Origin of the sequence: Bradyrhizobium sp. CCBAU 51627 (assembly GCF_028128765.1) — a bacterium.
GTDB lineage: Bacteria > Pseudomonadota > Alphaproteobacteria > Rhizobiales > Xanthobacteraceae > Bradyrhizobium.
In genome coordinates this window covers 1-56,881 of the sequence record NZ_LBJG01000080.1, presented here as the reverse complement: position 1 = coordinate 56,881, position 56,881 = coordinate 1, and the positions used below count along the sequence as shown (strand labels likewise).

51 protein-coding genes (1 of these 51 cut by a window edge) are annotated in these 56,881 nt (G+C 65.1%); 30 read left to right on the top strand and 21 right to left on the bottom strand.

Translation table 11 applies throughout. From position 1 onward, the window contains the following. A protein-coding gene (locus XH88_RS28270; RefSeq protein WP_271671503.1) for an acetolactate synthase large subunit crosses the window boundary here: on the bottom strand, nt 1-1,059 show its 5' portion. The gene continues 489 nt to the left of window position 1, outside the view; only the first 1,059 of its 1,548 coding nucleotides appear in the window; the start codon lies at nt 1,057-1,059; the stop codon falls past the left edge of the window. A gap of 269 nt (nt 1,060-1,328) precedes the next feature. Here XH88_RS28270 and XH88_RS28265 point away from each other — a divergent pair, with 269 nt between their 5' ends. Both XH88_RS28265 and XH88_RS28260 read left to right on the top strand, forming a co-directional pair. Next, a complete protein-coding gene (locus XH88_RS28265; protein WP_271671502.1) occupies nt 1,329-1,907 on the top strand; it encodes a L,D-transpeptidase in 579 nt (192 codons plus the stop codon). A 210-nt stretch (nt 1,908-2,117) separates the two neighbouring features. Beyond that, nucleotides 2,118-2,933 carry a DUF2927 domain-containing protein gene (locus XH88_RS28260; RefSeq protein WP_271671501.1) on the top strand — a complete coding sequence of 272 codons (816 nt, stop codon included), beginning with the start codon at nt 2,118-2,120 and terminating at the stop codon, nt 2,931-2,933. Nucleotides 2,934-2,968: 35 nt separating this feature from the next. Here XH88_RS28260 and XH88_RS28255 read toward each other — a convergent pair whose 3' ends face one another. Then, nucleotides 2,969-4,096, bottom strand: coding sequence for a threonine synthase (locus tag XH88_RS28255; protein ID WP_271671500.1), 1,128 nt, complete (start codon nt 4,094-4,096; stop codon nt 2,969-2,971). A 283-nt stretch (nt 4,097-4,379) separates the two neighbouring features. On the opposite strand from XH88_RS28255, the gene XH88_RS28250 reads away from it, so the two are divergent. The 3 genes from XH88_RS28250 to upp all read left to right on the top strand — a co-directional run bounded on the left by XH88_RS28250 (nt 4,380) and on the right by upp (nt 7,679). After that, nucleotides 4,380-5,636 carry a GTP cyclohydrolase II gene (locus XH88_RS28250; protein WP_271671499.1) on the top strand — a complete coding sequence of 419 codons (1,257 nt, stop codon included), beginning with the start codon at nt 4,380-4,382 and terminating at the stop codon, nt 5,634-5,636. A 7-nt stretch (nt 5,637-5,643) separates the two neighbouring features. Further along, nucleotides 5,644-6,882 (top strand): URC4/urg3 family protein, encoded by a 1,239-nt coding sequence (locus XH88_RS28245; RefSeq protein ID WP_271671498.1) that lies wholly within the window; start codon nt 5,644-5,646, stop codon nt 6,880-6,882. 167 nt (nt 6,883-7,049) lie between these two features. After that, entirely contained in the window at nt 7,050-7,679 is a 630-nt protein-coding gene (gene upp, locus XH88_RS28240) for a uracil phosphoribosyltransferase (RefSeq protein ID WP_271671497.1), read from the top strand. Nucleotides 7,680-7,691: 12 nt separating this feature from the next. Here the strand turns inward: upp and XH88_RS28235 are convergent, their stop codons facing one another. Then, complete coding sequence (locus tag XH88_RS28235) at nt 7,692-8,798, bottom strand: M48 family metallopeptidase (RefSeq protein ID WP_271671496.1); 1,107 nt, start codon at nt 8,796-8,798, stop codon at nt 7,692-7,694. A gap of 3 nt (nt 8,799-8,801) precedes the next feature. Then, nucleotides 8,802-9,944, bottom strand: coding sequence for a YjgN family protein (locus XH88_RS28230; protein ID WP_442868484.1), 1,143 nt, complete (start codon nt 9,942-9,944; stop codon nt 8,802-8,804). A gap of 314 nt (nt 9,945-10,258) precedes the next feature. On the opposite strand from XH88_RS28230, the gene XH88_RS28225 reads away from it, so the two are divergent. Further along, nucleotides 10,259-11,524, top strand: a complete 1,266-nt coding sequence (locus XH88_RS28225) for a cytochrome P450 (protein ID WP_271671495.1) — start codon at nt 10,259-10,261, stop codon at nt 11,522-11,524. 182 nt (nt 11,525-11,706) lie between these two features. Further along, the gene (locus tag XH88_RS28220) at nt 11,707-12,981 is read left to right on the top strand and encodes a cytochrome P450 (RefSeq protein WP_271671494.1); all 1,275 of its coding nucleotides are present in this window, start codon (nt 11,707-11,709) and stop codon (nt 12,979-12,981) included. Nucleotides 12,982-13,263: 282 nt separating this feature from the next. On the opposite strand, the gene XH88_RS28215 is transcribed toward XH88_RS28220, so the two are convergent. Beyond that, the gene (locus XH88_RS28215) at nt 13,264-14,184 is read right to left on the bottom strand and encodes a LysR substrate-binding domain-containing protein (protein ID WP_271671493.1); all 921 of its coding nucleotides are present in this window, start codon (nt 14,182-14,184) and stop codon (nt 13,264-13,266) included. Between the two features lie 125 nt (nt 14,185-14,309). On the opposite strand from XH88_RS28215, the gene XH88_RS28210 reads away from it, so the two are divergent. The 4 genes from XH88_RS28210 to mdlC all read left to right on the top strand — a co-directional run bounded on the left by XH88_RS28210 (nt 14,310) and on the right by mdlC (nt 19,227). After that, a complete protein-coding gene (locus XH88_RS28210) occupies nt 14,310-15,479 on the top strand; it encodes an acyl-CoA dehydrogenase family protein (RefSeq protein ID WP_271671492.1) in 1,170 nt (389 codons plus the stop codon). A 9-nt stretch (nt 15,480-15,488) separates the two neighbouring features. Next, nucleotides 15,489-16,589 (top strand): CaiB/BaiF CoA transferase family protein, encoded by a 1,101-nt coding sequence (locus XH88_RS28205; RefSeq protein ID WP_271671491.1) that lies wholly within the window; start codon nt 15,489-15,491, stop codon nt 16,587-16,589. Between the two features lie 15 nt (nt 16,590-16,604). Further along, nucleotides 16,605-17,456: an FAS1-like dehydratase domain-containing protein gene (locus XH88_RS28200; protein ID WP_271671490.1), complete on the top strand. Its 852-nt coding sequence runs from the start codon at nt 16,605-16,607 to the stop codon at nt 17,454-17,456. A gap of 148 nt (nt 17,457-17,604) precedes the next feature. Then, nucleotides 17,605-19,227 (top strand): benzoylformate decarboxylase, encoded by a 1,623-nt coding sequence (gene mdlC, locus XH88_RS28195; protein ID WP_271671489.1) that lies wholly within the window; start codon nt 17,605-17,607, stop codon nt 19,225-19,227. A 144-nt stretch (nt 19,228-19,371) separates the two neighbouring features. Here the strand turns inward: mdlC and XH88_RS28190 are convergent, their stop codons facing one another. Together XH88_RS28190 and trhA are read right to left on the bottom strand one after the other, a co-directional pair. Next, nucleotides 19,372-20,166, bottom strand: coding sequence for an SDR family oxidoreductase (locus tag XH88_RS28190; protein WP_271671488.1), 795 nt, complete (start codon nt 20,164-20,166; stop codon nt 19,372-19,374). 55 nt (nt 20,167-20,221) lie between these two features. Continuing rightward, nucleotides 20,222-20,917: a PAQR family membrane homeostasis protein TrhA gene (gene trhA, locus XH88_RS28185; protein ID WP_271671487.1), complete on the bottom strand. Its 696-nt coding sequence runs from the start codon at nt 20,915-20,917 to the stop codon at nt 20,222-20,224. Nucleotides 20,918-21,096: 179 nt separating this feature from the next. On the opposite strand from trhA, the gene XH88_RS28180 reads away from it, so the two are divergent. Together XH88_RS28180 and XH88_RS28175 are read left to right on the top strand one after the other, a co-directional pair. Further along, nucleotides 21,097-22,566 carry a YcjX family protein gene (locus tag XH88_RS28180; RefSeq protein WP_271671486.1) on the top strand — a complete coding sequence of 490 codons (1,470 nt, stop codon included), beginning with the start codon at nt 21,097-21,099 and terminating at the stop codon, nt 22,564-22,566. Beyond that, nucleotides 22,563-23,591, top strand: a complete 1,029-nt coding sequence (locus tag XH88_RS28175) for a YcjF family protein (protein ID WP_271671485.1) — start codon at nt 22,563-22,565, stop codon at nt 23,589-23,591. The genes XH88_RS28180 and XH88_RS28175 overlap by 4 nt, the downstream gene beginning before the upstream one ends. Before the next feature lie 89 nt (nt 23,592-23,680). On the opposite strand, the gene XH88_RS28170 is transcribed toward XH88_RS28175, so the two are convergent. Then, entirely contained in the window at nt 23,681-25,231 is a 1,551-nt protein-coding gene (locus XH88_RS28170) for a glycosyltransferase family 39 protein (RefSeq protein ID WP_271671516.1), read from the bottom strand. Nucleotides 25,232-25,533: 302 nt separating this feature from the next. Here XH88_RS28170 and XH88_RS28165 point away from each other — a divergent pair, with 302 nt between their 5' ends. The 4 genes from XH88_RS28165 (at nt 25,534) to XH88_RS28150 (ending at nt 29,397) form a co-directional block, all read left to right on the top strand. Next, entirely contained in the window at nt 25,534-27,270 is a 1,737-nt protein-coding gene (locus tag XH88_RS28165) for an adenylate/guanylate cyclase domain-containing protein (RefSeq protein WP_271671484.1), read from the top strand. Nucleotides 27,271-27,479: 209 nt separating this feature from the next. After that, nucleotides 27,480-28,679: a SorA family sulfite dehydrogenase catalytic subunit gene (gene sorA / locus XH88_RS28160; protein ID WP_271671483.1), complete on the top strand. Its 1,200-nt coding sequence runs from the start codon at nt 27,480-27,482 to the stop codon at nt 28,677-28,679. An 11-nt stretch (nt 28,680-28,690) separates the two neighbouring features. Beyond that, nucleotides 28,691-28,999 carry a SorB family sulfite dehydrogenase c-type cytochrome subunit gene (sorB, locus tag XH88_RS28155; protein WP_271671482.1) on the top strand — a complete coding sequence of 103 codons (309 nt, stop codon included), beginning with the start codon at nt 28,691-28,693 and terminating at the stop codon, nt 28,997-28,999. Nucleotides 29,000-29,196: 197 nt separating this feature from the next. Further along, nucleotides 29,197-29,397 (top strand): cold-shock protein, encoded by a 201-nt coding sequence (locus tag XH88_RS28150; RefSeq protein ID WP_128968186.1) that lies wholly within the window; start codon nt 29,197-29,199, stop codon nt 29,395-29,397. A gap of 171 nt (nt 29,398-29,568) precedes the next feature. Here the strand turns inward: XH88_RS28150 and XH88_RS28145 are convergent, their stop codons facing one another. Next, nucleotides 29,569-30,030, bottom strand: coding sequence for an Lrp/AsnC ligand binding domain-containing protein (locus XH88_RS28145; protein WP_194464197.1), 462 nt, complete (start codon nt 30,028-30,030; stop codon nt 29,569-29,571). A gap of 114 nt (nt 30,031-30,144) precedes the next feature. On the opposite strand from XH88_RS28145, the gene putA reads away from it, so the two are divergent. From putA to XH88_RS28130, 3 genes are all read left to right on the top strand, one after another. Next, nucleotides 30,145-33,144 (top strand): bifunctional proline dehydrogenase/L-glutamate gamma-semialdehyde dehydrogenase PutA, encoded by a 3,000-nt coding sequence (gene putA / locus XH88_RS28140; RefSeq protein ID WP_271671481.1) that lies wholly within the window; start codon nt 30,145-30,147, stop codon nt 33,142-33,144. Nucleotides 33,145-33,261: 117 nt separating this feature from the next. Further along, a complete protein-coding gene (locus tag XH88_RS28135) occupies nt 33,262-34,467 on the top strand; it encodes a CaiB/BaiF CoA transferase family protein (protein ID WP_271671480.1) in 1,206 nt (401 codons plus the stop codon). 76 nt (nt 34,468-34,543) lie between these two features. Next, complete coding sequence (locus tag XH88_RS28130; protein WP_271671479.1) at nt 34,544-35,191, top strand: glutathione S-transferase family protein; 648 nt, start codon at nt 34,544-34,546, stop codon at nt 35,189-35,191. Between the two features lie 9 nt (nt 35,192-35,200). Here the strand turns inward: XH88_RS28130 and XH88_RS28125 are convergent, their stop codons facing one another. From XH88_RS28125 to XH88_RS28115, 3 genes are all read right to left on the bottom strand, one after another. Then, entirely contained in the window at nt 35,201-35,365 is a 165-nt protein-coding gene (locus tag XH88_RS28125; RefSeq protein WP_271671478.1) for a hypothetical protein, read from the bottom strand. A 49-nt stretch (nt 35,366-35,414) separates the two neighbouring features. Then, complete coding sequence (locus XH88_RS28120; RefSeq protein WP_271671477.1) at nt 35,415-36,962, bottom strand: hypothetical protein; 1,548 nt, start codon at nt 36,960-36,962, stop codon at nt 35,415-35,417. A 92-nt stretch (nt 36,963-37,054) separates the two neighbouring features. Beyond that, nucleotides 37,055-38,062, bottom strand: a complete 1,008-nt coding sequence (locus XH88_RS28115) for a hypothetical protein (protein WP_271671476.1) — start codon at nt 38,060-38,062, stop codon at nt 37,055-37,057. 281 nt (nt 38,063-38,343) lie between these two features. Here XH88_RS28115 and XH88_RS28110 point away from each other — a divergent pair, with 281 nt between their 5' ends. Continuing rightward, a complete protein-coding gene (locus XH88_RS28110; RefSeq protein ID WP_271671475.1) occupies nt 38,344-38,715 on the top strand; it encodes a cyclic nucleotide-binding domain-containing protein in 372 nt (123 codons plus the stop codon). Continuing rightward, nucleotides 38,712-39,524: an MBL fold metallo-hydrolase gene (locus XH88_RS28105; RefSeq protein WP_271671474.1), complete on the top strand. Its 813-nt coding sequence runs from the start codon at nt 38,712-38,714 to the stop codon at nt 39,522-39,524. Before XH88_RS28110 ends, XH88_RS28105 begins: the two co-directional genes overlap by 4 nt. A gap of 74 nt (nt 39,525-39,598) precedes the next feature. Here XH88_RS28105 and XH88_RS28100 read toward each other — a convergent pair whose 3' ends face one another. The 3 genes from XH88_RS28100 to XH88_RS28090 all read right to left on the bottom strand — a co-directional run bounded on the left by XH88_RS28100 (nt 39,599) and on the right by XH88_RS28090 (nt 41,709). Continuing rightward, nucleotides 39,599-40,096: a TPM domain-containing protein gene (locus XH88_RS28100; protein WP_271671473.1), complete on the bottom strand. Its 498-nt coding sequence runs from the start codon at nt 40,094-40,096 to the stop codon at nt 39,599-39,601. Nucleotides 40,097-40,098: 2 nt separating this feature from the next. Then, a complete protein-coding gene (locus XH88_RS28095) occupies nt 40,099-40,965 on the bottom strand; it encodes a TPM domain-containing protein (protein WP_271671472.1) in 867 nt (288 codons plus the stop codon). Nucleotides 40,966-41,097: 132 nt separating this feature from the next. After that, nucleotides 41,098-41,709 carry a LemA family protein gene (locus XH88_RS28090; RefSeq protein WP_271671471.1) on the bottom strand — a complete coding sequence of 204 codons (612 nt, stop codon included), beginning with the start codon at nt 41,707-41,709 and terminating at the stop codon, nt 41,098-41,100. A gap of 160 nt (nt 41,710-41,869) precedes the next feature. On the opposite strand from XH88_RS28090, the gene XH88_RS28085 reads away from it, so the two are divergent. Genes XH88_RS28085 through XH88_RS28075 form a run of 3 tightly spaced genes read left to right on the top strand, consistent with a single transcriptional unit; the run spans nt 41,870 to nt 45,087 of the window. After that, entirely contained in the window at nt 41,870-42,721 is an 852-nt protein-coding gene (locus XH88_RS28085) for an enoyl-CoA hydratase (protein ID WP_271671470.1), read from the top strand. Nucleotides 42,722-42,725: 4 nt separating this feature from the next. Further along, entirely contained in the window at nt 42,726-43,874 is a 1,149-nt protein-coding gene (locus XH88_RS28080; RefSeq protein ID WP_271671469.1) for an acyl-CoA dehydrogenase family protein, read from the top strand. Between the two features lie 16 nt (nt 43,875-43,890). Next, a complete protein-coding gene (locus XH88_RS28075; RefSeq protein WP_271671468.1) occupies nt 43,891-45,087 on the top strand; it encodes an acyl-CoA dehydrogenase family protein in 1,197 nt (398 codons plus the stop codon). 167 nt (nt 45,088-45,254) lie between these two features. Here the strand turns inward: XH88_RS28075 and XH88_RS28070 are convergent, their stop codons facing one another. Beyond that, the gene (locus XH88_RS28070) at nt 45,255-47,576 is read right to left on the bottom strand and encodes a xanthine dehydrogenase family protein molybdopterin-binding subunit (protein WP_271671467.1); all 2,322 of its coding nucleotides are present in this window, start codon (nt 47,574-47,576) and stop codon (nt 45,255-45,257) included. A 116-nt stretch (nt 47,577-47,692) separates the two neighbouring features. Further along, entirely contained in the window at nt 47,693-48,571 is an 879-nt protein-coding gene (locus XH88_RS28065; RefSeq protein ID WP_271671466.1) for a dihydrodipicolinate synthase family protein, read from the bottom strand. A gap of 111 nt (nt 48,572-48,682) precedes the next feature. Between XH88_RS28065 and XH88_RS28060 the strand changes: the two genes are divergently transcribed. The 5 genes from XH88_RS28060 (at nt 48,683) to XH88_RS28040 (ending at nt 51,590) form a co-directional block, all read left to right on the top strand. Then, nucleotides 48,683-49,504 carry a transporter gene (locus XH88_RS28060; RefSeq protein ID WP_271671465.1) on the top strand — a complete coding sequence of 274 codons (822 nt, stop codon included), beginning with the start codon at nt 48,683-48,685 and terminating at the stop codon, nt 49,502-49,504. 81 nt (nt 49,505-49,585) lie between these two features. Beyond that, the gene (locus XH88_RS28055) at nt 49,586-49,909 is read left to right on the top strand and encodes a YbjQ family protein (RefSeq protein ID WP_271671464.1); all 324 of its coding nucleotides are present in this window, start codon (nt 49,586-49,588) and stop codon (nt 49,907-49,909) included. A 1-nt stretch (nt 49,910) separates the two neighbouring features. Then, entirely contained in the window at nt 49,911-50,183 is a 273-nt protein-coding gene (locus tag XH88_RS28050; protein WP_271671463.1) for a hypothetical protein, read from the top strand. A gap of 172 nt (nt 50,184-50,355) precedes the next feature. Further along, entirely contained in the window at nt 50,356-51,222 is an 867-nt protein-coding gene (locus tag XH88_RS28045; RefSeq protein ID WP_271671462.1) for a S1C family serine protease, read from the top strand. Continuing rightward, a complete protein-coding gene (locus XH88_RS28040) occupies nt 51,219-51,590 on the top strand; it encodes a response regulator transcription factor (RefSeq protein ID WP_271671461.1) in 372 nt (123 codons plus the stop codon). The genes XH88_RS28045 and XH88_RS28040 overlap by 4 nt, the downstream gene beginning before the upstream one ends. Here XH88_RS28040 and XH88_RS28035 read toward each other — a convergent pair. From XH88_RS28035 to XH88_RS28020, 4 genes are all read right to left on the bottom strand, one after another. Then, nucleotides 51,585-52,655, bottom strand: coding sequence for a sensor histidine kinase (locus XH88_RS28035; protein WP_271671460.1), 1,071 nt, complete (start codon nt 52,653-52,655; stop codon nt 51,585-51,587). The genes XH88_RS28040 and XH88_RS28035 overlap by 6 nt on opposite strands. After that, nucleotides 52,642-53,334 carry a response regulator transcription factor gene (locus XH88_RS28030; RefSeq protein WP_209967714.1) on the bottom strand — a complete coding sequence of 231 codons (693 nt, stop codon included), beginning with the start codon at nt 53,332-53,334 and terminating at the stop codon, nt 52,642-52,644. The genes XH88_RS28035 and XH88_RS28030 overlap by 14 nt, the downstream gene beginning before the upstream one ends. A gap of 97 nt (nt 53,335-53,431) precedes the next feature. After that, nucleotides 53,432-53,995: a hypothetical protein gene (locus XH88_RS28025; RefSeq protein ID WP_271671459.1), complete on the bottom strand. Its 564-nt coding sequence runs from the start codon at nt 53,993-53,995 to the stop codon at nt 53,432-53,434. Between the two features lie 262 nt (nt 53,996-54,257). Next, nucleotides 54,258-56,597 (bottom strand): Tex family protein, encoded by a 2,340-nt coding sequence (locus XH88_RS28020; RefSeq protein ID WP_271671458.1) that lies wholly within the window; start codon nt 56,595-56,597, stop codon nt 54,258-54,260. Between the last annotated feature and the right edge of the window lie 284 nt (nt 56,598-56,881).

Genomic DNA, 56,881 nt, shown 5'->3' with positions numbered 1-56,881 from the left:
CTCGGGGATGGCGCATGCGATCGCCTGCGCGATCGAGGCGAAGGTGAGCGCGCCGGTCGGCCTGGCCAGCTCAGCCAAGGCCTGCGGCTTGACGTCCCTGGCACTGGCCTTCACCGCGCCGGCGAGCGCTTCAAGTGCTGCGACCGAATTCTCGCCCCAGGAGGTCATGCGATGCACCTCGCAGCCCTCGGGCTTGAGCATGCTCGGCTTGTTCGGATAGGCGAAGAAGGCGACGGGATCGTCGGACTCGACCAGCACGATGTGACGGAACTTGGCCAGCATCGGCAGGGCGTTCTCGATGACGTAGTGGATGCGATCGATCGAGAAGCGGCCGCGGCCGCGCGCCATGCGGGGACGGAAGGTCGGGCCCATCACGGTGCAGCCGGTCTTGCCGGCGATGCGCTCGGCCAGGGCCAGGCCCTGCTCGCTCAGCGCGCTGCCGGTCATCAGGAGCAGCGTGCCCTCGCCGTCGCCGTGCAGGATCTTGGCAGCCTGCTCGACCGCCTGCGGCGAATAGCTGGCGCGCTGCTGCTCGGCCGGGACCTCGGCAACGCCGTCAGCCTCGTTCCAGGCGGTGTCGGCGGGCAGGATCAGGGTCGCGATCTGCGGCGGAGCGCTTCGGGCGGCGGCGATCGCCGCGGCACCGTCGGCGGCGACCGCTTTGGAGTTCGGCGAGGTCCGGACCCAGGACGACATCGGCCGCGCCAGGCCCTCGATGTCCGAGGTCAGCGGCGCGTTGTAGTCGATGTGGTAGACGGCATGCTGGCCGACGATGTTGACGATGCCGGAATTGGCTTTCTTGGCGTTGTGCAGATTGGCAAGGCCGTTGGCGAGGCCGGGACCGAGATGCAGCAGGGTCGAGGCCGGCGTGCCCTTCATGCGGAAATAGCCGTCGGCCGCGCCCGTCACCACGCCTTCGAACAGGCCTAGCACGCAGCGCATGCCCGGAACGCGGTCGAGCGCTGCGACAAAATGCATCTCGGAGGTGCCGGGATTGGTGAAGCAGACGTCCACCCCGCCCTTGACCATCGTCCGCACCAGGCTTTCCGCACCGTTCATTCTGTCTGCTCCCGCAACCGGCGATTTCCAGTGATCACCGCGATCAATCATTGTTCGCCCGCCCCGTCAAAGCAATAGCCGGCATAGCGGCCCTGCGCCGCATCACGATCCGCTGGCTTGGCTAACGCTTTTTCGGCAAATTTGCGCGGTTGCCGATTTGGTAACGCCATCCGTCAAGGATGAAGCGCCTCACGGGGCCGTGGCTTGCGAAAAGCCCGCGGATATGGCCTCTGGTCTTTTGTTGAACAGATTTTTTTCCGGGGGATCCAATGATCCGGTTTTTTGCCGCGCCGATCGCCGTCATCGCACTCCTGACCGCCTCCGCCGGCGGCGCCCTGGCCGAGGAGTACGACACCCGCGACATCATGGGCGGCGGCCCGAACTTCTTCCGCGGCGGCGTGAACCCGATCCCCCGCACCACCGTCATGTACAACGGCAACTACGCCCCCGGCACGATCGTGGTGAACACCGCCGAGCGCCGGCTCTATCTGGTGCTGCAGAATGGCCAAGCGCTGCGCTACGGCATCGGCGTCGGCCGCGACGGCTTCCGCTGGGGCGGCGTACACAAGATCACCGCCAAGAAGGAGTGGCCGGACTGGACGCCGCCGTCGCAGATGATCGCGCGCCGGCCCGATCTGCCGCGCCACATGAAGGGCGGCATCGAGAACCCGCTCGGTGCGCGCGCGATGTATCTGGGCTCGACGCTCTACCGCATCCACGGCTCCAACGAGCCGGAGACGATCGGCCAGGCGGTCTCCTCGGGCTGCTTCCGCATGACCAATGACGACGTCACCGACTTGTACGGCCGCGTCTCGGTCGGCACCACGGTGGTGGTGCTGAACAACTAGCCAAGCGCAAGATCTCTACAGGGTGGGCAAAGCCGGAGGATCGCGCGAAGGCGCGGTCCGCTGGCGTGACCACGATTTTGAGATGGTGGGCATTGGCACGTTGCGCCTTTGCCCACCCAACGGCACCGTGCCTGAAGCAGCCGGAACCCGCTCGGCCCGCGTATTTGCGGGCTTGTGCGCAGCCACCGAATGCGGCAGCGTTGCACAACGATGAGCGCACTGGTCCCGCCCTCGGCTGCCCTTCGCTTCGCCCTGCTGGCGTTTGCAGCGCTCACGTCTGTGCTTGACATCGCGACCGATGCCATCGCCGGCGAGCTGCCCGCGATCGCCTCGCGCCGGCGCGCCGAAAAGAAGAGCTTTACCGACGCCGAGATCGTCGACGGCTTTTTCAAGACCGCCTTCGGTGCCGAGTACCACCTCGCCGGCCGCGTCGATCGCATCCGCAAGTTCGACGGACCGGTCCGCGTGTTCGCCGAAACCGACCGCGCCGACCGCAAGGCGCAGCTCGCAAAGGTCGTGGCCGACATCGGCAAGCACGTGCAGCATCTCGACATCGCCATGTCCGACAGCGGCGAAGCGGCGAATGTGCGGGTCAAGCTGGTGCGCGACCGCGACCTCTATCGCACCATCACCAGCTTCTACGGCGCGGAGAAGGCGCGCGAGATCCGCACCTCGCTGGATCCGCAATGCCTGTCCGGCTTCCGCAAGAACGATCAATTCGAGATCGAGCATTCCGACGTCATCCTCACCGTCGACGTCGGCGATTTCACCTTCCTCGACTGCGCCTATGAGGAGGTGCTGCAATCGCTCGGGCCGATCAACGACACCGCAAGCGTGCCGTGGACGATGTTCAACGACAATGTGTCGATGGGCTATTTCGATATCTACGACCAGTACATCCTCAATTTGCTGTACGATCCCCGCATCAAGGCCGGCATGACCGTGCTGGAGGTGAAAGAGGTGCTGCCCGACGTGCTCGCGGATGTGCGCGCATGGGTGAAGCGGGTGAATGATTTGAAGGAGTGAGATGCTTGCGTTCAATGACGGAGCAAGCCGCAAATCTACCCCACCAGATCGGCGACCGTGGTCGCCGCCTTCAGCCCGGTGCCGGTGAGAACTGCGACCGTGGTCTCGCTCGCCTTGATGGCGCCTGCGGCCGAGAGCTTCTCCAGCGCTGCTGCCGCGCTGGCGCTGGTCGGCTCAGTGAACAGGCCCTGCCGCGCCAGACGCCGCAGCGCCGCAACGATCTCCTCCTCGGTGAGCGCGACCGTGCCGCCGCCGCTTTCGCGCAAGGCCGCGATGATCTCGCGTAGCCGCAGTGGAGACTTGATCGCGGTGCCTTCGGCGATGGTCTTGCTCACCTCGCGCGCGACAGGCGTATCGACGCCGGCCTTGAAGCTCGCATCGATCGGCGAGCAGTTGAGCGGCTGGGCCGCGAACAGGCGCGGCAGCTTTGCGATCTGCCCCGCCGCCTTGAGCTCGCGGAAGCCGAAGGCGCAGCCGAGCAGGCTGCTGCCGGCGCCGACGGGAACGATGACGTTATCGGGCGCTTTAAAGCCGAGATCTTCCCAGATCTCATAGGCGAAGGATTTTGTGCCCTCGAGGAAGAACGGCTGCCAATTGTGGCTGGCATAGAAAGTCTGGCTCGACTGCCGGATCGCTTCCGCCTCCGACTCCTCGCGCGGGCCTTCGACGAGCTGCACCTCGGCGCCGTAGGCGCGCACCTGCGCGATCTTGGCCGGCGAGGTCGAAGCCGGCGCCAGGATCTTCACGCGCATGCCGCCGGCCGCGCCAAGCCCTGCCATCGACGAGCCGCCATTGCCGGATGAATCCTCCAGAATGGCGTTGACGCCGATCTGCCGCAGGAACGACAGCATGACCGCAGAGCCCCGGTCCTTGAAGCTGCCGGTCGGATTGAACCATTCGAGCTTGAAGAGCGGCCGCAGATCGCCCCACCCCTGCTGCACCAGCGGCGTGCATCCCGTGCCGAGCGAGATCGGATCCTTGATCTCGACCGGCAGCGCCGCGCGGTAGCGCCACAGCGACCGCGTGCCGCCATCGATATCCGCGCGCGATATCCCCGCGCCCGGTGTCACCAGCAGCGGCGTGCGCTCGTCCGAGCACCAGCGCGGCTCATGCAGGGAATAGAGCTTTCCATTGCGGGGATCGATGTAGCTGGCGGTGGACATGGGGCACTCCGGGGCGATCCGCTCGATATGTCCGAATATGCAGGTCTTATCCAGTCGCCTGATGGCCCCTTCAAAAATTTGAACAATTACATAGATATAGGGCGTATTTTGGCGCCCGCGCCGATCCGGACGGGCGGCGCGGCCTGCCAGCGCCGCACGATTAACTTGTCTGTCGTGGCTGGCCGCTACAATATGTTGGATTGCGTCGCCGGGCTCCGTCCCGGCACGCGGTGGAGCCAGGCCCGTCCGAGCGGCGGGCCGTTGGCTTTTTGGGAGTTTGGCCATGAGCCGCGCGAACCGTACTGAGCATATCCGCCTCACCTCGCACCCCGAGCCGGGCAAGAAAGCCGCCTACCCGATTCACTGGGGCGCACCCGACGCACGCGCCCGCGGGCCGATCATCGGCACGGTGTCACGCGCCGGGGATCGCAACGTGATCGGCAGCCATGGCGGCTCCTACGCGATGTACCGTGCACTCGCTGTCTCCGCCGGCGCGCTCGATCCGATCCGCAGGCCCGACCTCACCAACACCTTCCCGGCCGCGACCATTGGGCCGTTCGAGCAATGGCGCGATCCCGCCAAGATCGTCGCGCTCGATCCGTGGGGGCATCTGGTCGCCGAGAACTTTGGCAAGGACATCGCCGAGGGCGTCGATATCCGGCCGAGCATCGCGGTAACGCGCGCGCGGCTCGACCTGCCGGAGATTCGCGAGGCGCTGACCGCAAAACGGCTGCGCGCCGACGGCGAGGTCGTGCACGCCAATGGCAGCGTGTCCGTGGTGAAGATCGCGATCGATCCGGTCTGGTATCTGCCCGGCCTTGCCGAACGCTTCGGCACCAACGAGACCGAGCTGCGCCGCACGCTGTTCGAGCAGACCGCCGGCATGTTCCCCGAACTCGTGACCCGGCCGGACCTGAAGGTGTTCCTGCCGCCGATCGGCGGCACCACGGTCTACATGTTCGGCGATGTGACGAAGCTGCCCGATCATCGCACCAAGATCACCTGCCGCGTGCATGACGAGTGCAACGGCTCTGACGTGTTCGGCTCCGACATCTGCACCTGCCGCCCCTATCTGATCCACGGCATCGAGGAATCCGCGCGCGGTGCGCAGGAGGGCGGGCTCGGACTCGTCGTCTACAACCGCAAGGAAGGCCGCGCGCTCGGTGAGGTCACCAAATTCCTGGTCTACAATGCGCGCAAGCGCCAGGAGGACGGCGACGCGGCCGCCGCCTATTTCGAGCGCACCGAATGCGTCGCCGGCGTGCAGGACGCGCGCTTCCAGCAATTGATGCCGGATACGATTCACTGGCTCGGCCTGAAGCGCATCGACCGTTTCCTGTCGATGAGCGACATGAAATACGACGCGCTGACCTCGCAAGGCATCGACATCGTCGAGCGCGTGCCGATCCCGCCGGAGCTGATCCCGGCGGACGCCTATGTCGAGATCGCCGCGAAGAAGGCCGCCGGCTATTACTCGACCGACATCGCGCCGGAGAAGGACGTCGATGGCGTGGTCGGACGTTCGCTGGAAAAATACTGATCCGGCGATGGCGGAGGTTTTGGAACACCAGGCGCGCGCGCTGCTCACCGCGAAGGCGGTTCGCGCGCGCGCCGGACAAATGCTCGACATCGGCCTGTCCGGCGGGCTCACGCATTTCACCACCGACCTCGATCGCATGGATGGCGTTGCAGACGCCGTGCTGGCTGTGACGCGAAAGGCCTATCCGACGCTCGACATTCCCTTCCACGCGCGGTGGCGGCATTTTGTGTTCGGCGGCGTCGACCGCTGGGCGCAGCTGGCCGACGCGGCGCCCTGGCCTGATCGCGTGGCACGGGCGCGCGCGGAGTTCGACCTTGCCATCGTCAGCGTGCTGCTCGACGCCGGCGCGGGCGCGACATGGCGATACCGCGACGCCGTAACGGGACAAGCCATCGGCCGATCCGAGGGGCTGGCTCTCGCGAGCCTCGATATGTTTGCCGGCGGGCTGTTTTCGCGCGATGCGCGCGCGCCGTTCAGGATTGATGCGGACGTGCTTGCAAGGCTGCCGCTCTCGGCATTGAATTCAGCCTTTCAGGCGAGCGATGCCAATCCGCTGCTCGGCCTCGAGGGACGCACCGATCTGCTGCATCGGCTTGGCAAGCAGGTGGCAGCGCGCGCCGACATTTTCGGCATGCAGGACACGCCGCGGCCCGGCGGCCTGTTCGATCACATCGCCGCGCAGGCAAGGGACGGCGCCATCCCCGCGCCAGTGATCCTGTCCGCGGTGCTGAAACAGCTCGGGCCGATCTGGCCGTCGCGGCTCGAGCTTGCCGGGGTTCCGCTTGGCGATTGCTGGCGCCATCCGGCAATCAAGACTGACGATGCGACCGCCGGTCTCGTGCCGCTGCACAAGCTGTCGCAATGGCTGAGCTATTCGCTGATCGAGCCGCTGCAACGCGCAGGCTTCGACGTCACCGATATCGACGGCCTCACCGGGCTTGCCGAATATCGCAATGGCGGGCTGTTCGTCGATCACGAGGTGTTGCGCCTGCGCAATCCGGCGGATGCCGAGCGCGCGCATGCGGTGGATTCGTTGCTCGTGGTGGAATGGCGCGCGCTCACGGTCGCACTGCTGGACCGCGTTGCCGAACGCATCCGCGCCAAGCTCGGCCGCACGCCGGAGTCGCTGCCGCTCGCCAGCATCCTGGAAGGCGGCACCTGGGCCGCCGGCCGGGCCATCGCCTTTGCGCGCCGTCCCGACGGCTCACCACCGCTCAAGGTGATCAGCGACGGCACTGTGTTCTAGACCCTCTCCCCTTTTGGGAGAGGGTGGCTTCGCGAAAGCGAAGCCGGGTGAGGGGTTGTCTCCACAGGCACATCTCTCATTGGAGTTCGTGGAGACAAACCCTCATCCGGCGCTTCGCGCCACCTTCTCCCACAGGGGGAGAAGGGAAGAAGCAAGAGCATCCCACCATGGAAGGCGTCACGATCGTCGATCATCCGCTGGTGCAGCACAAGCTGACGCTGGTGCGCGACAAATCGATCTCGACCAAGTCGTTCCGCGAGCTGATCAAGGAGATCGGCATGCTGCTGTGCTACGAGGTAACGCGCGATTTGCCGCTCACCGATACCGTGATCGAGACGCCGCTGGCGACGATGCATTCGGCCAAGATCGCCGGCAAGAAGCTGGTGTTCGTGCCGATGCTGCGCGCCGGCACGACCTTCGTCGACGGCATGATGGATCTGGTGCCGACCGCGCGCGTCGCCCATATCGGCCTCTACCGCGAGCCCGAGAGCTTTGCCGCGGTCGAGTATTTCTTCAAGTCGCCGTCCGATCTCAGCGAGCGTCTCGCCGTGGTGGTGACCCCTGTCGTCGCGACCGCCAACACGGCCGTGGCTGCCGTCGATCGGCTGAAGGAGCGCGGCGCCAGGGACATCCGCCTGGCTTGCCTGATCGCGGCGTCGGAAGGACTCGAACGGCTGCGCGGCCTGCATCCGGACGTCCATATCTGGACCGCGGCGGTGGATGAAGGTCTCGACGAGAACGGTTTTATCCTGCCGGGACTCGGCGATGCCGGCGATCGCGCCTATGGGACGCGGTAGCGGCGCCGACGCTCAAATCTTCCCGCAGATGCTCTTCAGCGCCTCCCACTCCTTGTCCGTTAGCAGCGGCGGACCGCTGGCGGGGCGATCTTCCTTCGTCATGCGGGCGAGGCGATCCTCGGTCAGCGGATGGCTTGCCAGGATCGTCGCGAAGCTCGAGCCGCCCTCCTTTCCAGTGATGCGGAACATCAATTCGGCCGCAGGCTTCGGCGAGCGGCCGAGTGCATGCATGATCTCGATCGCGAAAGTATCGGCGTTGGTCTCCGCCTCGCGCGAATAGGAGGCCTCGACGACGCTTCGCGAGGCGAAGATCACGGCGGAAGAGCCGGTGACGTCACCGAACAACAGACCGATCAGGAACGAGGTGCCGCCGTTGTAGATCAGGCCGCGCATGTTGTCGTGATGCTTGAGGTGGCCGAGCTCGTGGGCGAGGATGCCGGCGAGCTCGTCGGGACTTTCGGCCTTGTCGAGCAGGCCGCTCAACAGGTAGACCTTCCCACCCGGCAGCGCGAATGCATTCGGCACCGGGGTTCGCAGCACACCTGATGTCATGGAATCGTCGTCGAGGCCGGCGGCCTCGCGCAGACGGTTGACGAGCTTGCGGAACGCCGTCTGACCGGCTGCGTCGTTGCAAACCCCGCCGCGGAAGATCGTTTTCACCTGCACCTCGGATGCATCGCCGATGCGCCGCTCGATCGGCTTCGGTACCAGGGGCGCAAGGCGGTCGGCGGCGAGCGGAACGCCAAACAGCACGACGCAGACGATCGAGATGGCGGCTGCTACCGACCAGCCGACGATTTTCGCGACACCGCGGCGCGTGGTCTGATGCTCGTCGAGCCGGACGCAGCGGGCAGTCACTGCGGTGGCGAGCGCCAGGTCCCGGATCTCGAGCCGCGCCAAGGGCGGCGCAGAGGTCGAGGCGAGCCGCAGGACACTGGCCGGACTGTCGGCGCGACGGATATCGTCATAGGCCCAGCGAACCGGCGCCCTGCCCTCCTCAACGAGCTCGAGCGCATCACCCAGCGTCAGCGTGACCTGACGCCTGCGGCTCGATACGCCGTCGTAGAAGATGGTCGGCTTTGCACTCTCTGTCGCCGTCTCGACTGGTGTGTCGGTCACGATCTAAAATCCTGCGACATCGAGCCCATCGGCAAAGCCTTCGCCAAGTGCGCTGGCGAGATCGCCCCGTCCCTCCACGTCCGCTGCCGCGCCGATGTCATGCACCTTGAGCGTCTCGAGCGCCTTTACCCACATATCATGCTGGAGATACACGCGCAGGACGACGTTGAGCGCGAGCACCGCGGCAAGATAGCCGATCACCATCGCGGACAGCAGCGGAATGCTCCGCACGATCGCGTCGGGCCCGGTGGGCGCCCCATCGGTGGCCGCGACCAACCCGACCGCACCGGCAATGTAAAGCCCGAACAGCCCGCTCAGCAGCAGCCACCAGCCGATTACTTTCCAATAGAGGCCGTAGAATGCGTTGTGCGGCAACTCCGAGGACACGCTCACGTCGCCGATGCGGATGCCCTCGAGCCACCAACGCCACTCGCGCGCCTTGAACTCGGCGTAGAAGAACGGCGCGAGCGGGAAGATCACCATCGCGACCGGACTGAGCAGCCAGAGCCACCAGGCGCGCTTGAAGAACTCCCAGCCGTCGCCGGCGAAATCGCCTTGCAGATCGCCGAAATGGGTGTGCTGCATCTTGTAGCGCTCCAGCGAGGCCTGCCGCCACGGCAGCGCCAGGCCGAGGGTGAGGAACACCAGGAGGCCCCAGGCCATCGCGCGGAACGAATAGGCCCAGCCGGAGCCGTCCATCCAGAAGCGCACGCCGCGCCACACCGTGCGCGTCAGCCGATAACGCCGCGCGCGGAAGATCGCGAACTGGCCAAAGGCGTAGAACGCGATGAACAGCGGCGTCGAGGCAAAACCCTTCCAGCGCTCGAACTCGATGCCGACGAGGAAATAGGCGAGATAGATCGGTACCAGGATCGCGAGTGCGAACAGGAAGCCGATCAAAAGCTCCTTGCCGCGTCCGGTATATTCGGCGGCATCACCGTCGATCGCGGTGTTCGACCACAGATGACGGCGAATGTCGGTGACCAGCCAGAACCGGTAGAAACCGAAGGTGACGAGCTCCAGCAGGGCGCCCTTGCTGACCATCCTGCGGAACACCGAGCGCTCGCCGGTGAAATCGACCCGCGTGGGCGGCAGCGGTGGCGGTAACGGTTCGGAGCCGATGGGCGTCCATTGCATGTCGTTCACGGCGGCAACCTCGGGATGCGGACCTGATGCGATCAAACTATAGATCAAAAGGTTAGTCGATCCCCAAGATCGCGGGGTTCGATTTACCTGGATTCCCGTCGATTTCTCGCACGAATGCGGTGGCACGGGCGTGTTCGGGATCACGCTGTGAATGTCAGGTAGCCCGGACGGAGCGAAGCGAATCCGGGCTGCGCATCCTTACTTGCGGCAAAACTGCCGCTTGCTCCGGAGCACGTAACGCGTTGTAATTGTGATTCAAATACCGCGGCGCAGAATTCATAAATAAGCGCGCGGGCATGCAAGGGAGGACGGTCATGCATGGGACCATCGAGAGCGCGGCCAAGCTCGACGAATTGCGTGCGCGCGCATCGTCACTACCGCTGGAGCAATTCGATCCCGGCGACCCTGAGCTGTTCAGGACCGATACGTTCTGGCCCTATTTCGACCGGCTGCGCCGCGACGATCCCGTGCACTATTGCAAAGATTCGATGTTCGGGCCGTACTGGTCAGTGACGCGCTACAACGACATCATGGAGATCGAGACCAACCATTCGGTGTTCTCCTCGGCCTCCTCGCTCGGCGGCATCACCATCCGTGACATCGATCCCGACCTGCGCCGCGAGAGCTTCATCTCGATGGATCCGCCGCGCCATGCCGCGCAGCGCAAGACCGTGGCGCCGATGTTCACGCCGACGCATCTGGATAATCTCGCCGTCAACATCCGCAAGCGCTCGGCCGAGTGCCTGGACCATCTGCCTCGCGGCGAGGTGTTCGACTGGGTCGACCAGGTCTCGATCGAGCTCACCACCCAGATGCTCGCGGTGCTGTTCGATTTCCCCTGGGAAGACCGTCGCAAGCTGACGCGCTGGTCGGACATCGCGACCACGCTTCCCGGGCCGGACGGACTCGTTGCCACCGAGGACGAGCGGCAGGCCGAGCTGGCCGAGTGCGCGCAGTATTTCTCGCGCCTGTGGAAGGAACGCATCGCGCAGCCGCCGAAGAGCGACCTGCTGTCGATGATGGCGCACGGCGCCGCGACCCGCGACATGGATGCGAAGAACTTCCTCGGCAATCTCGTGCTTTTGATCGTCGGCGGCAACGATACCACGCGCAACACCATGTCCGGCTCGCTTCTCGCGCTGAGCCAGCATCCGGATCAATACCGCAAGCTGCGCGAGAACCCCGATCTGCTCGACAGCTTCGTGCCGGAGGTGATCCGCTGGCAGACGCCGCTCGCGCATATGCGCCGCACCGCGCTTTCCGATTTCGAGTTCCGCGGCAAGCAGATCAAGAAAGGTGACAAGGTCGTGATGTGGTACGTCTCGGGCAACCGCGACGAGGAGGTGATCGAGAAGCCCTACGACTTCATCATCGACCGCGTCCGCCCGCGCACGCACCTGTCCTTCGGCTTCGGCATCCACCGCTGCGTGGGCCTCAGGCTTGCCGAACTGCAGCTCAAGATTATCTGGGAGGAGATCCTGAAGCGGTTCGACCATATCGACGTGGTCGGCGAGCCAAAGCGGGTGTATTCCAGCTTTGTAAAGGGTCTTGAAACCTTGCCGGTTAAGATTGCGGCGTGAGTTCGAGCTATACGCCCACGACGATGCTGCACCCCCCTCTCCCGCTTGGGGGAGAGGGTCGGGGAGAGGGTATCTCCGCGACGGGACAGTCCCCAAGAGGAGAAAACCCTCACCCGGCGCTCCGCGCCAACCTCTCCCGCAAGCAAGCGGGAGAGCTTAAACAGCCAACTGGAGCCACAACCATGAACTTCCAAGCGCCGGTGAAAGTGGACAGGGCCGAACGCATGCGCAGGGCCCGCGAGGAGGCCTATGCGACGCCGCTGGCACAATTCCACCCCGGCGCGCCCCGGCTATTCCAGGACGACACGCTGTGGCCCTGGTTCGAGCGGCTGCGCAAGGAAGAGCCGGTGCATTACTGCACCAACGCGCCGATCGCCCCCTACTGGTCGGTGGTGAAGTACAACGACATCATGCATGTCGACACCAATCACGGCGTCTTCTCCTCGGACTCCACGCTCGGCGGCATCTCGATCCGCGACGTGCCGGAGGGCTATGACTGGCCGAGCTTCATCGCGATGGACCAGCCCAAGCATTCGGCGCAGCGCAAGACGGTGTCGCCGATGTTCACGCCGACCCATCTGGACGAGCTGGCAAAGCTGATCCGCCAGCGCTCGCAGACCGTGCTGGACGATCTGCCGCGCAACGAGACCTTCAACTTCGTCGAGCGCGTCTCGATCGAGCTGACGACGCAGATGCTGGCGACCCTGTTCGACTTCCCCTGGGAGGAGCGGCGCAAGCTGACGCGCTGGTCCGACGTCTCGACCGCGCTGCCCAAGAGCGGCATCGTCGCAAGTGCCGAAGAGCGCCGCCGCGAGATGGACGAGTGCTACGCTTACATGTCGAAGCTGTGGAACGAACGCGTCAACTCCGGACCGCGCAACGATTTGCTGTCGCTGATGGCGCACAATCCGGCGACGCGCCACATGGACCCCGACAATCTCATGGGCAACATCATCCTGCTCATCGTCGGCGGCAATGACACCACCCGCAACACCATGACCGGCTCGGTGCTGGCGCTGAACGAGAACCCGGACCAATACGACAAGCTGCGCGCAAACCCCGATCTGATCGACTCGATGGTCCCCGAGGTGATCCGCTGGCAGACACCGTTGGCCCATATGCGGCGCACCGCGCTTGCCGACACCGAGATCGGCGGCAAGCATATCAAGAAGGGCGACCGCGTCGTGATGTGGTACGTCTCGGGCAATCGCGACGAGGAGATGTTCGAGCGGCCGAACGACTTCATCATCGACCGCCCGCGCCCTCGCACGCACCTCTCCTTCGGCTTCGGTATCCATCGCTGCGTCGGCATGCGGCTGGCGGAACTGCAGCTCCGCATCGTCTGGGAGGAGATGCTGAAGCGGTTCGACCGCATCGAGGTGGTCGGCGAGCCCAAACGGATCTATTCCAGCTTCATCAAGGGATATGAATCGCTGCCGGTGCGGATTGCGGCCTGAGCTCTATCTTCGGTCATTGCAAGTGACGGCAGCTTGTTCGCGCGTGTCCCGGACGCGACGCAGCGCATAGCGGTGCGGCGCTGAGCCGGGACCCAGCAAGCAACGGCCTTGCTGCGACATGGGCCCCCGGCTCTGCAGCGCATCACTCCGGACGATGCTTCGCATCGCCGGACGTGCTGCGCTGCGTCCGGGGCACGAGAGCGGCATGTCGGCGACTTCAGCTATAAAATTTCGGCATGACAGGTCGCACCAGATGCGAAGGCAAGACGGCGCGAAGCTGTTCTAACTCAGCCTGATGTCCCACACCCCGTCCTTGCGGCAGGCGGCGACTTCCTCGCGCAGGAGCGCGGTGATGGCGAGCGAGGCCGTCGAGGCCGGGCGATCGATCGGAGAGGCGAAAATGAGCTCGCGTGTCATCGGCTTGGAGACGGGTGCGGTCTCCAGCCGGCCGTCCGCGACCTCGCCGCGGACCGACGAGGGCGGCAGCAGCGCAAAACCGAGCCCCTCCTCGACGAGGCTGGTCAGCACGCGAAACGAATCCGCCTCCAGCTGGACGTTGAGCTTGATCTTGCGCTGGGCGGCCGCGTGCTCGATCAGCGCGCGGAGGCCGTGGGAATGACTGGGCAACACCAGCCTCTGCCGCAACAGCCAGCCGACATCGACGCTCTTCTTGCGCGCGAGGCCGCAGCCGCGCGGGCCGACCGCGACGATATTGTCACGACCGAGGCTCTCGACGTTGAGATGCAGATCCGCGGAGCGGCCGTAGAGGATGGCGAGATCCATCTCGCCCCGATGCAGCCATTCGACGAGATGGCCGCTGTAGCTCTCGACGATGCGCAGAGAGATGCCGGGAAACTTCTCGACACAGCGCCGCGCAAAGCGCGCCGACAGCACGCAGCTCACCGTCGGAACCAGGCCGAGCACGACCTGGCCCGACGGCGGACCCTTGGCCGACTGGATGTCGTCGCGGATCTGGTCGATCTGCCGCACGATGCCGGAGGTGCGCGCCAGCAGCAGGCGTCCCGCCTCCGTGAGCACCATGCCGCGGCCGTTGCGTGTGAACAATTCGGTGCGCAGCTCGTGTTCCAGGAGCTTGATCTGCCTGGACAGCGCCGGCTGCGCCACGCGCAGCGTGTCGGACGCCTTGGAGAGGCTGCCGAGCTCCGCCACGCAACTGAAGGTCCTGAGCTGCCGGAAATCCATGCTTGCCAATCCTGGAAGGCTACTCCATACGCTATAGCAAATGAGCATAGGGGGCTGGCGATGTTTTCACAACGCCAGAGGATCGGCCGGCGTTATCTTAACTGCCGCTACGAACAGGAAACGCCATGAGTGAAGACCACCACAGCGAAGATTACGCCGACATCCGCGAAGCCGTCGCAAAGCTCTGCGCGCAGTTTCCCGGCGAATATTGGCGCAAGCTCGATCGCGAGATGGCCTACCCCAAGGCGTTCGTCGATGCGCTGACGGAGGCCGGCTATCTCTCGGTGCTGATCCCGGAAGAATATGGCGGCGCGGGACTGAAGCTGTCGGCCGCCGCGGCGATCCTTGAAGAAATCCAGCGCGCAGGCTGCAACGGCGGCGGCTGCCACGCCCAGATGTACACGATGGGCACCGTGCTGCGGCACGGCAATGCCGAGCAGAAAGCCAAATATCTGCCGAAGATCGCGAGCGGCGAGTTGCGGCTGCAGGCCTTCGGCGTCACCGAGCCGACCAGCGGCACGGACACGTCTTCGCTGAAGACCTTTGCGCGCAAGGAAGGCAACGACAGCTACATCGTCAACGGCCAGAAGATCTGGACCAGCCGCGCCGAGCATTCCGATCTGATGGTGCTGCTGGCCCGCACCACGCCGAAGGAGCAGGCCAAGAAGCGCACCGATGGCTTGTCCGTATTCATCGTCGACATGCGCGAGGCCAGGAACAACGGCCTCGAGATCCGACCGATCCGCACCATGATGAATCACGCCACGACCGAAGTGTTCTTTACCGACATGAAGGTGCCGGCGGAGAACCTGATCGGCGAGGAAGGCAAGGGCTTTCGCTACATCCTCTCCGGCATGAATGCCGAGCGCATTTTGATCGCGGCGGAATGCATCGGCGACGCCAAATGGTTCATCGCCAAGGCCACCAACTATGCCAAGGAGCGCAGCGTGTTCGGCCGGCCGATCGGCCAGAACCAGGGCATTCAGTTCCCGATCGCCAAAGCCTATGCCTCGATGCGCGCGGCCGAGCTGATGGTGAAGGAAGCGACGCGCAAATACGAGGCCGGACTCGGCTGCGGCGCGGAGGCCAACATGGCCAAGATGCTGGCGGCGGATGCGTCCTGGGAAGCGGCGAACGCGTGCATCCAGACCCATGGCGGCTTCGGCTTCGCCGAGGAATACGACGTCGAGCGCAAATTCCGCGAGACGCGCCTTTACCAGGTGGCGCCGATCTCGACCAACCTCGTGCTCTCCTTCGTCGCCGAGCACGTGCTCGGCATGCCCCGCTCATACTGAGGTCGCATCATGGGAGCACTTGACGGGATCAGGGTGATTGCAGTCGAGCAGGCGGTGGCGGCGCCGTTCTGCACCTCGCGCCTCGCCGATGCCGGCGCCGAGGTGATCAAGATCGAGCGGCCTGAAGGCGATTTCGCCCGCGGTTATGATGCGGCGGCCAAGGGCCAGAGCAGCTATTTCGTCTGGCTGAACCGCGGCAAGCAGTCGGCCGTCGTCGATCTCGCCACCAAGGAGGGCCGCACTGAACTGGAAGAGCTGATCGCGAGCGCCGACGTGCTGGTGCAGAACCTCAAGCCGGGCTCGATGGATAAGCTCGGCTTTTCGCGTGAGCGGCTCTTGAAGGATTATCCGAAGCTGATCTCTTGCACGATCACGGGCTACGGCGACGAGGGCCCCTACGCGCATCGCAAGGCCTATGATCTCCTGATCCAGGCCGAGAGCGGCCTCGCCTCGATCACCGGCAACCCTGATGGTGCTTCGCGCGTCGGCATGTCAATCGTCGATGTCGCGACCGGCGCGACCGCGCATGCGGCGATTTTGGAGGCGGTGATCGCACGCGGCCGCACCGGCAAGGGCTGCGACATCCGCATCTCCATGTTCGACGTGATGGCGGACTGGTGCACTGTGCCGCTGCTCAATGCGGAAGCCGGCAATCCACCGAAGCGCATGGGGCTGCGTCACCCCTCGATCGCGCCTTATGGCGTCTTCACCTCGAAGGACGGCAAGGACATTTTGATCTCGATCCAGAGCGAGCGGGAGTGGAAGACGCTCTGCGCCGAGGTGCTGGACCAGCCCGATCTACCCAAAGACCCTCGCGTCGCCAACATGGTGGAACGCGTACGCAACCGCGATTTCACCGACAAGACGGTCGCGGACATCTTCGGCAGGATGACGCGTGATGAGTTGTTGAAGCGGCTGTCGGACGCCGACATTGCGTTCGCCGAGGTCAACACCATGGCCGATCTCACCACGCATCCACATCTGCGCCGCATCGAGGTCGATACGCCGAACGGCCGCGTCAGCTATCCCGCGCCGGCGCCGATCATCGTCGGCGAGACGCGCAGCTACGGCGCCGTGCCGGCGATCGGCGAGAATCCAAGGAAGAAATAACAAGAGCGAGGCGTGATGACCGAAAAGCTCGACATCGATCACCTCAGGCAATGGATCGGCCGCAGCGAAGAGGCCACCGATATCGTCACCGCGCAGCTCGTCAAGGGCCTGCGTGCGACGCTGTTCCAGGAGGTCGGCGCGCCCAAGGCCGGCGACGGCGCACCGTTCACGGTGCATTGGTGCCTGGCGCCACCGGTGTTTCCGATGGCGATGCTCGGGCCCGACGGCCATCCGACCCGCGGCGGCTTCCTGCCGCCGGTGCCGCTGCCGCGTCGGATGTGGGCCGGCGGCGAGATCGAGTTCCTGCAGCCGCTCCGGGTCGGCGATGAATCGACGCGGACCTCGCGCATTGCCGACGTGCAGGTGAAATCAGGTTCGACCGGCACGCTGTGCTTCGTCTCGGTCGAGCACAGCATCTCTTGCCCACGCGGCATCGCCATCCGTGAGCGGCAGGACATCGTCTATCGCGAGATGACGAGCGGCACGCCGGCGAGCGCGAAGACCCCGCCCCCGCCGCCGAAGGCGCAGCATCGCGAGACGCACGTCTCAGATCCCGTGCTGCTGTTCCGTTATTCCGCGCTGACCTTCAACGGCCATCGCATCCATTACGACCGCGACTACGTCACCAAGGTCGAGGGTTATCCGGGCCTGATCTTCCACGGGCCGCTGCAGGCGGCGCTGATCATCGAGATGGCGGCGAAGCTTCGCGGCGGCAAGGCGCCGAATAAATTTACCTATCGCGGTTTGCAGCCGCTGTTCGAAGGCACGGAGTTCTCGGTCAACGCCAACGAGATCGACGCAGGCATGGAGCTGTGGACCGCGAATGCCGAGGGGCAGCCGACAATGAAGGGCACGGCGGTGTGGTGAGCAACCGCTGCTTCCTCCTCGTCATTGCGAGGAGCGAAGCGACGAAGCAATCCAGACCGTCACCGCGGAAACATTCTGGATTGCTTCGCTACGCTCGCAATGACGGGTGGGGTCGGCAGTCGCCAATCAACAACAGGGACGGAAAACCATGTCCAAGAACGGCAAGACCGGCAGCAAGTCCGTCACCGTCAAGCAGGCGACGCTCGATCTGCTGCGTGCCTTCGGCATCGACAGGGTGTTCGGCAATCCGGGTTCGACCGAGCTGCCATTCCTCTCCGACTGGCCCGACGACATCGACTACGTGCTGGCGCTGCAGGAGGCCTCCGCCGTCGGCATGGCCGACGGCTACGCGCAGGCGACGCGCAATGCCGGCTTCGTCAATCTGCATTCGGCGGCCGGTGTGGGCAATGCGCTCGGCAATATCTACACGGCGCACCGCAACCAGACCCCGCTCGTGATCACCGCCGGCCAGCAGGCCCGCGCGATCCTGCCGTTGCAGGCATTCCTCTATGCCGAGCGCGCCTCGGAATTCCCGCGGCCTTACGTGAAGTACAGCGTCGAGCCGGCGCGGCCCGAGGACGTGCCGGCCGCGATCGCGCGGGCCTATTACACCGCGATGCAGCCGCCCTGCGGGCCGACCTTCGTGTCGATCCCGGTCGATGACTGGGCGCATGCCAGCGCGCCGGTCGAAGCACGCAAGGTCAGCCGCGAGATCGGGCCCGAGCCTGATTTAATGAAGGCGCTGGTTACGGCGCTCGGCTCGGCCAAGCACCCTGCCCTCGTGGTCGGCCCCGGGGTCGACCGCGCCGGCGCCGTCGATCTCATGGTGCGCGTCGCCGAAAAGGCCAAGGCGAGCGTCTGGGTCAGCCCGTTCTCGGCGCGCTGCTCGTTCCCGGAGCGGCATCCGCAATTTGCCGGCTTTCTGCACGCTTCGCCCACGCAGCTCTCCGACGCATTGCGCGAGCACGATCTCGTCATCGTCATCGGCGCCCCGGTGTTCACCTTCCATGTCGAAGGCCATGCCGCGATCTTCGACGGCGGCGCGACGATCTTCCAGATCACCGACGATGCGGGTGCCGCGGCGGTGACGCCGGTTGGCACCAGCATCATCGCGACGATGAAGCCCGCGCTGAGCTTACTGCTCGAACTGCTGCCCGAGAGCAAGCGCGCCGCGCCAAGGGGCCGCACGCTGCCGCCGGCGCCCGAGGCCGCCGATCCGCTGCCGGTCGAATTCCTGCTGCACTCGCTGTCGCAGGCAATGCCTGACGGCGCCTCACTGGTCGAGGAAGTGCCCTCGCACCGCCCGGCCATGCAGAGATTCCTGCCGATGCGCGGCCAGGACAGTTTTTACACCATGTCGAGCGGCGGCCTCGGCTATTCGCTGCCGGCCGCGGTCGGCATGGCGCTGGGCAAACCGAACAGCCGCACCGTCTGTCTGATCGGCGACGGCTCGGCGATGTATTCGATCCAGGCGCTCTGGACCGCCGCGCAGCGCAAGCTGCCGCTCACGGTCGTTGTCATCAACAATTCCGGCTACGGCGCGATGCGCTCGTTCAGCCAGGTGATGCAGGTGAGGAACGTGCCCGGCCTGGAGCTGCCCGGAATAGATTTCGTCCGGCTCGCCGAAGGCATGGGCTGCCATGCGATGCGGGTGAGCAGGGCCGCACAGCTGGGTGAGGCGCTCAAGCGCGGCATGTCGTTTGAGGGCACGAGCCTGGTCGAGGTCGTCGTGGATTCGGCCGTGCCGGTGCTCTACGGGCAGAAGCATTAGGGCGAGAGCCGTCACACGCGCAGCTGTCATCGCCCGGCTTGACCGGGCGATCCAGTATCCCAGAGACGATAATCTGATACGGGAGCCGCGGCGTACTGGATGCCCCGGTCAAGCCGGGGCATGACAGGTCAATCGCGGTCCTCCCTACTTGCCGAACTCCTCCCGCATCTTCGCCTGGATCTTGGCCATGCCGCCGATCCAGCGGTCGTAATTCTCCGTCTTCTTGCGCATGTAGCCGAGCACTTGCGGGTGCGGCAGGATCAGGAACGTTTCCTGCTCGAGGCCGGCGAGCACGTCCTTTGCCACCTGCTCGGGCGTGAGGTCGCCGTCGCCGGATTGCGGACCTTTCGGGATCGAACGCAGCATGTTGGTGTCGACGCCCTGCGGGCAGAGGATCGAGACCCTGATGTTATCGGCCTTGTGCGAGATCGCGAGGTTCTCGGCAAAGCCGACCGCGGCGTGCTTGGTGGTGGAATAAGCGGGGCTACCGACCTGCGACAGCAGGCCAGCGGCCGAGATGGTGTTGAGGAAATAGCCGCCGCCGCGCGCCTTCATCCGGGGGATGAGATGCCGTGCCGCGTAGACGTGCGCCATGACGTGAATGGCCCAGCTGCGCTGCCAGGGCTCGTCGGACGCGCCGCCGGCATTTTGCGACATCGGATCGAAGCCGCCGCCGATACCGGCATTGGAGCAGAACAGGTCGATCGGCCCGAACTGCCGCTCGGTCTCCTCGATGACGTGCGAAATGTCCTTTTCCTGCGCGACGTCGCATTTGAAGGCCGCGCCATCCACCATGGCGGCAACAGCGCGCGCGTTGGCGGCGTCCATGTCGGCGACGACGACCTTGGCCGCGCCGGCAGCGTGAAAGGCCTCGCACATCGCCTTGCCGATACCGTTTGCGCCGCCCGTGACGACCACGACCTTGCCGGTCACATGCATGCGACGTCTCCTCTTGTCTTAGGCCGCACAGCTTATGCCGCTTCGCGGAACTCAGCTAGCTCAACACGAGGTCGAGCACGGCGGTATAATGACATGCCGCGCCGGCCAAGACAAAGCCGTGCCAGATCGCGTTCTGGAAGCGCAGCCGCCGCCAGGCGTGGAAGATCACGCCAAAGCTGTAGAGCAGGCCGCCGGCGAGGATGAAAGCCAGCACCAGCGCCGGCAGAGCCCGGACCACCGCGTCATAGAGCATCAGGCCGCTCCAGCCCATGGCGAGATAGATGCCGACCGAGACGCGATCGAACCGGCCGGGCCGGCAAAGCTTCAGCACGATACCAAGGATAGCGACGCACCAGACGCCGGCGAGCAGCACCAGCGCGAACGCGCTGTCCTTCACCTCCAGGATGAACGGCGTGTAAGTTGCCGCGATCAAGAGGTAGATCGCGGAATGATCGAAGCGACGCAGCAGCCATTTGGCGGGCGAGACCGGCCAGAGATTGTAGGTTGCCGACAGCACCAGCATCGACATCAGCCCGGCGACATAGATCGAGACCCCGATGATATCGGTCGCATCGGCATAGACGACCGCCAGCACCACCAGCACGGTCGCCGCAATGATGCCGGCGAGCACGCCGATGCCATGGATGATGCCGTCGGCGATCAGCTCGGCGCGATCGTAATTCCAGCCGATCGCGTCGGCCGCGGCGTGGACGGAGGTGGATGCAAGTTGTTTCAACTGGAAAACGGTCATGGCAATCCGCGATAGCTGTGCAATGCCCTTGCACATGGGTCTTTCGGGACCGGCGCGTCGTTCAATCGGCTGATTTGCCGACAAAGACGGTGGAAGTATGAAGCTTGATTTTCCTCATGCAATTGCCACTTTTGTGAACGGCTTCACTGTTCCGCCCGCCCGAGATTGATCACGTTCATATGGCATTCAGTTTTCAGGACATGGTCGAAGAGGCGCGGCTTTCGGCGCGAGCATTGATCGACTATGGCGAGCACTTCTTCAACCCGACGGTACGGCTTGGTGTCACGGGCCTGTCGCGGGCCGGTAAGACCGTATTCATCACCGCGCTGATCCACGGGCTGACGCGGGGCGGCCGGTTTCCGGTCTTCGAAGCCTATGCCTCGGGCCGGATCGCGCGGGCGCATCTGGCGCCGCAGCCCGACGATGCCGTACCGCGATTCGCCTACGAGAACCATCTGCGCGCGCTGATCGAGGAGCGGCGCTGGCCAAGCTCGACCGTGGACATCAGCGAGCTGCGCCTCGTCATCGACTATCAGCGCCCGAACGGCGCCGACCGCACGCTCACGCTCGACATCGTCGACTATCCCGGCGAGTGGCTGCTCGACCTGCCGCTGCTGCAAAAGAGCTACGAGCAATGGTCCGCGGAGAGTCTGGCGTTGTCGCGCGAGACGCCGCGCGCGCACCTGGCCGCAGACTGGCACGCGCATCTAGCGACGCTTAAAGCCGAAGCGCGCGAGGACGAGCAGGCGACGCTGACAGCCGCAAAGCTATTCACCAGCTATTTGCGCGCCTGCCGCGACGAGCGGTTTGCCATGAGCCTGTTGCCGCCCGGCCGTTTCCTGATGCCCGGCAGTCTCGCCGATACGCCTGCGCTGACATTTGCACCGCTCGACGTCCCCACAGGCAGACAGGCACCGGAGGGATCGCTGTGGGCGATGATGATACGCCGCTTTGAAGCCTACAAGGACGTCGTGGTGCGGCCGTTCTTCAGGGATCATTTTGCCCGGCTCGACCGCCAGATCGTGCTGGCGGATGCCCTCGCTGCATTCAATTCGGGACCCGAGGCGCTGCACGATCTCGAAGCGGCGCTATCAGGCATCCTCGATTGCTTCCGCATCGGCCGCAGCACGTTTCTATCCAGCCTGTTCCGGCCGCGCATCGACCGCATCCTGTTCGCCGCAACCAAAGCAGATCATCTGCATCATTCCAGTCACGACCGCCTCGAGGCCGTGCTGCGCCGCGCCGTCACTCGCGCTGTCGCGCGCGCGGAAGATACCGGCGCTGCGATCGACGTCGTCGCGCTCGCCGCAGTCCGCGCCACGCGCGAGGCGCAGGTTGCGCACGGCCGCGACAAACTGCCCTCGATCCTGGGCACGCCGGCCGCCGGGGAAAGCGCGAACGGCGAGTTCTTTGACGGCAACACGGAAGTGGCGACCTTTCCGGGCGATCTGCCGGATGATCCCGAGCCGCTCTTCAACGGCAGGGATGCGTTCCACGGATTATCGACGCAAGCGGCAGAGAAGAGCGATTTCCGCTTTCTCCGTTTCCGTCCGCCCAAGCTCGAACGCGAAGGAACGACCGAGCCCACACTGCCGCACATTCGCCTCGACCGTGCCCTGCAGTTCCTGATCGGAGACAAACTCGCATGAACGACCGATCGAAGCCGCGACGGCCGGCGACGTTCCGGCTCGACAATCCCGATGTCGTCGTGACCGAGGCCGACGAGACCAGCCGGCTCAACCGCGCCACCATCCAGATCACGCCGGAGCCCGATCCGGCGAACTTGCCGGTGCCGATCGAGACAGCGCTTCCGGCGCGGCGCGGCTTTCCCTGGGGGGCGCTGTTCTGGTCCGGCGTCGCCGGCCTGACGCTGCTCGGCACCGGCCTTGGCGTCGTCAGGCTGATCGAGGATCTGTTTGCGCGCAGCGAGAGCCTCGGCTTCGTCGGGCTTGCGCTCGCGTTCGTCACCACGCTTGCGCTTGCGGTGGTGATCGGGCGCGAGGCGTTCGGCCTTGCACGGCTTGCGACGATCGAAAAACTGCATCGGCGCGCCGCCGAGGTGCTCATCAGCGACGATCGCAACGAGAGTCGCGCTATCGTCAAGGACCTGGTCGCGATCGCGCACCAGAACCCGCAGCTCGCGCGCGCCCGTGCTGCGCTGGAGAGTCATACCGGCGAGATCATCGACGGCGCCGACATGATCCGGCTCGCGGAGCGCGAATTGATGTCGCCGCTGGACGCGGAGGCGCGGCGGCTGGTGTCCTCGGCCGCGCAGCGGGTCTCGATCGTCACGGCGGTATCGCCGCGCGCATTGTTCGACGTGCTGTTCGTGTTCGTGGCCTCGCTACGCCTGATCCGCCAACTCGCCCGGCTCTATGGCGGCAGGCCCGGCGCATTCGGCATGATCCGCCTGCTCCGCCACGTCATCGCCCATCTCGCCATCACCGGCGGCCTCGCCGCAAGCGACAGCCTGGTGCAGCAGATGCTCGGGCACGGGATTGCTGCAAAGCTGTCGCAGCGACTGGGTGAAGGCATGTTGAACGGGCTCTTGACGGCGCGGCTCGGCTTGGCGGCGATTGATGTCACGCGACCGCTGCCGTTCGCCGCGCTGCCGCCGCCGAAACTGTCGGATCTGGCGACGGATATGCTGCGAAAGAAAGCGGAAGAGGAGTAGTTCTCGCTTACCCTCTCCCCCTGTGGGAGAGGGTGGCTCGCCGCAAAGCGGCGAGACGGGTGAGCGACTATCTCTCGACGAATACACATCTATCCGTATGGATAGACATCCCTCATCCGGCGCTTCGCGCCACCTTCTCCCACAAGGGGAGAAGGAAGAAACCCGGCCAGCACTCGCCACTGGAACAGCGGCGAGTCCTTTGGCGGCGAGAGCTCCGGGGTCCAGCCGTCCAACTTGTCCAAAGTGTAGGTATCGATCAGGACGCCGCGCCAGCGGCGTTCGACCTGCCCTAACGGCGTACGCTTCGCCGGAATGTTCTCCCACAGCGGCGAATGATCGTCGGGCTGGCGACCGACATAGAGTCCCGCGTGGCCTCGGATCCGGTCCATGCCGGGATCGCGGAAATCCTGAAAGCGGCCGCGCTCGTTGATCTCGACAACGGGGACGCGGCCGCGAAACAGCCAGCGCATCATGGCATAGGTGCGGTAATCCGTGGTTGCGATCCAGGTCGCGCCGGTCTCGTCGAGCGCCACCTGGGCGCGCGCGGCGACCTGGTCGTAGCCGGCCTCGGCGCCGATCGGATCCATCTTGCCGAGGAAATTCCAGGACGCGGCGACGTAGTAGAGGAACACGATCACGACGAAGGCGATCCCGGACACCAATGCCGTCTTCACCCAGAAGATGCTCGAGCGGATCATCCGGGTCGACCAGTCTTCTTTCGGCAGCAGCGCGAGGTTTACCGCGGCCGCGGCGAAACCAACCGGCCACATGAACATCGGCCAGGTGTCGCCGACCCTGAGCGTCAATGATTTGAAAAAGAAGTAGACGAACGGCGCCAGCACGGCAGTGGACAGCAGGATCGCCACGGGCTCGCGGGAGCGATAACCGCGCCACGCCGTCAGGACGAGACCCGACAGCACCACCGGCAGCATGACGAAACCCACGAGACCGAGTTGCAGGCCGATATAGTCGCCGATGGTGCGCAGCGAGATGCCGTAATTTGCGGTCGCGCGAACGCCCTGGAAACGGAACGAGGCCCAGTCGTGCTGCGCGTTCCAGATCAGCACCGGCGAGAACAGGGCCACGGCGATCAGCACCGCCAGATAAGGAAAGGGGCTGCGCAGCCAGCGCCAGCGCCATTCCGGCACCAGCAGGAACGCGGCCACAGCCGGCGCGAACATGATCGCGGTGAATTTCGATAGCAGCGAGAGCCCCGCGAACAGGCCAGCGGCGAGCCACCAGCGGTCGTCGCCGCTTTGCGCGAGCCGCACCAGCGACCACATCATTGCCACCGCGAACGGGATCATGGCGACGTCGGGCGCGACCTTCGCCATCAGCAGGCCGTAATAGAGCGCGGCCTCCGGCATCAGAACAGCCACCACGATCGCGCGCACATCATGGGTGATGCGACGGACGATGTCAGCGAGCAACAGCTGTGTCACCAGCATCGCGACGATGCCGCCGAAGCGGACGCCCAGCACGGTGTCGCCGAAAATCGCGGTGCCGAAGCGGATCAGCCAGGCGATGCCGGGCGGATGGTCGAGGAAGCTCAGCGCGGCCTCCTTCGACCAGGTCCAGTAATAGGCCTCGTCGGTACGCAGCTCGATCGCGGACGCGTAAATGATGCGCAGCACCGTCATCGCGGCGATCACCAGCGCGGCCACGACCAGCGGCCGGCGCGAGGCGTCGTTGGGCTTCACGGTGATGTCGGGAGCGATCGTCACGGCGGCGCTTTTCCCCGACTTGGGAGGGGGAGTCAATGTGGCCACCGTCATCCCGGGCAGGCGAAGCGCGACCCGGGATACGGCGCAAGAGCGCTTTTGCCCACCTACAAGACTTACCGTTACGTAACCTTGTCGGGCATGTGATCGGATTGGCCATCTACCCGCGGAATTTAACTCTCCGCTGGCTGTTCTCCTCAGTGAACTGATACAAGCGAATCATGGCCGCGACCGCCCTTTCACGATTGTCCGAACTCGTCCGCTCGACCAGCGCGCGGCAAGTGCGGCTGGTCTGCGGCGTCATCCTGTTCTCTTATGTGGTCAGCCACTTCCTCAACCACGCGCTTGGCAACATCTCGGTCGATGCGATGCAGGTCGGGGTCTATTACCACACCGCGTTCTGGCAGTTCCTCCCGGTTACGATCGTGTTCTACACCGCCGCCCTCACCCACATGGGTCTCGGCGTGTACGCACTGTACCAGCGCCGCCAGTTCCGCTGGCGGACGATCGAGCCGCTGCAGCTCGTGTTGGGGCTGAGCATCCCCGCGCTGGTGATGGCGCATGTGATCGGTATCAGGCTCGGCCAGGCGCTTTACGGGCACGAAAAACTCTATCCGCAGGAGCTCTATCTGTTCTTCGTCGTGGCGCCCGCCCGGCTCTGGACGATGACGATCCTGCTGATCGTCGCCTGGGTGCATGGCTGCATCGGCATCTATTTCTGGCTCCGGCTGAAACCGTTCTTCGCGCGCGCGGCCCCGTATCTGCTGGCGGCCGCCGTGCTGATCCCGACGCTGGCGCTGCTCGGCATCTACCAGGGCGGCCGCAGTATCGCCGCCGACAGCGAGGACAGCGACTGGCGCCGGCAGAATTACACGCAGCGCGAGGTCGGCACGTTCGCACAGGCCGATACGCTCGACCGCATCACCGGCGGACTGACGATCGGTTATTTCGGCCTGCTGGGGCTGGCGCTGCTCGCGCGCGGCGTACGCGGCTGGCGCGAACGTCGCGGCGGCATGATCGCGCTGTCCTACGGCAACGGCAAGACGGTGCGCGTGCCCAAGGGTCTCTCCGTGCTGGAGGCGAGCCTGCGGCACAACGTGCCGCATGCCAGCGTCTGCGGCGGCCGTGCCCGCTGCTCGACCTGCCGCATCCGCATCATCGGCGATCACGGCACCCTGCCCGAGCCATCGCAGCGCGAAGCCTTCGTGCTGGCCCGCGTCGGCACCGCCGATCCCTCGATCCGGCTTGCCTGCCAGCTGCGGCCGACCTGCGATATCTCCTTCTTTCAGCTGTTCATGCCGCAGATGCTGGCGGCCAACGCACAGGCGTCATCGCCGGCCAGGATCGGCCAGGAGCGCTATCTGGTCAGCCTGTTCGTGGACATGCGCGGCTCGACGCAGCTCGCCGAGAAACGCCTGCCGTTCGACACCGTCTTCATCGTCAACCGTTTCCTGGGCGCAGTATCGCAGGCCGTGATCGAGAATGGCGGCCAGCCGAACCAGTTCGTCGGCGACGGCATGCTGGCGCTGTTCGGCCTCACGACCGATCCGCACACCGCCTGCCGGCAGGCGCTGAAGGCGGTGGCGGGCATTTCGACGCACGTGGACGAGCTCAACGAGCTGCTGAGCCACGACCTGCGCCAGCCGATCCGCTTCGGTATCGGCGTCCATGGCGGCGAGGTCATCATCGGCGACATCGGCTATCGCGATCACATCGTCTTCACTGCGCTGGGCGACGCCGTGAACGTCGCGGCGCGGCTCCAGGACCTGACGAAGACGCTGGCCTGCGAGGCGATCGTCTCCGAGGAGGTCCGGCGCACTGCCGGCCTTCACGAGGAGGCGCTGCCGAAGCAGGAGGTCGCGATCCGCGGTCGCGACGAGCCGATGGTCGTGCGCGTCGTTGCGGATACGAGGGATTTGTCGGCGCTCGTCGATCGAAGCGAGCGCGTGGCGGCGTAAAGTGCAAACGATGGGGGGAAATGCGCCCCTTCGCCGCTTGCTTGCGGGGAGGTGAGGAAATCCTCTCCCGCAACACCGGCCTGCTGCAGCGCAATGGCATGGGCTTGCTGCGAAAGCACGAATTGACTTCAACCTGGCGGTTGAGACAGATGAGTGCGCGCTTCGCGGTGATGACCGCGAGCCAACGAAAAGCTCCGGGAGGAGACGACATGTTCGACCGACGCGACCTGCTCAAAGGAGCGGGCCTTGCCGCCATGGCGGCCACACTGAACTCCACGAGGGCGTTGGCCCTCGACACCGTGACGCTGCCGTTCGGCAACGGCGAGCGGCCGCTGGTGAAATATCCGCAGAAACGGCCGATGATCGGGCTCACCAGCCGTCCGCCTCAGCTCGAGACGCCCTTTGCAATCTTCAACGACGGCCCGATCACGCCGAACAACGCGTTCTTCGTGCGCTATCACCTCGCCGACCTGCCCTACAATCTCGATCCCGACAAGTTCACGCTCGAGGTCAAGGGCAAGGTCGACAGGCCGCTCAAACTGTCGCTGAAGGACATCAAGAAGATGAAGGCGACCGAGATCGTCGCCGTCAACCAATGCTCCGGCAACAGCCGCGGCTTCTTCGAGCCGCGTGTTGCCGGTGGCCAGCTCGCCAATGGCGCGATGGGCAATGCGCGCTGGCGCGGTGTGCCGCTCAAGACCGTGCTCGACATGGCGGGCGTGCAGGCCGGTGCCAAGCAGGTCGTCTTCGGCGGCATGGACGGACCGGTCACCGACAAGACACCCGACTTCGCCAAGGCCCTGGACCTCGCTCACGCTGTCGACGGCGAGGTGATGCTGGCCTATGGCATGAACGGCGAGGATCTTCCGTTCCTCAACGGCTTTCCGTTGCGCCTGGTGGTGCCCGGCTATTACGGCACCTACTGGGTCAAGCACCTCAACGAGATCACCGTCGTCGACAACATCTACGACGGCTTCTGGATGAAGTCGGCCTACCGGATTCCGGATACGCCCGACAATTCGATCGAGCCCGGCACGACGCCGAAAGCGACGATTCCGATCAACCGCTTCACCATCCGCTCCTTCATCACCAACGTGCCTGATGGCGCCAAGCTGAAGGCCGGACGGACGACGCTGCGCGGCATCGCTTTCGACGGCGGCAAGGGCATCAAGGACGTCTCGGTCTCCACCGACGGCGGCAAGACCTGGGCCTCCGCCAAGCTCGGCAAGGATCTCGGCAACTACTCGTTCCGCGAATGGAAGTTGCCGGTGAAGCTCGCGACCGGCCAGGTCGAACTCAAGGTGCGCGCCACCAGCAATTCCGGAGAGACGCAGCCGGACACGCCGCGCTGGAACCCGGCCGGTTATTTGCGCAACGTCGTCGAAACCGTCCGCGTCAGCGTGGCCTGAGGAGAATGATCATGCAGCGCCCCGTTCTCAGCGCCATCGCGTTTGCCGCCGCCGCATTGGCAGGATCCGCCCTTGCCGCCCCGGTCAATTACAAGACCCCCGACGAAACTGCAGCCTTCAGGCCCGGCCCCAATCTCGAGGTCGTGCAGGGCAATTGCGCCGCCTGCCACTCGTCCGACTACATCGCGACCCAGCCGCCGATGAAGGACAAGAAAGCCTTCTGGCAGGCCGAAGTGACCAAGATGATCAAGGTTTATGGCGCGCCGATCGCCGAGGCCGACGTCGGCAAGATCGTGGACTACCTGGCTGCCACTTATTGACGGCATCAGGGCCAATTGACCGCGAAACGGGCAAATCAGGCAAAAACGCCGCGAAGTTGAGCGAATTTCGGTAAAATGCGGATGTGGTTTGATCTACCAAGCCCGCCACATTCCGCGTATCCTGTTAGGACCGAACCGGCCGGTTGGCGGGGACTGGCGGTTCGTGATCTCGGAGGAAGACCCGCGGAGAAGACGTGATGCCCAAAGGTACGGTCAAGTGGTTCAACCCGACGAAGGGTTATGGATTTATCCAGCCTGCGTCGGGCGGCAAGGATGTGTTCGTGCATATCTCGGCAGTGCAGAAAGCCGGCCTCTCCTCGCTCAACGAGGGACAGACGGTTGAATATGAAGAGATCGCAAACCGGGGCAAGACCTCCGCAGAGAACCTCAAAGTATAAGCCCGCCAGCCGTTGCTGCCTCCCGGATCTGCTCCGGGAGTGAGGCCAAAAAAATTTAGAAGACGATCAGTGCACTCGACGACAGGCGTTGCGACTGCACGCGAAAGGTTATTTGCCTGGAGAGATCGCCGATCAACGCCGCAGCAATGACAATCGCGACCGCATGTCGTGTCAGCCCACCGGCAACGGTGCGTCGCGCTTGATCTCCTCCATCACCGCATAGGTGCGCGTCTCGCGCACCCCCGGCATCGACAGCAGGGTCTCGCCGAGAAATCGTCGATACGCGGTCATGTCCGCCAGCCGCGCCTTCACCAGATAATCGAAGCCGCCGGCAACCATGTGACACTCCAGCACTTCGGGCGCCAGTTTCACCGCGCGCGCAAAGCGCTCGAAATTGTCGGGCGTGGTCTTGTCGAGCAGCACCTCGACGAACACGAGCAAGCCGAGCCCAAGCCGGTGCGGATTGAGTCGCGCACCGTAGCCTTCGACAAAACCCTCGCGCTGCAACCGCTTCAGCCGCTCGCCGACCGAGGTCGGCGACAGCCCGATGCGCTCGGCGAGCTCGACATTGGCGATTCGCCCGTCCTCCTGCAAAATCGAGAGGATTTTCCGGTCTATTCGATCGAGTTCCATACTTTATGCGGTTTAATGATCGGCAAGCTTCATTTTTTACGGCAAAATGGCTATCTTGTCTATCGAACCACGGTCATGCGGGCTTTATCCTGATTTTCAACCCCAGGAGACGCCATGCCGAACAACCCGCCGCCCTTCTCAGCCCCCTACGCGCCTGACGACGCCGATTTGGCTGTGCGCCTGTTTCCGTTGTCGCATCTCACCCCACCGCAGGACGCCCGGATCGACCGCACCGCGACGCGGCTGATCGAGGCAATCCGCAAGCGCGACGACCGGCTCGGCGGGGTCGAGGACATGCTGCGCGAGTTCGCGCTCTCGACGAAGGAGGGGCTGGCGCTGATGGTTTTGGCCGAGGCGTTGCTGCGCGTGCCCGATGCCCGCACCGCCGACCAGTTCATCGAGGACAAGCTCGGCGAGGGCGACTTCATCCATCATGAGACCAAGTCCACCGCGTTCCTGGTCAACGCCTCGGCCTGGGCGCTTGGCCTGTCAGCGCGGGTGATCCAGCCCGGCGAGACGCCGGACGGCACAATCGGCCGGCTGGTGAAGCGGCTTGGCGCACCGGCGGTGCGCACCGCCACGCGCCAGGCGATGCGGTTGATGGGCAACCATTTCGTGCTGGGCGAGACCATCGAGCAGGCGCTGGAGCGAGGCAAGCCGCGCTCCGGCCAGAAGTCGCGCTACTCCTTCGACATGCTCGGCGAAGGCGCGCGCACGGCTGCCGATGCCAGGCGCTATTTCGACGCCTATGCCAGCGCGATCGAAACGATCGGCAAGGCCGCGGGCGACCATCCCCTGCCCGACCGGCCCGGCATCTCCGTCAAGCTCTCGGCGCTGCATCCGCGCTTCGAGGCGATCAGCCGGGACCGCGTCATGGCCGAGCTCGTTCCGCAACTGCAGGATCTCGCGCGGCGCGCCAAGGCGCATGACCTCAACTTCACCGTCGACGCCGAGGAGGCCGACCGGCTGGAGCTGTCGCTCGACGTGATCGCGGCAACGCTCGCCGATGACTCGCTGAAAGGCTGGGACGGCTTTGGCCTCGCGATCCAGGCCTATCAGAAGCGCGCCGGCGCGGTGATCGACTACGTCCACGAGCTGGCCCGCGCGCATGATCGAAAGCTGATGGTGCGCCTCGTGAAGGGTGCCTATTGGGACACCGAGATCAAGCGCGCGCAGGAGCGCGGGCTCGACGGCTATCCGGTGTTCACCCGCAAGGCGATGACGGATCTGAACTACGTCGCCTGCACGGCGAAGCTTCTCACTTTGCGGCCGCGGCTCTTCCCGCAATTCGCCACCCACAACGCTCTCACCGTCGCAACCGTGCTGGAGCTTGCAGGTAGCAGCGGCGGCTTCGAATTCCAGCGGCTGCACGGCATGGGCGAAGCGCTCTACGAGCAACTCGCCAAGGATCACCCTGAGATCGCCTACCGCACCTATGCGCCGGTCGGCAGCCATCGCGACCTGCTCGCCTATCTGGTCCGGCGGCTGCTCGAGAACGGCGCCAATTCGTCCTTCGTGGCGCAGGCGGCCGACTATCGCGTGCCGGTCCCCGCGCTGTTGAAGCGCCCGGTCGATCTCATCGTCCGGCCCGATCACGCGCATCATGCCAGAATTCCGCTGCCGGGCGATCTGTTCGCACCCGAGCGGCACAATTCACCCGGCATCGAATTCGGCGAGCGCGCCGCGCTCGCCCGGTTGCTCGCCGAGGTCAAGGCCGCAACGCCCGACCTCAAGCCGAATCCCGACGCAACGCCTGAGCAGGCGGCACCGGCGATCGCTGCGGCCCGCGCGGGCTTTGCTGGATGGAGCCGGACCCCTGCGGCAACACGCGCGGCAGCGCTGGAGCAGGCCGCGCATCTCCTGGAGAGCCGCTCCGCGCATTTCATCGCACTCTTGCAAGCCGAAGGCGGCAAGACGCTCGACGACGCGCTCTCCGAGCTGCGCGAAGCCGCCGACTTCTGCCGCTATTATGCCGCGCAGGGCCGAAAGCTGTTCGGCAGCGAGACCGCCATGCCGGGCCCGACCGGCGAGAGCAACGCGCTCGCCATGCGCGGCCGCGGGGTCTTTGTCGCGATCTCGCCGTGGAATTTTCCGCTGGCGATTTTCCTCGGCCAGGTCACGGCCGCGCTGATGGCCGGCAACAGCGTCGTGGCCAAGCCGGCCGAGCAGACGCCGCGCATCGCGCGCACGGCTGTCGCGCTGCTGCACGAGGCCGGTATCCCGAATAGCGCACTGCATCTCGTCACCGGTGACGGCCGTATCGGCGCGGCACTCACGGCGCACGCTGATATCGCCGGCGTCGTCTTCACCGGCTCGACCGAGGTCGCGCGTCAGATCAACCGGACCCTTGCTGCGAAGGATGGACCGATCGTGCCGCTCATCGCGGAGACCGGCGGCATCAACGCCATGATCGCGGATGCCACCGCCCTGCCCGAGCAGGTCGCCGATGACGTGGTGACCTCCGCCTTCCGTTCCGCCGGCCAGCGCTGCTCGGCGCTGCGGCTGCTGTTCGTCCAGGAGGACGTCGCCGACCGCATGATCGAGATGATCGCGGGCGCCGCGCGCGAATTGAAGATCGGCGATCCCGCAGATGTCGCAACCCATGTCGGCCCGGTGATCGATACCGAGGCCAAGCAGCGGCTCGATGCCCACATTGCGCGGATGAAGAGCGAGGCGCGGCTGCACTTCGCCGGCATCGCGCCGGATGGCTGCTTCGTCGCACCGCATATCTTCGAGTTGAAGGATGCCGGCCAGCTCACCGAGGAGGTGTTCGGCCCGATCCTGCATGTGGTGCGCTACCGCGCCGAGACGCTCGGCCGCGTGCTACAGGCGATCGAGCGCACCGGTTACGGGCTGACGCTCGGAGTCCACTCCCGCATCGACGACACGATCGAGGCCATCATCGAGCGCGTCCAGGTCGGCAACATCTACGTCAACCGCAACATGATCGGCGCGGTGGTCGGGGTGCAGCCGTTCGGCGGCAATGGCCTGTCCGGAACCGGGCCCAAGGCGGGCGGCCCGCATTACCTCGCGCGCTTTGCCACCGAGCAGACCGTGACCATCAATACCGCGGCCGCCGGCGGCAACGCGGCGTTGCTCGCGGGAGAGGAATAAGGCCTTGCGCCTGATGCCGTTGCATCCCGGCAAAACATCGGTCTAATGGCTCCCCGTGACGTGCCCGCGCCAATTCCAGCCAGCGGGAAACAACAAGAGCGAGGGAGCAACGCCGCGATGGAAAAAGGCATCTTTGCAGGGCTCAAGGTTCTGGACTGCGCGAGCTTCATCGCGGCGCCCGCGGCCGCGACCGTGCTGTCCGATTTCGGCGCCGACGTCATCAAGATCGAGCCGCCGGGCGCCGGCGATCCCTACCGCAATCTGCCCAACCTGCCCGGCTATCCCACCAGCGAGCACAATTTCGCCTGGCTGCTCGAGGCCCGCAACAAGAAGAGCCTCGCGCTCGACCTCTCCAAGCCCGAGGCGCAGGCGGTGCTCTACAAACTGGTCGAAGAGGCCGACGTCTTCATCACCAACATGCCGCCACCGGTGCGCGGCCGGCTCGGCATCAGCTATGACCATCTCGCCCATCTCAACGACCGGCTGATCTACGCCTCCTTCACCGGCTATGGCGAGAAGGGCGAGGAAGCCAACAAGCCCGGCTTCGACAGCAACGCCTATTGGGCGCGCTCCGGCCTCATGGACCTCGTCCGCGCCGACATCCACACCACGCCCGCCCGCTCGGTCGCCGGCATGGGCGACCATCCCTGCGCCATGGCGCTGTACAGCGCGATCGTCACGGCGCTGTACCAGCGCGAGAAGACCGGCAAGGGCTCTCATGTCGCCTCCAACCTGATGGCCAACGGCGTGTGGGCGGCCAGCGTGCTGGCGCAGGCCAAGCTCTGCGGCGCCAAGTTCGGCGAGCGGCGGCCTCGCGAGCGCGCGCTCAATGCGGTCGCCAACCACTATCAATGCAAGGACGGCCGCTGGCTGATCCTGTCGCTGCTCAGCGAGGAGAAGCAGTGGCCAACGCTCGCCAAATGCCTCGGACGCGAGGACCTGATCAACGATCCGCGCTTCGCCACCAAGCCCGACCGTCACGCCCGCTCGGTCGAGCTCATCAGGATTTTTGACGAGATTTTTGCGACCAAAGATCTCGCCGAATGGCGCAAAATCCTCGACGGCAGCGGCCTGGTGTTCGGCATCGTCGGAATCCTGGACGACATTCCTGATGACAAGCAGATGCTCGACAACGAGGTGCTGGTGCCGTTCGAGAACGACACCATGCTCACCATCAACTCACCGATCTGGATCGACGGCACCAGGAAGGTGCAGCCGCGCAAGCCGCCGGGTGTCGGCGAGCACAGTGACGAGATTTTGCGTAACGCGGGATACGACGAGGCCGCGATCAAGCAGCTGCGGGCGAAGGGGGCGGTGGGGTAAGGGGACATCGCTCCAACCCCGTCATGCCGAACGATCCCGATATAACCTCACGACCACATCTTTCGCCTGAGGTCCCATGCCCAGCTACCGCCTGCATTACTTCCCCGAATCCGGCAACAGCTACAAGCTGGCGCTGATGCTCACGCTGTGCGGCGAGAGGTTCGAGCCTGTCTGGACCGATTTCGGCGGCGGCGTCACGCGCACGGCGGAATGGCGCCGGAGCGTGAACGAGATGGGCGAAATTCCCGTGCTCGAGGTCGACGGCGTGAAGATGACGCAGACCGCGCCTCTCCTGCTCAGGCTCGCCGAGCAATATGGCCGCTTCGGCGCCGAGACGGACGCCGAAAAATTCGAGCTGCTGCGCTGGCTGTTCTGGGACAACCACAAGCTCACCGGTTACATGGCGACCTACCGTTTCATGCGGGCCTTCACCGAGAAGAACGATCCCCAGGTGCTGAAGCACTTTCGACGGCGGCTCGACGATTTCCTCGGTATTCTCAATGGGCATCTCCAGCGCAATGCGTTCGCGATCGGGGCGAGGCCAACCGTCGCCGATATCTCGATGATGGCCTATCTGCACTATCCAAGCGACGAGCACGGTTTTGATTTCGCGGCAAGCCATCCCGCCATCCATGCCTGGCTCGGCCGCATGGCCGCGCTGCCCGGCTGGAGGTCTGCCTACGAGCTCTTGCCCGGCAAGCGGATGACGAACTTTGCGAAGTGAGGATGCCGATTACCTCAGCGCCAGCCAGCCGAGCGTGAACAGGATGCCGCCAATGATGACGGCCGCCGTGACAGCCGAGGCGCTGACGCGAATACTGCCTGCGATTTGCTTGGCTTCCTCATTCTGCGCAATCTCGCGATTGCGCTTCTTGTTGGCTTCGCTGGTATCCGTCATGGGTCATCCAAATCGCTTGTTGGTTGGCGCATGATCTCGAGATCATGCGCTAACGCGTCTTGATGAAGCACATGCCAATGCGGCTCGAAGCCGCCGCAGGCTGACAGGTGAGACCTTTAGCACAGGTCCATGACGTAAAACTCTTGTCGGCCGTTCCCGATCCCGCGTTTTGCAGGGAACAATGCGCGCCCCAGCCGTCCTGATATTCGGTGCCGGCGAGCTCTTGGCTGCCGCGGGTCTGCGGGCGGCTGGCAAATCCGCGCGAGAAATCAGGGCGTTTACCCTCCGCGAACGCGGTCAGGATGTCGCGACGGCGGACCTGATCGCCGAAGAAATGCGGCGAGGCCGGCACGGTGGTGGAATTCGACGCCCCCTCCGTCAGCCAGTCCACGCCCGGGAAATGGAAGCCGCCGATGCCGCGGGTCTGGTGGCAACCCGAGCAGGTGATATCGTTGAGGCGGCGCTGGAAGCCTGGGACCGAACGGATGTTATCCATGGCGACGCCGCGCGCGGCCGCCCGCTTCAGCGCGCCGACGACGTCGTCGGCGGTGAAGAGAGGATCGCTCCCGCCCTCGCCCTTCTCCCCTTGCATCATCCCGAACTCGGGCTGCAGGTCCGAGACATCAAAACCGGCCGGCGTCGGCGCCACGGCGGCCTTTGTCAGGAACTTTTCGGGGATCAGCGCGGTGCCGCGATCGAACTCGCGCAGATTCGCAGGCGTCAGCAGCCAGTCCTTGAACTCGCGCCGGAGCGCGTCATCAGCCAAAATGCGGTCGCGGTCGATCTGGTTCTCCAGTGTCGATTCCACGAACGTCCTGGTGCCGGGGTCGTATTTGAACACCTTGAGCAGATAATCGGAGCGGAAATCGTGCAGCGCCGATTTCGGCGCGATCGATATCTGGATATTGGTCTCGATACGGTCGATCATCGCATCGTAAGGTGCAGAGTGACTGCCGATCAGGCCCTGCCAGTCACCATTGTCGAGCCAGCGCCGCGCGACCTCGGCGCAAGTGACAGGCTTGCCGTTCCGATCGAGCTGGTGCGCATCGCGCGCTTTCATCACCAGGTTGAACGTCATCGGCAGGCGCGTGGCGATGTCGCTGCCGTCCGCGCCGGCATAGAACCGCGCCAGACGATAGATCAGCCGGATCTCGCCGCAGGATTCTCCCGAGACATAGGCGCGGTCCATGCGATTGACGATGCCGGCCAGCACGAAACGCGTGTGGGCAGATTTCAGATTGCCCCGATCGAACAGCTGGACGTCGAAACCCTCGCCGACGCCGATGGTTTCGCTCGGCGATCCCCGCTTGTGCTGCGCGATGTAGCGATCGAACTCCGCATCGATCGCCGGCGGAATCTCCTTGAGCTGCGGCAGTGACGCGAACAGCACATCGCTCGTCAGCGGAACATTGCCGTTACGCTCCGGCAGCAGCAGTCGCGGGATCGACAGCGCATCGCTCTGGTCGAGCTTGCGCAGGAGATCGGGATCGGTGATCGCGGTGCCGCGCACGAGCGGCGCGTTCTCCGCTGCCGAGAGCGACATGACGCCGCCAAGCAACAGTGTGATGGCCAGGAGAATTCGCAGCGCGCGGCTCATGTCTCAACTAACACCGCGCCTGACAGCCTATTCAAGCAAAAAGGCGCTTCACGCGGTGGTGAAGCGCCTGCTTGAAATTCAGCTACCAAGGTTCAGCGCGCGACGATCAGGCCCCTGGGGGTGACGACGACCCAGCGACCGTCCTGGCGACGGATCGCATCGACGCGGCCGAGGCCGGGGATGGGATCGCCGGCATAGACCTCGTAAAGGCCCCCGCGACCCTCGATCAGCGCGCCGCCATTGGCAACGTCGCGAAGCCTCCAGCCTTCGATCGTCGGCAGGCGACCGACCTCGGTCTTGGGCGCGGCCGGCGCGGGCGCGACTGTCGCGACCTGGGTCGGAGCGGGCGCGATCGTGCCGGTGGTCTCCTTCGCCGGCACTGCTGCGGCGGCCTGCACGGGAGCGGCCGGCGGGGTGGCGCGGAGCTTGTCGACCGTCTCGGAGAGTCTTGCGAGCTTGGCCATCGGTTCGGCCTGCGCCTTCTCGAGCTTATCGAGACGATCGTTGGTCCGGTTGATCTGGCTGAGACCGGTCTTCGAACTGTGCTCGACATTGGCCTTGAGCGCGACGATATCGGCATCGATCCGCGCAATGGAGGCGTCGAGCGTGCTGGTATCGGCGACCTGCACAGGAGCCGGGGCAGCGGCGAAATGCATCATGCCAGCGGTTGCGAGCGCCCCGCTGATGGCGCCGACGCAAGCCGCGATCGCGACCACCGCAGCCATCGCCGACAGGCGGCGCTTGCCGCCGGTCTCGCGCACCTCATCGGCCTTCACATGCGGGGCAAACTCTTCGCGCCCCCAGCTCCGCCCCGAGGGCGCCATGACAAGGAGCTTGCCCGGCTTCGGCTCGGACTTGGGTCCGGCTTTGGGTTCGGCCTTAACGTCGGCCTTGGCTTCAAACTTCGGGACCTCGGTCCTTGGAGCCTCGAGTCTTGGAGCCTCGAGTCTTGGAGGCTCGACCTTCGGGGCGTCCGCCTTGACCGGATCAGGCTTGGGGGGCGTCTCATGGTCGGGGGCGATCGAGGGGGCCTCGATGCCGGCGACGGCCTCAACAGTACCGGTCCGGTGGTTGGTCTCTTGGCCGGCCAAGTCGGGCATGGGTTCGCTCACGGCTCAAATTCTCCAGTCTAGGTTGACTTTTTGGTAACTTTCATTGCTTGCGAATTCCTTACCTCGGGACCCGCTTACCGAAATTTTAGGAACTCGTCCGGGGCCGAATTGGGTCAGCAAGATGGAACCGGCGTGGCGCCGCGCAACAAATCGTCAGCTAATGCTGCTCTGCGGTAGGCCGCACGCCTTAGCCGAAGGAGTGTTTGCCGGCGATTGCTCCCCGGCTAACATGGGCCGTCCCGTCAGCCAGAAGGCGTTTGGGGGGTGCTATGACGATCGAGAAATGCATCAACGCGTTTGGTGTCGATGACGTCATCTTCGAGGAGGGCTCGACGGGCCGCGAGCTGTTCGTCGTGCTCGACGGCGAAGTCGAGATCGCCAAGCTCGACGGCGCGCGTAAGACCAGTATCATCAAGCTCGGCAAGGGCGAGTTCTTCGGCGAGATGGCCGTGATCGACGGCTCGGCCCGCTCGGCAACCGCGATCGCCTCTGCGCCGGATACAAAGGTGATGCGGATCAATCACGCGCGCTTCGTCTACCTCGTCAGCCAGCAGCCGGCGTTCGCGCTGATGGTGATGGACGCGCTCTCCAAACGCCTGCGCGCCTCCAACGCGGTCACCTACCGGGCGGGGCAATCATGAGCGACCGAAAGCCGACCGCATTCCCGATCCTGATGAAGAACGACATCTGCTCGCTGATCCAGGCAGCCGATGACGTCTATCAGATCCGCTTCTCCAACCGCGCGGCGAATGCCTATCTCGTGCGCGGCTCGGCACGCACCATCCTGATCGATGTCGGCCTGTCCTCGAACTATCCGGCGATGGTGGAGTGCCTGAACTTCGCCGGCTGCCCGCCGGAGAAGATCGACATGCTGGTGCTGAGCCATGAACATCTCGACCATATCGGCGCAGCCTGGCACTTCAACGAACGCCGCACCTATGTCGCCGCCCACAGGCTCGCCGCCAACAAGATCATGCTGCGCGACGACTTCTCGATGCTGCGCAAGATGTTCAACGAACCGAACGTGCCGATCAATATCGACATCTGGCTCGAGGAAGGCAATCTGATCGACCTCGGCAATTTCCGCCTCAACGTGATGTACACGCCGGGCCACACCTCGGCCTGCATAACGCTGTTCGATCAGGACAAGGGCCTGCTGTTCGCCGCTGACACCTTGATGCCCGGCGGCGTGATGGGCGGCGTGTTCGGCTCCGGCAGCATTTCCGACTACATCCAGTCGCTGGAGCGGCTGAAGGGGCTGAACTCCAAGATCCTGCTCTCGGGCCACGGACGCCTGTCCGATACACCGCAGGAGGACGTGCGCATTGCGATCGCGCGGTCGCACGGCCTGTTGGAAGATACCGCGCAATTGTTCGATGCGCTCGACGCGCGTTCAAACTTCGAGCCGATCATGCAGTCGGTGCGGGATCTGAACAAGCTGGATGATTGAAGACGCGGGCACCTCCGCCAGCCCGTCATTGCGGGCTGCGCTCGCAATGACAGAGTGTGGGTGATCAGCCAGGCCTACATCACCACCGGCTTGTCCGGCAGCTCGTTTGGATGCGCTCCGCCCGGCGGGAAATGTTTTGCCAGCTCCCGCGATACCGACGCGATGCCGTCGATCACGCCGCGCTCGAACTGGCCCGCCCTGAACGCCGCCTCCATCGCCCGGCAGATTGCCTCCCATCCCACCGCGCCGACCTTCGCATCGATACCGCGATCGGCGATGATCTCGACGTCGCGATCGGCGAGCAGGAGATAGATCAACACGCCGTTGTTGTGCGCGGTGTCCCAGATCCGCAAGTGCGAGAACACGTCAAGCGCGCGGGCGCGGGCATGCTGATTGCGGAACAACGGAAGGCCATCGAGCGCGCCCTCGACGACGAAACGAACCTGGCCGGAATGCGTCGTCTCGCTCTGCCTGATGGCCTGCTCGATGCGGTCGATCACGGCTGGCGGAAACACCTGTCTGGCGCGCCAATGGTGCTGGAGGAGATGCCTGGTAATACGCCTGATGCTCATGACTACCAGCTCCCCGAGGCGCCGCCGCCACCAAAGCTGCCGCCACCGCCGCTGAAGCCGCCGCTGGAGGACGACCCGCTGCTCCAGCCGCCCGACGAGGAACCGCCCGACCACGACCCGCCGCGCGAGGACCTGGTCGAGGCCGGAAACAGATCGGCAATGAAGGACAGCACAAAGCCGATGATCCCTGCGAGCAGGGCCAGCGCGCCCGAACCGAGGATCAGCAACGCCAGCAGGCCGATCACGCTGCCGGTTGCGACCGAGCCCAGCAACCGCCCGAGCAGCGCGCGCAAGAATCCGCCGAACACGAGCGCGGCAAACAGGACGAACGGGACAGCCGGCCCGATGTCGTCCAGATTGGCGAAGTTGACGCTGCGTGAGGGCACCGGCAACGGTTCGCCATCGACGACGCGCATGATCCGGTCGACGCCGGCCGAGATGCCACCGGCGAAGTCGCCCTCCCTGAATTTCGGCGTGATGACCTCATCGATGATCCGCCGCGAGGTAACGTCGGTGAGCGCGCCTTCGAGACCGTAGCCGACCTCGATACGCAGATGCCGATCGTTCTTGGCGATCACCAGGATCGCGCCGTCGTCGACCTTCTTGCGGCCGATCTTCCAGGCCTCCGCGACACGGATCGAGAACTGCTCGATCGTCTCGGGGTCCGTCGTCGGCACGATCAGCACCGCGATCTGGCTGCCCTTGCGCGTCTCGAAATCGCCGAGCTTCTGCGACAGCGCGGCGATGTCGTTGCTCGACAGCGTACCGGTGCGGTCGACCACGCGGCCGGTGAGCTGGGGGACCGCGACGTCGGCCGCGGCGGGGACGGCGAGGAAGAGCGCGACAACGAGCCACACACTCAGTGTCATCGCCCGGCGTGACCGGGCGATCCAGCATTCCAGAGACGCCGGCGAAATACGGAGAGGCCGCGGCGTACTGGATCCCCCGCTTTCGCGGAGGACGACAGTGGTGTGCGGGGCACGCATCGGATCCGAACGCACTTACTTCGACGGCGACGGCGCAGGCGCGTTGAAGTCGACCTTCGGCGCGGTCGAGATTTCCTTTTCGTTCTCGACCGAGAAGTTCGGCTTCTCCTTGTAACCGAACATCATCGCGGTGACATTGCTCGGGAACGAGCGGATGGTGACGTTATACTCCTGCACCGACTTGATGTAGCGGTTGCGCGCGACCGTGATGCGGTTTTCGGTGCCCTCGAGCTGCGACATCAGATCCTTGAACAGGGCATCCGACTTGAGCTGCGGATAATTTTCCGTGACGACAAGGAGCCGCGACAGCGCGCTGGAGAGCTCGCCCTGTGCAGCCTGGAATTTCTGGAAGGCGGCGGGATCGTTCAGCACCTCGGGCGTTGCCTGGATGCTGCCGACCTTGGCGCGGGCATTGGTGACGCCGAGCAGCACGTCCTTCTCCTGCTGCGCAAAGCCCTTCACCGAGTTGACGAGGTTGGGCACAAGATCGGCGCGGCGCTGATACTGGTTCACCACCTCGGACCAGTTGGCCTTGATCTGCTCGTCCTCGCCCTGGATCGCGTTGTAGCCGCAATTGGTGAGGCTGAGCGAGGCCAGCGCTGCCAGCACGGTCAGGATCTTGCGCATCAAATTTCTCCCGATGGAATCGAGCGCAAACTACCAGATTGGGCGTATACGGCGCCAGATGTCGGAGCGGCGCGAAAAGCAGCCGTCTGACGCAAGCCCCTTGCCTATCGCCGCGCGCCATAGTCAACTCGAAGCAAACAAAAATACACGGGAGCGCGCCATGTCCTCGTTCGAGACCATTTTGGTGGAGCGGCCGGAGCCGGCGATTGCCCGGGTCGTGATGAACCGGCCCGAGGCGCGCAATGCACAGAACCTGCAAATGACTTACGACCTCAACGCCGCCTTCGACGCGGCTGTTCAGGACGACACGGTCAAGGTGATCATCCTCGCCGGCAACGGGCCGCACTTCTCGTCCGGCCACGATCTGCGTCCCGGCAGCAGAAATGCTGCGGGCGTCGATTTTCCGCCTGTGGGAAATTGGGGCGGCTTTGCTGAACCCAACGCCCATGGCCGCTTCGCGCGCGAGCAGGAAATATATCTCCAGATCACGCGGCGCTGGCGCAACCTCGCCAAGCCCACGATCGCCGAGGTGCACGGCAAATGCATCGCCGGCGGGCTGATGCTGGCCTGGGCCTGCGACCTCATCATTGCCAGCGACGACGCGCAGTTCTGCGATCCCGTCGTCATCATGGGCGTCTGCGGCGTCGAGTGGTTCGTGCATCCCTGGGAGCTGGGTCCGCGCAAGGCCAAGGAATTCTTGTTCACCGCCGACAGCTGGAGCGCACAGGAGGCGCATCAGCTCGGCATGGTGAACCAGGTCGTGCCGCGCGCGGAATTGTCGGCGCGCGTGCTGGAGCTGGCGCGCCGGATCGCAGCAAAACCGTCCTTCGCGCTGAAGCTGACCAAGGAAGCGGTGAACCGCTCCGTCGACGTGATGGGGCAGCCCGCCGCGATCGACCAGGCCTTTGCGCTGCATCAGCTCTGTCACGCCCACAATCTTCAGGAGTTCGGCATGGTGGTCGATCCATCCGGATTGCATCCCTCCGTGCGCAAGCCGGCGGCCGCGGAGTAGAAACATGGACCTCAATCTCAGCGACGAGCAACGGCTGCTGCGCGAGAGCGCGGAACGCTTCGTGGCGGAAAGCTATGATGCCGACCACCGCCGCAAGATGGCGAATGATCCGCTCGGCTTCAGCCCTGTCGTGTGGAAGCAGTTCGCCGAGCTCGGCTGGCTGGCCCTGCCGATCGCAGAGGAGTTTGGCGGGCTCGGTGGCGGGCCGATTGAGATCGGCATCTTGATGGAAGCCTTTGGCCGTGGGCTGGTGTCCGAGCCCTATGTCGCCACAATCGTGCTGGGCGCCGCGCTGATCGACAGATGCGGCAGCACGGCGCAGAAGCAGGCGAGCTTGCCCAAGGTCGCGGACGGATCATTCAAGCTGGCGTTTGCGCATTCCGAGCGCGTGGCGCGGTTCGATCTTGCCAAGGTGGCCACCGTCGCCAACAAGACGGCGCAAGGCTGGCGGCTCGCCGGCAGCAAGATCGCCGTGCTCGATGGCCATGCCGCCGACGAGATCATCGTCTCTGCGCACCTGCATGATCATCATGGACCGTCGGGGCGGCTCGGCCTGTTTCTGGTGCCGGCAACCGCGCCCGGCCTTGTGCTCACCGATTATCCGCGCCTCGGCGGCGGACGCGCCTGCGACATCGAACTGTCAGGCGTGCAGCTGCCGGAGGACGCCCTGCTCGGCAACGGCAAGAACGCGCTGCCGGCGATCGAATGGGCGGTCGATCGCGCCATGGCCGCGCTCGGTGCCGAAGCGGTCGGCATCATGCAGACGCTGCTGGAGACGACGCTCGAATACACCAAGATCCGAAAACAATTCGGCCGGCCGCTCTCCGCCAACCAGGTGATCCGCCACCGCCTCGCCGATATGGCGATCCAGGTCGACGAAGCACGTTCGATGGCGCTCCGCGCCGCCCTGAAGGCCGATAACGCGCCGGGCGAGCGCGCCCGGGCCGCCTCGGGCGCGAAGGCCAAGATCGGCAAATGCGCGCGCTTTGTCGGGGAACAATCGATCCAGCTTCACGGCGGCATGGGTGTCACCGAGGAGCTCGAGGTCGGCGCCTATTTCAAGCGGCTCGTCGCCTTCGACACGCTGTTCGGCGGCACCGCGCATCATTACGCCCGCCACGCCCAGCTTGGCCGCGTTACTCAGCCCGGCTGATAAAAAGGAGCGCATCATGGACCTCTCGTTCAATGCCGAGGAGCGCGCCTTCCAGAGCGAGGTGCGCGGCTTCATCGCGAAGAATCTCACCGACGAGATGAAGCGCGCGACCGCGCTGACACCGTCGGTGTTCTCCGATCCCGACATCGGCATGGCCTGGCAACGCGCGCTGCACGGCCGCGGCTGGGGTGCACCGGGCTGGCCGGTCGAACATGGCGGACCCGACTGGACGCCGGCGCAACGCTGGATCTTCGAGACCGAGTGCGCGCGGGCCGGCGTGCCCAATGTCAATGTGATGGGCGTGAAGATGGTCGGGCCCGTCATCATCGGTTTCGGCTCGCCGGAGCAGAAGAATTTTTATCTGCCGCGGATTCTCTCCGGCGAGGACTATTGGTGCCAGGGCTATTCGGAGCCGGGCTCCGGCTCAGATCTCTCCTCGCTGAAGACGCGCGCAGTGCGCGACGGCGACGACTACATCGTCAACGGCACCAAGATCTGGACCACCCACGCGCACCACGCCAACCGCATGTTCGCGCTGGTGCGGACCAGCGACGGCCCCCGGCAGCAGGATGGCATCAGCTTCATCCTGATCGACATGAAGACGCCGGGCATCACCACACGGCCGATCCTGACCATCGGCGGCGACCACGAGGTCAACCAGGTGTTCTTCGACGACGTGCGCGTGCCCGTCGCCAACCGCGTCGGCGAGGAAGGCAAGGGCTGGACATACGGCAAGTATCTGCTCGAGTTCGAGCGCGGCTCCGGCATTGCCTCGGCCAAGCTGCGCGAAGGGCTGCGCGCCATCACCGAGCTCGCTGAGTCCGATCTCACGGGACGGGCCATCGACAGCCCCGATATCGCCACGCGCATCTCCGAGGTCGAGGTCGACATCGACGCGCTGGAAATGACCGAGCTGCGCGTGCTCTCGGCGCTGCAGACCGGGCAAAACCCCGGCGCGGTGTCATCGATCCTGAAGCTGCGCAACAGCGAAATCCGGCAGGCCGTGACACGGCTCGGCGTCGACGTGATCGGCCACGATGCTCTCGCGGTAGAGCCGATGCGCCCGCTCTACAAGCTCAATCACGAGCCGGCGCTGCCCGAGGACATGCTGACGGTGGTGCCGGAATATCTCAATGGCCGGGCCTACACGATCTTCGGCGGCACCTCGGAGATCCAGCGCGATATCATTGCGAAGATGATGCTGGGGATATGAGGACGACGACTCTCTCCTTCGTCAGGGCGAGGAGCCCTTGCGACGAAGCAATCCAGAATCTTTCGGTGAAGGGACTCCGGATTGCTTCGCTGCGCTCGCAATGACGTCATGGTAACAGGGCGGGCCCGGATTTCGCTGCGCTCCATCCAGGCTACGCGCCGTCGCTCTTAGCTCGCCTTCGCGTCCCTGATCGCCTTCCAGATCTTCTGCGGCGTCAGCGGCGTGTTCAGCTGGGTGATGCCGAGGTCGGCGAGCGCGTCCATCACGCCATTGGTAACGCAAGGAGGGCCGCCGATGGCGCCGGATTCGCCGCAGCCCTTGGCGCCGAGTGGATTGGTGCGGCAGGGCGCGGAGTCGTCCAGCGTCACCACGATCGGCGGCACGTCGTCGGCCCGCGGGATGCAATAGTCCTGGTAGCTCGCGGTGAGGAGTTGGCCGTCGGCATCATAGGACACGCCCTCATACAGCGCCTGACCGATGCCTTGTGCAACGCCGCCATGGATCTGGCCGGTGACCAGCATCGGGTTCACGGCGACACCGACGTCGTCGACCGTGGTGTAGCGGACGACCTTCGACACGCCGGTCTCCGGATCGATCTCGACCTCGCAGATATGCGTGCCGTTCGGCCAGCTCGGTCCATCGACCTCGCCCTCGGAATCGACACTGAGCTTGGCGCCGCTCTCACTCTCGGCGAGGTCGAACAGGCTGATGCGACGATCGGTACCGACCACGGTGAGCATGCCGCCCTGATATTCGATGTCCTCGACCGAGGTCTCCAGCACGTTCGCCGCCTTCTCACGCGCCTTCTGGATCAGGTCGTTGGAGGAGACCGCGACCGCCGTGCCGCCGACGAACAGCGAGCGCGAGCCGACGCTGCCAAAACCCATCGCCAGATCCGTGTCGCCCTGCACGACGTCGATCTTGTCCATGGGGATGCCAAGCGTGTCCGATATCATCTGGGTGTAGGTGGTCTGCAGCCCCTGCCCCATTGCCTGAGTGCCGGAATGCAGCACGACGCGGCCCTGCGAGGTCGCTTGCAGCGTAACCTTTTCAGTATGCGCGCGACCGCCGGTCCATTCGATGTAGGAGGTGAGGCCGCGGCCGTAGAGCAGGCCCTTCTTCTTCGCCGCCTTCTTGCGTGCGGCAAAGCCGTCCCAGTCGGCGAGCTTTACGGCGCGGTCGAGCATGTGCGCGAAGGCGCCGGAATCGTACACCTGACCGGCCGCATTGGTATAAGGCAGTTGCGCCGGCTTGATGTAGTTCACCTTGCGGATCGCACGCGGATCCATGCCGATCTTTCGCGCGGCGGCGTCGAACAGGCGCTCGACGATGAAGACGGCCTCAGGCCGGCCCGCGCCGCGATAGGCACCGACCGGCGCGGTGTGGGTCATCACCGACTTCACCTCGAAATGCACCAGCGGCAGATCGTAAACGCCGGTCTGCACGAACGGCCCGAGCACCAGCGGAATGATGTTGGCCGCGCCCGAGGAATACGCGCCAGTGCATCCGATCGAGCTAACGCGATAGGCCAACACTTTGCCCTTCTCGTCGAGCGCGAAGGAGGCGATCGAGGTGAGATCGCGGCCGTGGGTGCCACCGACGAACTCGTCGGTGCGGTCGCCGCGCCAGCGGATCTTCTTGTTCAGCTTGGTCGCGGCATAAGCAACGATGCCATCCTCGGGATAGAGGTTGGTCTTCTGGCCGAAGCCACCGCCGATATCCCCGACCAGCACGCGCACGCTGTCCTTGGGGCGCTTGAGCACGGCTTCCGCGAGCACATCGCGGGTCGAGGCCGGGGTCTGCGACTGCACATGCAGCAGGAGGCGGCTGGTCTTCTTGTCGATCTCGGCGATGGTCGAGCGCGGCTCCATCGCGGAAGGAACAAGGCGCTGGCTGACGAGATCGAGCTCAACCGTGTGCGCGGCCTTGGCGAAGGCTTCGTCTACCTTGGCGGCATCGCCATAGCTCATCGCGCCGACAATGTTGTCGGGCGCCTCCGGCCACACCACGGGCGCACCGGGCTTCACGGCCTCGACGGGATCGACCACGGCGGGTTGCACGTCATATTCGACGATGATCGCCTCGGCGGCGCTCTGCGCGTCGGCGCGCGACGAGGCGACGACGGCCGCCACTGCTTCACCGGCATAGCGCACCACCTCATGGGCGAGCAGCCGCCGCGGCGGCACCGTCATCGGCTTGCCGTCCGGGCGCTTGAAGATGCTCAGCGTCGGGATCGCACCGATGTCGTCCTTGACGAGGTCCGCGCCGGTATAGATCGCGGTGACGCCCGGCATCGATGCGGCTGCGCTGGTGTCGATCGAGACGATCTTCGCGTGCGCATGCGGCGAGCGCAGCACGTGCAACCACAGCGCGCCGTCCTCCGGCTTGTCGTCGATGAACTGTCCCTTCCCGGTGAGCAGCCGCTGGTCTTCCAAACGCTTGACGGGCTGGCCCGCTCCGAAACGCAGATTGCCGGGAAGAATGTTCATTCCGTGGGGTCCTCAAAGGCTTGAATGCGGGCTGCCTTTTAGCGGACCAATCGAGCTCAGACCAGCCGCGGTTTCGGGCGGGATACCTACGATTTCGTCATGTCCGCGCTTGTCGACTACAGAGAGACGTCCCGCAGCGCCGCTTCCACGACCTTGCGCGCATCCGCCGTCAGCGGCGCCTGCGGCGGGACGGGATCGCCGACGTCATAGCCCTGGATCGCAAGGCCGGCCTTGATGCAGGCGGCGAGGTTGAAGCGGGCGAAGGCTTCGTTGATCCGCCACAGCCTGCGCTGGAGCGCCATGGCCTCGTCCCAGCGGCCGGCCTGGCAGAGGTCGTAGAGCGCAACGCTCTGGTGCGGGATGATGCAGGCCGGTCCTGCCATCCAGCCGAGCCCGCCGATCAGCATCACTGCGGCCGGGATATGGGCGGAGGCGGAGAACACGCGCAAGGAATCGCCGCAGCGGTTCATGATCGAGAGCAGCCGGCCTGTGTTGGTCGAGGCGTCCTTGATGTAACCGATGCGCGGATGCTCGGCGAGGCGTGCGATCACATCCAGCGTGAGATCCGAGCGCTGGAATTGCGGGTTGGTGTAGATCACGACCGGAATGTCCACGGCATCCGCGATGCTGCGGAAATAGGATTCAACCTGGACATCCGTGAGCGGAAAGTAGGCCTCGAGGATCGCCAGAATGCCGTTGGCACCGAACCTCTCGTAGGCCTGCGCCTGTGCCACCGCGTCTGCCGTCGAGCTGGATGCAACTCCCGCCACCACAGGCACGCGGCCCTTTGCAGCCTCGATCGTGGTCTGCACCACCGCCATCCGCTGCGCAGCATTGAGATAGGCGAATTCGCCGGTCGAGCCGAGCGGCGTCAGCCCGTGCACGCCAGCGCCGATCAGATCGTCACAGAGCTTTGCGAGCACGTTCGTCCGCACTGTACCGTCGGCATCGACAGGCGAGACGAGATAGGGAAAGACGCCGCGAAAATCCGTCATGTCGGGAATAAAGTCCGGGAAGCTGGGTCTTGTCTGGCAGGCGCGCGAACCGGTGCGTGCTAACATGGGGTCGTATTGCCGGCAAGCAAGCTGCCTTCGAAGAGCGTATTCGTGGTTTGGGGAATTGTCCTGCGGCATTGGCGGCTTTCCAGGGGGTGCGTCGGCCTCCTGGCCGCGATCTGTCCCGGCATGGCCGAGGCTGGTGAGTGCCCCTCACCGCGATCGGAGATCGCGACCGACCGCCCCGACGTGACCAATTCCAGCCTGGTCGTGCCTGACGGCAGCATCCAGATCGAGAACGGCGTCAACACGTCGGGTCAGAGCGCGGCGAAGAGCTTTGACGGCAGCAACAGCCGCCTCCGTTTTGGTGTCGCACCCTGCCTCGAAGTGCTGGTCGACGTGCCGAGCTACATCGGTCGGTTGGCCGGCCCCGTCGACACCGGTTTCACCAATATCACCCCCGCCGTGAAATGGCAGATCAGCGGGCTGCCGGAGTCGGCCAACCTCTCGGTGGTGTCGGGGGTCGGTCTGCCGACTGGGACACCCGCGATATCAGGCTCAGGCCATCAACCCTATCTGCAAGTACCCTGGTCCTACGAGCTCGGCAGCGGCTGGGGCATCAGCGGCATGTTTACCAGCTTTTTCCGGCCGTCGGATCTCGCCAACCGTCAGACCAGCGAGACAACCTTCGTGATCGAGCGGAAGGTCAACGAGAAGGTGGCGCTGTTCGCTGAATATGTCGGCGACTTCCCCTCGCGCGGCGCCAGCACGGCACTGTTCAATGTTGGCGGCGGCTATCTCTTGAACCGGACCGAACAGATCGATTTCCACCTGGCGTTCGGCCTTAACAGGAATTCGCCGGATTATATCGTCGGCGTCGGTTATTCCTACCGCTGGGACAATGTCCTCGGCGCGGTGGCTGCGCGGCATTGACGACGTTCTGGGGGACAACGGCATTGAACCGTTCCATCCGGGCGCGGACTAATGTGGCGTGCAACCAGGCAGGGAAGCCCCATGTTGATCGTCACCACCGAGAGCGTCGCCAACCACCGCGTGGTCCGGACACTCGGCCAGTGTTTTGGCATCGTCGTCCGCAGCCGTGGATTGGGCGGCAATATCGTCGCCGGCCTGCGCTCGATCGTGGGCGGCGAGATTCCGGAATATACGAGGCTGTTGGAAGACGCGCGCCGCCACGCCATCGACCGCCTGGTCGAGAATGCCACCGCGATGGGCGCCAATGCGATCGTGATGATGCGGTTCGATTCCGCCGAGATCGGCCAGACCATGAGCGAGATCGTCGCCTACGGAACGGCCGTCGTGGTCGAGCCTGCGCACTAGCATGTCGCTGCCGATCGGTATCGCTGCGCTCCTGATCGCGATCGTGCTGCTCGCCGTCGGCCATTTCTTTCCGTTCGGCGTGCCGCTGACATTCGTCGGGATCGGCCTGATCGCGAGCCTGATCCATGACACCCGCTACAAGCCGGCTTCGAAGCAGCCGATCGGCCCCGGCTGGGTCGACACCGGCGAACGCTTCATCGATCCTGAGACGAACAAGCGCGTCGCGGTGTTCATGCGGCCCGAAACCGGCGAGCGGGCCTATCGCGAGCTTTAAGCTGCCACTGGCAATTTGAGCAGCCGCAACGCTTCAGGGGATTGCTACACGTTCCCGTGAGTGGCTCCCAATCACATGTTCGTCGGCCGCGCCTTGCGGATGACTGGCCACCCGGCCAGTTTCCCAATCGACCGTAACATCCCAGATTGGAGGCAGCTTACAGGAGCCTTCCATGACCGACCTCACCCCTCTCACCTCGCTGTCGTCCGCGCTCGCGGACGTCGTGGCGCGGACCGCGCCCTCCGTCGTTTCCGTGCACTCGCATCGCTCCCGCTCGACCGGCTTCGTCTGGAAGTCCGGCCTGATCGCCACCGCCGACGAGGCGCTGGCCGACGAGGGCGACGTCCAGATCGTGCTTGCCGACGGCAGCACGATTGCCGCGACCATCGCCGGCCGCGATCACACCACCGATATCGCGTTGCTGCGCGCTGATACCGCCGTCGCCCCGGTCAGGTTGGCCGCGACGGTCCCTGCCCTCGGCGCGTTGTCGGTCGTGGTGTCCGCCAATCGCGATACCCCGAGCGCTGCGCTCGGGATGGTGTCGGCCTCCGGCAAGGGCTGGCGCTCCCTGCGCGGCGGCGAGATCGATGCGCGCATCGAGCTCGACGTTCGCCTGCGTCCGAGCCAGGAGGGCGGGCTTGCCCTCGATGCCTCGGGCGAGGCCTTCGGCATGGCCGTGCTCGGGCCGCGGCGGGTGCTGGTGATCCCGACGGCAACGATCGAGCGCGTCGCGTCGCAGCTCGAGACTCGCGGCCGCATCGCCCGCGGCTATCTAGGGCTCGGACTGCAGCCGCTGCGGCTCGATGACGGGCTCGGCGCGATGGTGATGAACGTCGACAAGGCCGGCCCAGCGGCCACAGCCGGTATCCGGCAGGGCGACGTGATCGTGGCGGTCAACGACCAGAAGCTCTCCGGCGTGCGCGCATTGTCGCGAACGCTGGGACCCGCAAGCATCGGCACGGTGGTCGATGTCGCGGTCCGCCGCGGCGGTGAGCCGGCGAGCTTCAAGGTCACTGTCGGCGAGAGGCCGGAGGCGTGAGCGAGGACACCACGCCTGACATCGTGCTGTCGCTCGAGATCGAGGATCCCGCGCTGGCCGACCGTCTTGCGACGCTGCTTGGCGGTGTCGCAGGGCTTCGCCTTGCTGCGCCCGGCGAGACCGCGAGTGCGACGATCGTCGCCCGCGATCCGCGCGTGATGCCCGAGGACATTGACCTGACGCAGCGCGAGCTCGATGTGCTGGCATTGATGGCGGAAGGCGCTTCCAACAAGATGATCGCGCGCCGGCTCAACATCTCCGTGCACACGGTGAAATTCCATGTCGGCTCGCTGCTCGACAAGCTGGATGCGACCGGCCGGACCGATGCGGTGGCGCATGCGGCGCGCCGCGGCGTGATCGAGCTATAGCACATTTGGGAAGCTGAGCTGGACCGTCAGGCCCGGCGCGTTGTCATGCAGCGCGATCTCGGCGCCGTGCAGCCGCGACACCGCCGCGACCAGGCTCAAGCCTAGACCGTTGCCGGGCGTATAACGGCTCTGCTCGAGCCGGTAGAAGCGCTTGAACACGTGGTCGTGCTGGTCGGCGACAATGCCCGGACCGTCGTCGGCAATCGCGATCATCGCACCATTGCCGGCATTGCGGCAGGTCACGGTGACCTTTCCGCCGGCGCGGCCATGCTTGATCGCGTTGTCGACGAGATTGGCGATGGCATCGAACAACAAGTCGCGGTCGCCCGTCACGGCGACCTCGCGATCCCCATTGAGGCTCAGGCGCGTTGCGACCTGCTCGGCCGCAGCGTCGTAGAGCTCGACGACCTCGCCGGCGATCTCGGCGAGGTTGAGCGCGCGAAAGGCGCTGCGGCGGGCACGGGTCTCAATCTCCGAGATCCGCGTGATCGAGGCGAACATGCCGAGCACGGCGTCGAGATCGGCGATGGTATCGCCGATCAGCGCGGCATCGGCTTCGCCGTCACGCGGGGCGTGATAAGCCTTTTCCAGCCGCCCGCGCATTCGTGTCAGCGGCGTGCGCAGATCGTGGGCGACATTGTCGCTGACCTGCTTGACCTCGCCCATCAGCGTCTCGATGCGATCGAGCATCTGGTTGAGGTTTTCGGCGACGCGGTCCCATTCGTCATGGCTGCCGCGCAGGGGAATGCGCCGGTCGAGGCCCGACAGCATGATGGCGCGGCTGGTGGCATTGATCTCCTCGATCCGTCCGACCGTGCGCCGCGTCACCAGCACGGCGGCGAGGCCGGCGAGCACCACCAGCAGCACTGCAACTGCGATCATCGCCAGCTCGAGCATCGCCGTGAAGCCGCCGTGGTCGCCGACGTCCCCGACGCGGCTCCGTACATAAGCGAGCGTACCGAAATAGACGTAGGCCAGGATCGCCGCGACGATCAGGCCGAAGATCGCGATGGCGATCAGCGCCAGGCGGAAGGTCGAGGAACGAAGCGTGTCAGCCAGGAGCACGGAGGCAATATCCGATGCCGCGGATGGTATGGATCAACGGATAGGCCTGGGCATCGTCGACCTTGCGGCGGACGCGTCCGACATAGACGTCGATGATGTTGGTGGAGGGATCGAAATGCAGGTCCCAGACATGCTGAAGCAGCATCGCGCGGGAGACGACGCGCCCCTCGTTGCGGACGAGATATTCGAGCAGCTGGAACTCGCGCGGCAGCAGCGGGATCTTGCGGCCGCGGCGGCTGGCATTGCGCGCGATCAGGTCGACGGCGAGATCGCCGACTCGCAAAATCGTTTCCTTGGCGATGGTCTCGCTGCGGCGGCCGAGCGCCTCGAGGCGCGCGAGCAGCTCGACGAAGGAAAAAGGCTTCACGAGGTAATCGTCGCCGCCGGCGCGCAAGCCGCGTACGCGATCGTCGACCTCGCCGAGCGCGGAGATGATCAGGAACGGCGCGGCGATACCATCGTCGCGCAATTGGCGCATCACGGTAATGCCGTCGATATCGGGCAGCATGCGATCGATGGTGATCACGGCATAGTCGCGGGCCACGCCATGGCTGAGCGCTTCGCGTCCCGTGGCGGCGAGATCGACGTCGTAGCCCGACGTCGTCAGTTCCTCGACGAGCTGGCCTGCGGTCTCCGGATCGTCCTCGACGACGAGGATACGGCGATGGCCTCCGGTCATGACAAACTCCGCGCGACGATCACCACCAGACTATCCCGTTCCGGGGCTGAGCGGAACCATCTGGTGGCGATCGCGACAATGGTGCGGTCCGGCGATGCTAGTACCAATCGTACCCGCACACATTGACCCATTGCCATCCATAGGGCGTCCAGCTCCGTCGCCAGCAACCGTCGTCGTAGTAATTGGCGTAGTAGAAGGGCGCGCCAAAGAAGGCGAACCGATGGAAGCGGTGATGGCGGAAGAAGAAGGCATGACGGCCGATGAAGGGCCGGCCGTGCCAGCCCGTGCCGGCAAATCGCGGCCCGAAAGCCGCGCGGGTTGCGAGCGGTGCACCGGCAAAGCGCGGCCCGATGGCTGCATGCGCGGCCATCGGCGAACCGGCGAAACGCGCGCCGCCGAAGGCAGGTCCACCGAAGCCCGGTCCGCCGACATGGGCGAAATGCGCACCGCCCATGCCACCGACATGCATGCCGCCACCGAAGCCGCCAGCGTGCATGCCGCCCATGCCTCCACCGAAATGGCCACCACCCCCGAAGCCACCGCCGCCGAAGCCGCCGTGACCGCCACCACCGCCGCCACCTCTGGCGAGAACCGGTGAAGCGAGTGCCATCGCCGCGGCGATCGCCACCGCAGTGAGGCCTTTAAGAAGCCTGTTGTCCATCGAAGCATCCTCCGTGCCGCGCGGCGATATGCTGCCGCGCGAGGGGGATCAGAGAGGAAGCAGCAGGCGGCTTCAACTTACAAGCGCGCCAGATTCTGTCGCGAAAGTTAGGGAGGCCGTCACACACCCTTCCCCCGTCATTGCGAGGAGCCCTCGCGACGAAGCAATCCAGGACTGTTTCCGCGGAGGGATACTGGATTGCTTCGCTACGCTCGCAACGACGATGTGGTTAGAGCCCACCCTATGTCAGGCCGTTCACTTCTCACGCCCGCTTGCCGTTGTTCTTCTCCGCGGCCCTGCGCATCGCCTCGGCGAGCGCACCGCCGCCACCGCTGGAGGACTCCTGCTTGCGCGGGGCCGACGAGGTCATGCGGGCCGGACTGCGTGAATTGTTGTCGCGCTGCATGCCGGGTGCGTCCTTCTTGGCGCCGACCTCGTCGTCGAGGCGCAAGGTCAGCGAGATGCGCTTGCGGGCGACCTCGAAGTCCAGCACCTTGACCTTGACGATGTCACCGGGCTTCACCACCTCGCGCGGATCCTTGATGAAAGTTTTGGACATCGCCGAAATATGCACCAGGCCGTCCTGGTGCACACCGATGTCGACGAAAGCGCCGAAGGCGGCGACATTGGTTACGGTGCCCTCGAGGATCATGCCCTTCTTGAGATCCTTGATCTCCTCGACGCCCTCCTTGAACACCGCAGCCTTGAACGCCGGACGCGGATCGCGGCCGGGCTTTTCCAATTCCTTCAAAATGTCGGTGACGGTCGGCAGACCGAAGGTCTCGTCGACGAAATCCTTCGGCTTCAGCGTGCGCACGATCTCGCTTGAGCCGATCAGCGCCTTGATATCGCTCTTGGTCGCCGCGAGGATGCGACGCACCACGGGATAGGCTTCCGGATGCACGCCGGAGGCATCGAGCGGATCCTCGCCGCCGAGGATGCGCAGGAAGCCGGCGCATTGCTCGAACGCCTTCGGGCCCAACCGCGGCACCTCCTTCAGCGCCTTGCGCGACTTGAACGGGCCGTTGGCGTCGCGATGCGCCACGATGCTCTGCGCAAGGCCCGAGCCGACGCCCGACACGCGTGCCAGCAGCGGCGCCGAGGCCGTGTTGACGTCGACGCCGACCGCGTTCACGCAGTCCTCGACCACGGCGTCGAGCGATTTGGCGAGCTTGGCCTGGCCGAGATCGTGCTGATATTGACCGACGCCGATCGCCTTGGGCTCGATCTTGACGAGCTCGGCGAGCGGATCCTGCAGGCGGCGGGCGATCGAGACCGCGCCGCGCAGGGTGACGTCGAGGCCCGGCAATTCCTCGGAGGCGAAGGCCGAAGCGGAATAAACCGACGCGCCGGCTTCCGACACGACGATCTTGGACATCTTCAGCTCGGGGAGGCCCTTCACCAGCTCGGTCGCGAGCTTGTCGGTCTCGCGCGAGGCGGTGCCGTTGCCGATCGCGATCAGCTCGACGCGATGCTTGATCGCGAGCCGGCCGAGCGTCGCCAGCGACTCGTTCCACTGCCGCTGCGGCTCGTGCGGATAGATCGCCGTGGTGTCGACCACCTTGCCGGTGGCATCGACGACGGCGACCTTGACGCCGGTGCGGTAACCGGGATCGAGGCCCATGGTGACGCGGGTGCCGGCGGGCGCCGCCAGCAGGAGGTCGCGCAGGTTCGAGGCGAACACACGCACCGCTTCGGTCTCGGCCGCATTCCACAGCCGCATGCGCAGATCGATGTTGAGATGCACCTGGATCTTGGTGCGCCAGGCCCAGCGCACGGTGTCGATCAGCCAGCGGTCGCCGGGCCGCTTGAGGTCGGCGATGCCGAACCGCTTCATGATCTTCAATTCATAGGCGCCCGGCACGCCCGCGGGCGGCGCTTCCTCGGCCTGGATCTGGAGATCGAGAATCTCTTCCTTCTCCCCGCGGAACATCGCGAGGATGCGGTGCGACGGCAGCTTGGTCAGCGGCTCCGAAAAATCGAAATAGTCGGCGAATTTCTCGCCCTCTGTCTTCTTGCCCTCGCGCACCTTGGAGGCCATGCGCGCATTGGTCCACATGTCCTCGCGCAAGGCTCCGATCAGGTCGGCGTCCTCATCGAAGCGTTCGACCAGGATGGCGCGAGCGCCGTCGAGCGCGGCCGTCGCATCCGCAACGCCCTTCTCGGCGTTGATGAAGCCTTCGGCGACGACCTTCGGATCGTTGGCGGGCTCCGCGATGAGCTGGTTGGCGAGCGGCTCGAGGCCGGCCTCCTTGGCCACTTCCGCCTTGGTGCGGCGCTTCGGCTTGAACGGCAGATAGATGTCTTCCAGGCGCGCCTTGCTGTCGGCGGCGAGAATGGAGGCTTCCAGCGCGGCATCGAGCTTGCCCTGCTCTCGCACTGATTCGAGAATCGCCTTGCGGCGGTCTTCCAGCTCGCGCAGGTAAACCAGGCGTTCCTCCAGGGTGCGCAATTGCGCGTCATCGAGCGCACCGGTCGCTTCCTTGCGGTAGCGGGCGATGAAGGGAACCGTGGCGCCGCCGTCGAGCAGCGTCACCGCCGCCTCGACCTGCTCCGCCCGTACCCCAAGCTCCTGCGCAATTTTCTGGTTGATATTCGCCACGCGAGATTTCCTCTGTATTCCCAAGCACGCGACGCAGACCGAAATCCGGCCGCGGGACGCCGCTTATGGACCAACCGAGGTTGATTCATCAAGGTACTGCGACAGACCGTCGACAGGGGATTTTTTTGCCTGCCCGATGCGATCTTGCCACAATCGTGGGGATGTCGCGGGGCATTCGCGCTCTCGTGTCCCGATCGTGTCCCCTTGCATGGTGTAGCTGGCGGCGGGTCACCGCGTTCACCGGCCAGGGCCGGGCAGGTCAGCTGGCGATAGCCGGAAGGCTG

Coding starts and splice junctions, on each gene's coding strand:
- XH88_RS28115 (WP_271671476.1), bottom strand. CDS start 38,062: ATGCCCGACTTGGCCGGCCAAGAGACCAACCACCGGACCGGTACTGTT.
- trhA (WP_271671487.1), bottom strand. CDS start 20,917: ATGACCGTTTTCCAGTTGAAACAACTTGCATCCACCTCCGTCCACGCC.
- XH88_RS28205 (WP_271671491.1), top strand. CDS start 15,489: ATGGGAGCACTTGACGGGATCAGGGTGATTGCAGTCGAGCAGGCGGTG.
- XH88_RS28180 (WP_271671486.1), top strand. CDS start 21,097: ATGGCATTCAGTTTTCAGGACATGGTCGAAGAGGCGCGGCTTTCGGCG.
- XH88_RS28095 (WP_271671472.1), bottom strand. CDS start 40,965: ATGACACTGAGTGTGTGGCTCGTTGTCGCGCTCTTCCTCGCCGTCCCC.
- XH88_RS28250 (WP_271671499.1), top strand. CDS start 4,380: ATGAGCCGCGCGAACCGTACTGAGCATATCCGCCTCACCTCGCACCCC.
- XH88_RS28255 (WP_271671500.1), bottom strand. CDS start 4,096: ATGTCCACCGCCAGCTACATCGATCCCCGCAATGGAAAGCTCTATTCC.
- XH88_RS28260 (WP_271671501.1), top strand. CDS start 2,118: ATGAGCGCACTGGTCCCGCCCTCGGCTGCCCTTCGCTTCGCCCTGCTG.
- XH88_RS28030 (WP_209967714.1), bottom strand. CDS start 53,334: ATGACCGGAGGCCATCGCCGTATCCTCGTCGTCGAGGACGATCCGGAG.
- XH88_RS28050 (WP_271671463.1), top strand. CDS start 49,911: ATGTCGCTGCCGATCGGTATCGCTGCGCTCCTGATCGCGATCGTGCTG.
- XH88_RS28045 (WP_271671462.1), top strand. CDS start 50,356: ATGACCGACCTCACCCCTCTCACCTCGCTGTCGTCCGCGCTCGCGGAC.
- XH88_RS28120 (WP_271671477.1), bottom strand. CDS start 36,962: ATGAGCCGCGCGCTGCGAATTCTCCTGGCCATCACACTGTTGCTTGGC.
- XH88_RS28150 (WP_128968186.1), top strand. CDS start 29,197: ATGCCCAAAGGTACGGTCAAGTGGTTCAACCCGACGAAGGGTTATGGA.
- XH88_RS28055 (WP_271671464.1), top strand. CDS start 49,586: ATGTTGATCGTCACCACCGAGAGCGTCGCCAACCACCGCGTGGTCCGG.
- XH88_RS28090 (WP_271671471.1), bottom strand. CDS start 41,709: ATGCGCAAGATCCTGACCGTGCTGGCAGCGCTGGCCTCGCTCAGCCTC.
- XH88_RS28125 (WP_271671478.1), bottom strand. CDS start 35,365: ATGACGGATACCAGCGAAGCCAACAAGAAGCGCAATCGCGAGATTGCG.
- XH88_RS28165 (WP_271671484.1), top strand. CDS start 25,534: ATGGCCGCGACCGCCCTTTCACGATTGTCCGAACTCGTCCGCTCGACC.
- XH88_RS28145 (WP_194464197.1), bottom strand. CDS start 30,030: ATGGAACTCGATCGAATAGACCGGAAAATCCTCTCGATTTTGCAGGAG.
- upp (WP_271671497.1), top strand. CDS start 7,050: ATGGAAGGCGTCACGATCGTCGATCATCCGCTGGTGCAGCACAAGCTG.
- XH88_RS28215 (WP_271671493.1), bottom strand. CDS start 14,184: ATGGATTTCCGGCAGCTCAGGACCTTCAGTTGCGTGGCGGAGCTCGGC.
- XH88_RS28200 (WP_271671490.1), top strand. CDS start 16,605: ATGACCGAAAAGCTCGACATCGATCACCTCAGGCAATGGATCGGCCGC.
- XH88_RS28085 (WP_271671470.1), top strand. CDS start 41,870: ATGTCCTCGTTCGAGACCATTTTGGTGGAGCGGCCGGAGCCGGCGATT.
- mdlC (WP_271671489.1), top strand. CDS start 17,605: ATGTCCAAGAACGGCAAGACCGGCAGCAAGTCCGTCACCGTCAAGCAG.
- XH88_RS28175 (WP_271671485.1), top strand. CDS start 22,563: ATGAACGACCGATCGAAGCCGCGACGGCCGGCGACGTTCCGGCTCGAC.
- XH88_RS28170 (WP_271671516.1), bottom strand. CDS start 25,231: ATGACGGTGCTGCGCATCATTTACGCGTCCGCGATCGAGCTGCGTACC.
- XH88_RS28210 (WP_271671492.1), top strand. CDS start 14,310: ATGAGTGAAGACCACCACAGCGAAGATTACGCCGACATCCGCGAAGCC.
- sorB (WP_271671482.1), top strand. CDS start 28,691: ATGCAGCGCCCCGTTCTCAGCGCCATCGCGTTTGCCGCCGCCGCATTG.
- sorA (WP_271671483.1), top strand. CDS start 27,480: ATGTTCGACCGACGCGACCTGCTCAAAGGAGCGGGCCTTGCCGCCATG.
- XH88_RS28080 (WP_271671469.1), top strand. CDS start 42,726: ATGGACCTCAATCTCAGCGACGAGCAACGGCTGCTGCGCGAGAGCGCG.
- XH88_RS28070 (WP_271671467.1), bottom strand. CDS start 47,576: ATGAACATTCTTCCCGGCAATCTGCGTTTCGGAGCGGGCCAGCCCGTC.
- XH88_RS28190 (WP_271671488.1), bottom strand. CDS start 20,166: ATGCATGTGACCGGCAAGGTCGTGGTCGTCACGGGCGGCGCAAACGGT.
- XH88_RS28110 (WP_271671475.1), top strand. CDS start 38,344: ATGACGATCGAGAAATGCATCAACGCGTTTGGTGTCGATGACGTCATC.
- putA (WP_271671481.1), top strand. CDS start 30,145: ATGCCGAACAACCCGCCGCCCTTCTCAGCCCCCTACGCGCCTGACGAC.
- XH88_RS28025 (WP_271671459.1), bottom strand. CDS start 53,995: ATGGACAACAGGCTTCTTAAAGGCCTCACTGCGGTGGCGATCGCCGCG.
- XH88_RS28220 (WP_271671494.1), top strand. CDS start 11,707: ATGAACTTCCAAGCGCCGGTGAAAGTGGACAGGGCCGAACGCATGCGC.
- XH88_RS28100 (WP_271671473.1), bottom strand. CDS start 40,096: ATGAGCATCAGGCGTATTACCAGGCATCTCCTCCAGCACCATTGGCGC.
- XH88_RS28105 (WP_271671474.1), top strand. CDS start 38,712: ATGAGCGACCGAAAGCCGACCGCATTCCCGATCCTGATGAAGAACGAC.
- XH88_RS28130 (WP_271671479.1), top strand. CDS start 34,544: ATGCCCAGCTACCGCCTGCATTACTTCCCCGAATCCGGCAACAGCTAC.
- XH88_RS28065 (WP_271671466.1), bottom strand. CDS start 48,571: ATGACGGATTTTCGCGGCGTCTTTCCCTATCTCGTCTCGCCTGTCGAT.
- XH88_RS28075 (WP_271671468.1), top strand. CDS start 43,891: ATGGACCTCTCGTTCAATGCCGAGGAGCGCGCCTTCCAGAGCGAGGTG.
- XH88_RS28245 (WP_271671498.1), top strand. CDS start 5,644: ATGGCGGAGGTTTTGGAACACCAGGCGCGCGCGCTGCTCACCGCGAAG.
- XH88_RS28265 (WP_271671502.1), top strand. CDS start 1,329: ATGATCCGGTTTTTTGCCGCGCCGATCGCCGTCATCGCACTCCTGACC.
- XH88_RS28135 (WP_271671480.1), top strand. CDS start 33,262: ATGGAAAAAGGCATCTTTGCAGGGCTCAAGGTTCTGGACTGCGCGAGC.
- XH88_RS28225 (WP_271671495.1), top strand. CDS start 10,259: ATGCATGGGACCATCGAGAGCGCGGCCAAGCTCGACGAATTGCGTGCG.